The organism is Rhizobium sp. WCS2018Hpa-16, assembly GCF_031843705.1.
In the GTDB taxonomy this organism is placed as follows: domain Bacteria; phylum Pseudomonadota; class Alphaproteobacteria; order Rhizobiales; family Rhizobiaceae; genus Agrobacterium; species Agrobacterium tumefaciens_C.
Window position 1 is genome coordinate 1 of record NZ_JAVTIX010000011.1, and the last position, 56596, is coordinate 56596.

Consider the following 56596-nt stretch of genomic DNA (forward strand, 5'->3'; position numbering starts at 1 on the left):
ACCCGCGACCTCCGGCGTGACAGGCCGGCACTCTAACCAACTGAGCTACACCCGCACATTCCTTAAAAGACTGGCCTAAACCCGCCTCACGAACTTGCCTCTGCAGTTCGTTGAGCGGCTAACTAAGGCGTTCGTGTTTGAGTGTCAAGCAAGTTTCACGACAAAAGAATAAGCTTGTGCATTTTGCATTCACAAACTTCCGTAGATGCCCGGTTTCCCGGCATTTTCGCTCCACGCTTTTTTTTACAAAGACCCGCATAGTTTTCCACAGGCATCCAGATCTGCTTCCTGAAGCGAATCTCTGCGATCTGCCGAACGGTTCGAAACGCCATTGCGTGGGATCATGTTCAGCGTCGCCCGCTTTCAGTCCTTTAGTGACACGCGTCGCAAAGATGGATTCGCGCAAAAAGAGGTCAGCGTCAGATAGGTAAGCGCCGCAGCCTGCCCTGCCCTCATATAGAGGCAATCAGCAGAAAAATCTGCATATCCGGCTCAAAGCCCTAGGAATCAGGCTTTTCGGGGCTGAAACACGGCCGTCCAGATGGGGACTATCCACACAAAAAGCAAAAAAAACAAAAAAACTTCACAAAAGCCCTTGCGGTTTTTTTCCGATCCTAATAGATCACGGCCACCGACGCGGCGGACATGATCTGCAAGACGCGAAGGGCGATTAGCTCAGTTGGTAGAGCGCCTCGTTTACACCGAGGATGTCGGGAGTTCGAGTCTCTCATCGCCCACCATTACTCCCTAAAATTTTCAATATTATCCAGATACTCAGCAAGCACGGATCGTATTTGCTATTTACCCCCGCTTTTACTGCTTTTCAGATATGGCGTGGCAATTCCTCTTCCGCCATGGCGTTTGGACCTAGGGCGACAAGGGCTGACTCCAGGTTCTCGGGCGTGGCTTTGATGCGCGCGTGTCGGCCTATGCTGGAAATGAGGGTTATGCCTGATGTCTGCGAGAGCGTTTTCTGCCAGTTATCCGGCTGGGGCGCGCTGTGGCGGATGGTGATCAGGTAGATTTTTTCCGGGTTGGTCATCGCACACTCCATATAGGGACACTTAGCGCACGAATCTGCCATCCGACACAGGAATGAGTCGGATGGCATGTGATCGCGTGTCGCCCTTACTGAGCGCGGCTGAGGCCATCTCCCTGATATTGCTTCGCCAGATCGATGGAAAGCGCTGCATCTTCCAGAATCGCGCGCGCATATTTGGTGCGTGCGGATGTTCTTGCCAGGTTTTTGTAAATCACATCTCGCGACAGAAGAACTGCAAGTGCGCCTGTGGTGACGGGCGTTGCCATGGAGGTGCCGGACATGTCTGCATATGGCGCCGGTTCCGACTCATCGGCCGGAACGGTGGATATGACAGCCGAGCCTGCCGCTGTAACCGTAACCTGTCGCCCGATGTTGGCGTAGCTTGGCAGGAAAAGGCCACCCTTGCCGTATCGATCCAGTTGCGATGGCATTGTGAAATTGGCAAGGTTGCCAGCGGGAAAGGTGCCGGGCATACCCACAGCCGAGACGGCAACAGACAAGGGATAGCTTGCCGGCGCCAGCACCGCCTGGCCAAAATTATTGCCAGCGGCGCAAATGCACAGGGTGCCGCTGCCATAGGCGGCCAGAACCGCATCATATTCTATGATGGAAGGTTGGCCGCCAAGGCTGAGATTGATGATATCCACCTCATGGGCATTCACCATCGCGTCGATTGCGGCGGCAATATCGCCCTGGTTTGCCCCTTTGTTCGGCGCAAACACGCGAGCGGTGAAAACATCCGCACCCGGCGCAAGACCGGCGAAATCGGCACCGTCGGCTGGCGGACGAGCGCCAATAAGGCCGGAGACATGGGATCCATGCCCCAGAACATCTGCTGTCGCCTCTGGCCCGGGCTGAAAGGCCCCATCGATAAAGGCTCCGGCAGGGACAATGTGATCGAGATAGGGGTGCGGCCCCAGCCCTGAATCGATGACGCCAACACGAATGCCAGCCCCCGCCTGCGGATCGAAGGTGTTGATTCCCGCAAGGCGATGCCACCAACCCAGCGGCCCGGATGTTGGCAGCCGAGCAAGATCCACCATCCCACCCGATACGGGTTGCACCACCATGGCGGACCATACTCGCCCACGCGGTGATATCTGTGCCGTCACGGGCTGCCACTGCGTCGTGTCGAATGGCAGAGTGGCCAGACCCTGCGCATCCGTTGACGCGCTGACGCTGCTACTGCTCGGTTGGGCACCAACCTGGACTGCAAGCAAGCTCAGCTCAACAGTGGCATTGGCAACCGGTGAACCAGCCGCGGTGACGTGGAAGGTAAAGTGTGGCGCTGATGCCGAGGCATTGCTGTTGGAGGGCATCTGCTCTGAAAGTGGAGGCGGAGCTTCAGGGCTGCCCCAGGGCGCAAGCCGCAGGGATGCAGGCCAGCGCAAAAATTCCCGCTCCATAATGGTATCCGGCGCAAGGTCGCGCATTTTCGCTTGCAACTCTTCTTCGTCTGCCTCGACGACGAGAACCCGGCGCACATCCTCGCGCTCCATGCCGTTATCGCTAACGATATCCATAGAGCCGCCCAGCGCACGGCTCAAACGCTCACTGAAGTTGCTCTTTGCCGAACGACGCGCACGCCCTGCCCTGTATGGCGCCATGCGATGCGAAATGATGAAACGGCTGGGAGGAGAGCTCGGGCTGTCGGGGCCATCGCCCGTATTTTCAGTTGTATCGGAGGTCATGATTTTCGTCTCCTAAAACACCATGGGGATTACTGGAATTGCCTAAACCGGCGGATGCTCATTGCAATGCTAATACACGCGATCCGACAGTCAGTTTTTTACATGCTCGTAATAAATGTATTTTTTAATTGCACAACCTAAAAAAGTACAGTAGGAAAATTCCCGTCAAAGGCGAGTTGACTGCAAGCGAGGCAATTACCGGTGGTTGCACTTGGCTGGCTGCACTTTCCAGACATGTCACAAAGCCCCCTTCAACTGTGAATTCGGGAATTGATCGATGACTTTTACTTCTTATTGGGGTTGCCAACCGGCAGCTCAAACAGTCGTAGGCCCAACGGCCTACCTGCATTGCCCACAGACAAGCCTCTATGGCTGCCACACTGCGGTTCAGCATTGCCCGCCAGCGGCAGAACAGGGCACGCCTGTCGGGCCAACAGCCTACTGGCATTGCCCGCAAACAAGTCTTATGGGTTGCCAGACTGCCGTGCAGGGCTGCGGTTTACCAACCACCGCACCTCAGCAGCAGCAGAATGTGACGCTGACGCCAGTTTGCCAGATCACTAACATCACACCGGTTTGCTCAACGGGCATTCCTATCATCTGCAGCGGCGCAGCCGCCTATGCTGCACCTCAGCAGCAGCAGCAGAACGTGACGTTGACACCCGTTTGCCAGATCACAAACATCACACCGGTTTGCTCAACGGGTATTCCCATCATCTGCAGCGGCGCAGCCGCCTATGCTGCACCTCAGCAGCAGCAGAATGTAACGCTGACGCCTGTTTGCCAGATCACGAACATCACGCCGGTTTGCTCAACGGGCATTCCTATCATCTGCAGCGGCGCAGCCGCCTATGCCGCACCTCAGCAGCAGCAGAGCGTGACGCTGACACCCGTTTGCCAAGTCACCCTCACGCCGATTTGCTCCACGGGCATTCCTATCATTTGCAGCGGCGCAGCCGCCGCTCAGGCAGCCGTCACGCCTGCAACGTCCGTCGGATGCGGAACTCTTGCCACCATTTGCAACCCGACGCACATGCATTGCACGGGTCCAGGCACCGCACCGCAACCTCAGAGCGTGACGCTGACGCCCATTTGCCAAGTCACCCTCACGCCGGTTTGCTCAACAGGCATTCCTATCATCTGCAATGGTGCAGCCGCCGTCCAGCAAGCTGCTGACAGGCCTGTGACTTCAATCGGATGCGGAACTCTCGCAACGATTTGCAACCCGACGCACATGCATTGCACCGGGCAATAAGCACCCGCTGAAACAGCTTTAGCTTTCACGTCAATGTAAGCCTGCCCATCGGCCGACTGCGGCCGGTGGGATCGTTTTAGGCCGGGCTTTGCGCCCGGTTTCCGCGCGTTTTCTAGACATTATCATCTGCCTTGGGGAAAACAATGTATCTGACCAGCGGCACGCTTGTGCCTTATCTCATCGATCGAAGCATACTCTCCGCAGCCGAGCTTCTCGATGATGACATCACGATTTTGGAAGCCGGGCGTCGTAACCGTAATTTCAAGGTTGCCCGCCGGGGTGGTTCAGGCATTTTCGTCAAGCAGGTTCCGTTGATGGCGGCTGAGACGACACAATCCGTCAAGCGCGAAGCAGCCCTCTATGCCCTTGTTGAAAAGAACGACGCGGCGGACAGCCTCAAAACCCTGATGCCGAAACTGCGGCACTACGACAAACACCGGCATTTGCTGGCCGTCGAGCTTGTTCCAAACTCCAGAAGTCTGACATTCTATCAAATGCAGGTCTCAGGCGTTGCGGGCGCAATGGAAGATATTGCCGCCCAGTTGGGAAGGCTGCTGTCGTCCTGCCACAAGCAATCGCCCGACATTCTTGCGGAACACTCACGGCAGGGTACCTTTCCCGCACAGCCTCCATGGATTTTGAATTTCTCGCACTATGGCGAGACCATGATGCCAAACATGAGTGGCGGTGCGAAGGCCGTGCTTGCAGCGCTGCGCCAGCAGCCGGGACTGAAAGAGCAGCTATCGCTTCTGCAATCGGAATGGAGCCGCACATGCTTGATCCATGGCGACATGAAGTGGGAAAACCTGCTGATTTCGCAAGATCAGAATGCTGCAGCAACGCTTCAACTGATTGACTGGGAACTGGCGGACCTCGGCGATGCCGCATGGGATGTGGCTTGCGTGCTCGCGAGCTTCATGCAGCCTGTGATCGTTGGGCGGTTTGACATGCATGGGCGCCCCACCGGCCCCGCAACCGCTGACGAGGTTTCGCGAGCGCAAGCCTGCTGCCGCACCTTCTGGCAAACCTACATGAAAGAACTTGCCCTCACGGTGGAGCAGCAGGCGCAGGCAAAGCAACGCTGCACTCGCTTTGCCGCAGCCCGCCTCGTTCTCACAGCCTACGAGATTGCCCAGTCGACTGCGGAAATCTCACCCTCAGCGCTTCTGGCGATCCAGACGGCAGCCAGCATTTTCAACGACCCCGGCAGCGCTGCCACCTCATTGTTCGGCCTTGAAGAGACAGGAGCATGACCATGCGAGCTTTCGACAGACCACTTATCGCAGAAACCGCTCGGCTACCCCTATCATTGCAGGCATCTCTGATGACCATTCTGGGTTCCATCAAGATGATCGGCGTGTCGCAATTCCAGATCGGCACACGAGACATCGTCACACTGCCGCCCATGGCGGCTGCAGAGCAGGCGCGCCCCGTTACCAGCCGCCTGTCCGAGAGCCTCTGGCCAGCGCTTTATGAGGCGGCCTATTCAAGGCCTTTCAGCGCACACGCCCCTTCCCCGCTGACCACACCCGCTGACCTTGACCTGCTATCGCAGCTTCGCGCGGCGTTTCCAGAAGGTGCGCGTTGGTCTGCGCAGTGGCAGGTTTACAAGGTCGAGGCGAATGGCTCTGTCCACGTGCGCAAGGGTGATTGCTGCCGCCATGTTTTTCCCGGTGCCTTTGCGGCGGCATCGCATGGCCCTGTTCAGGCCAATTCGAATGTCTCCATCCTGTTGCAAATGGCTTCGTCACAAATGCAATCGGCATTCTATCACATCATAGGCAACAGCCCGCACTGCGACCATGATGACGCCGCCTTGGCGCGCCTCTACCTCAATACGCGTGCGACCTCGGTGGTGACATTGATGGCACGGATGGCCGGACTGCTAAACACCTATGCCGTGCCCTTTCGGGCAAAGACATTGCTGGACTCGGCGACCTATGAACGCACGGACAGCACAGTGTTCTACCTTGCACGCAGACACCTGCCATTCGCCTTGTCACTGCTCAGAGACACGCTTGCGGAAGCGGCTGCGGATCTCGACCCGGATGTGCCGCTCTTCTCGAAACGCATCGCGGATGGCGTTGGCGGTGCAGATGACCCGGGCTATGGCATGAGCTTTGGCCAGACGCGCACCATGCTGCTGGCAGACGCCATCGTCAGCGCCTGGGCAAGTGGCGACCAGACCGCGCAGACGCGACTTGAGCATCTCGAGCGGCGCTTCGTGGAGGAAAGCCTTTCACCCAACGCACCGCATTTGAGCGCTGGCAACAGCGACATCTACGCCATACCGGCCTGAAAGGATTTAGCAGATGAGCTTGATGACACTCCCCACAGCACAGATTGCGCATGGCCAGAGCGGATACCTTGAGGCGGCCAGCCGCATTGGAATGCAGCTTTGCCGCGACGCGATGTGGCACGATGGCCGCTGCACATGGATGGGCTGGGCGATGACGTTAGCCGATGGCAGCGCAACGGCGGCATATCGAACAGCATCCGCTTCACTCTATGACGGTGTTGCCGGAATTGCGCTTTTCCTCGGCCGGCTTGCCGTTCATGCACCTTCTGCGCCTCTTCTCGCCACGGTCGATGGTGCCGTGCGACAGGTACAGTCACGGCTTGCGGATTTCGACGCCCTGTCACAACGGAGTTTTTATACGGGTAGCCTCGGTGCGGCCTATATGTTGTGCCAGTTGGGACGCGGCCTCAATCGGCCAGAATGGACAGAACAGGGGCTGGAGCTGGCTGAACGCCACGCGGCACTCCCCTTCGGCGATGACGCGCTGGATGTGATCGCCGGATCTGGAAGCGCTATTCCTGGCCTTATCTATATGGGCAAACATTTTTCCCGCCCGGTATTGACGGCTGCGGCAGTTCGCCATGCCGAACAATTATTGGCAAAGGGCGTGGTGGATGCGCGAGGCCTCTCCTGGCCATCGCTCTTGCCAAAGCATAACAATCTTCTTGGATACGCCCATGGCGTTTCCGGCATGGCGATGGCGCTTCTGGAAGCCTATGCGGTAAGCGGCGATGATGCTTTGCTGCACGGCGCACAGGAAGCCATCCGCTATGAGCGCAATTGCTTCGACCCGGCCCAGCAGGGTTGGCCGGATTTCCGTGTTGATACGATTACCGCCGGTGCCGCAACGCTTGCCCCCACCTGCAACTGCACCTGGTGCAGCGGTTCAACCGGCATCGGGCTAACGCGCCTTCGCATGATGGAGTTGCTGCCTGCAGATTCCGGTGCCGCAGAAGAGATCAATATTGCGCTTCAGGGTGCCTCACGCTTGCTGATGTCGACAACGACCCCGCAAGACCTTTGCCTTTGCCACGGCCTTTGTGGCACAGCGGATTTCGTTCTCAGCGCAGGTGTTCAGCTGAACAGGCCAGATATTGCGATCTTTGCCGATCAGGTGGGTGACTTCATCATCGAGCATTACCTGAATGCAGAGCAGCCCCTTCCGTGCGGTGTGCAGCAAAGAGGTGAAGCACCGGGCCTGATGATGGGCAAGGCGGGAATCGGCTATTTCTTTCTGCGGCTGATCGAGCGGCAGACATTGCAATCTGTTCTTCTTTTGAAAGGTTGATACCCTGCCGTCGCCGCATTGTGTGCCATAAAAACACGGCGGCGGCGGCACCTCTTATGGAAATTTAGTATTTCATTAAATACTTTTTCAGCTTGCGTGTATGGCGTCGTATCTCGACACAACGTTAACGCCATCACCCATGAATTCACCTGTTAGATTCAATATTTCTAAAGAATTGTTCGCACATATTGGCGACGTCGACTTCATGATGAAGTCGCGTTGCTACAGGATGAACCATGTTTGCGAACTCGATCGTTACGCTGGCGCTGATTGCGCTGCCAATCTATGTCTTTTTTCGCTGGGTACAGTACGATTCAGAAAGACAGGATAAGCCGAAATAGGTTTCCTCACGGCTATCCCCTCCCCCCAAAGCCCGCAATTACCCGTCTGCCGGATGTCCATAAGTGGTGAACACACCGCCTTGATAGATGTGGGCTGGATCCTTTGGATCTTCTTTTCCGGCTTCGAGAAGCACCTCGGCGCGCCACTTCGCCGAGCTGTCCTGCGGCTTCCAGCCAAGGAATGCTGCGCCGCTATTATCCCACCATGTCTCGTCATTGTTGGACGCGCCGTAGACCACGGCGTGGCCTAGCCTTGGCGCTTCAAACCCACGTGCGCAAAGCTGCACAAAATCGCCAGCGCTCAGCCACGTCGCCAACATCCGGGTTGTGCTGGGTTTTTCGGTGATCGACCCGATTCGAACGGACAGGGTCTCCTGTCCGAACTTATCGAAGTAAAAGCTGGCGAGATTCTCTCCGAAGCATTTTGAGACGCCGTAGAGCGAGTCGGGCCGCATCAAGGAATTACCGTCCAGCTTCTCATCGCGCCGGTAATAGCCGATCGTGTGGTTGGAACTGGCGAAGATGATGCGCGGCATGCCGTTGTGGCGCGCTGCTTCGTAAAGATTATAGACGCCGTCAATATTGCCTTTGAGAATCAGCTCGAAGGGTTTTTCCACCGAGATACCGCCGAGATGGATGATGCCATCGACGCCCGAAACCGCCGCATCGACCTCTGCGCGGTTGGAAAGATCGCATTTCACGAAGCTCTCATGGTCGGCAAGATCACTTATTTCGACCATGTCTGAGAGTACGACCTTTTCAGCGACTTGGCTCAGCAACGGGCGAATGGCCTTGCCAACACCCCCGGCAGCGCCTGTCAGCAACAGATTTTTCAGCATTTTTCCTCCCAGTATGCTTGCGCATCACCACATGCAGATACAAGATGTGGTCATACGTAAATTCTCTTGTTATCTTATGTCTATGCCAGACATTCATGGCATATCAAGAGGAGATGCGCCCTATCTCGTCGTGAACCGCTGACCATCACGGCAGCCCTACACTCAACGCATCGCGGCCCCTGCCCTGCCTATCACGACATTTCGGCAACTTGTATTATAAGTTATTGACACAGGTCATATCTCGAATATTATCCGCATCAACACATCATCGGAGACAAGACTTTTATGGCAATGGACCCACAGGAACTCAAGGTCGCCCTCGGCGCAGGCCTTCTCTCTTTCCCCGTAACGCCGTTCAGCAAGGATGGCGAATTCAACGAGAAGCCATATCGTGACCACGTCAGCTGGCTGTCCGGCTTCGATGCCACAGTTCTCTTCGCTGCGGGCGGCACGGGTGAGTTTTTCTCGCTTGCGCCTGAGGAAGTAGCCACCGTTGTGAAGGCCGCAAAATCTGCTGCAGGGTCGGTTCCTATTGTTTCCGGCTGCGGTTACGGCACCAAAATCGCCATTCAGATTGCCCGAAGCGTTGAGAAAGCCGGTGCTGACGGCATTCTGCTGCTGCCGCACTATTTGATGGATGCATCACAGGCGGGTCTTTACGCACATATCAAGGCAGTATGTGATTCCGTCTCCATCGGCGTGATGGTCTATAACCGCGACAACTCCATTCTGACGGCTGAAACTCTGCAGAAACTCTGCGACAGCTGCCCCAACCTCGTTGGCTTCAAGGACGGTTCCGGCGATATCGGGCTCGTGCGCAAGATCACCGCGACCATTGGCGAACGCCTGACCTATCTTGGCGGCATGCCGACGGCTGAACTGTTTGCAGATGCCTATCTCGGTGCTGGCGTGACGACCTATTCGTCTGCCGTCTTCAACTTCGTGCCAGCACTTGCGCAGAAATTCTACAAGGCACTTCGTGCAGGCGACAGATCCACGACAGACCGCATTCTCATTGATTTCTTTTACCCCTTCATGGACATTCGTAACCGCCAGAAGGGCTACGCCGTCTCCGCCATCAAGGCCGGTGTGCGCCTGATCGGCTTCGATGCCGGCCCGGTTCGCGCGCCCCTTACAGACCTGACCGAGGAAGAAGTCGGCATGATGCAGGCGCTGATTGGACCATACAAATCATGAGGATTGAGGCGGTCCGCACCCATTTGCTGGATTACAAGCTGGCACATGCCTTTGAGAGCGCATCCATGCGCTTTGATCGGCGCATCCACTGCCTGGTTGAAATCATTTGCGATGATGGCACCGTGGGCTGGGGCGAATGCCTTGGCCCGGCCAAACCAAACGCTGCGGTGGTTGCTGCATACGCGCCGCACCTCATCGGCAAAGACCCTCTCGATATCGAGATCATCTGGCACCAGCTCTACAATCTGCTTCGGGATCAGGGCCAGCGCGGGCTAACCGTGACAGCGCTGAGCGGCATTGATATCGCGCTTTGGGATATCAAGGGGAAACGCTTCGGAACGTCCATTTCCCGCCTTTTGGGCGGTCGCTTCCGTGAAAGCGTCAAGGCCTACGCCACTGGCTCCTTCCGCAAGGATGGTGTCGACGCGGTATCCGATGTTGCAGCGGAAGTTGCCGGTTACGCAGCGCAGGGTTTCCATGCGGTCAAGATCAAGATCGGTTTCGACGTGGCAGAGGATATTGCCGTCATCCGCGCTGCGCGCGAATCAGTCGGGCCAGATGTTCGCATCATGATCGACGCCAACCATGGCTATGATGCGCTTGACGCTATCGAAGTCGGCAATGCGCTTGCGCCGCTGGGGATTGACTGGTTCGAGGAGCCCGTCGTGCCCGAGCAGCTCGACGCATATAAAGCTGTTCGCAAGGGCCAGCCCATTCCCGTTGCCGGTGGCGAAACCTGGCATGGGCGCTATGGAATGCGCGCGCCGCTGGAGAGCCGGGCGGTCGATATTCTACAGCCCGATCTTGCGGGAGCCGGCGGTTTTTCCGAAACCAAACGCATCGTAGACATGGCAACTCTGTACGGCGTGCGCGTGGTTCCGCACGTATGGGGAACAGGCGTCGCCATTGCCGCGGCCCTGCAATTCATGGCCTACCTGCCGCCAGACCCGGCCCGCCGCAACCCGCGCCCGCCCATTCTGGAGTTCGACCGGACCGAAAACCCCTACCGCCAAGCCGTCCTCACCAGTCCGCTGGACCATGTCAACGGCGTGGTGCAGATACCCGATGGACCGGGCCTGGGGATTGAGATCAACCGGGATGCGTTGGAGCAATATGCGTTAAGAGACTGAAATCCAAGACTGAGTGAGTTATCTGGACAGGTACATCGCCAAGAAATCGGCGGCGGAGCGAAGGGCTACAACCGCGTTGCCGTTGCCGGATTTCAAGAAAAAATCATGTGGTTCGCCTTGATAAACGTTAAGGGTTGCGGGAACGCCAAGTTGCTTGGCTTTCCGCTCCAAGTCGCGACCAATCGATAGAGGAAACGTCCGGTCTGCGCTTCCCCAGATTAGATGCAAGGGCGGCAAAGAGCGGATAGGCTGTGAATAGCCGCTTGGGAGTCCTCCGTCGACCAGCACAAGTGCGTCTATTTTCGAGCTTTCAACCGAAGCAGCCGACGCTATTTGCGCACCCAGCGAAACCCCGATAATCCCAACCTGCCCTCCATGGCGCGGTTGGTCTGTCAGAAAAGCTGCGACGCGATGAACGGAAGCAATCCACTTCGGCAATCTCTGATGATAATATGCCATCCGTGAAGACGCACTTCCGGCATTAACGATTGCACTTAGGTCAGCAGGCGACAAAACATGAACGAGATAGGCGTTCAGGCCCCCCGCTTTAAGAACCCGACCGATCTCGTCATACGCAGCTGATTCAAAGCCCCGACTCCCACTTAGGATCATAACACCAGGGCATGCGGGCTTGTTACAGTCACCAAAACTCTCGATGAGAACCTGACCGTCTGAAGTCGGAACGCTGTATTGCTGTCGTGGCGAAGCGTTGCCAATCCCACACATAGACAAGACGAATACAAGAGTGCAGCAAAACAAGCGCATTTTCTGATCACCATCCTCGTGCGGCGAAGCCCAAATCTAGCCAAACAAAAGCCGCCTGCAACTGTGTTGCAAGCGGCTCATATCACAAATGATCAGATCCGTAGCAACCGAACCAAAGGCGCGGCAACTGGTTAGGAGATCAGTGTGTGCCCTTCAGATCGACCGGGAAGAACAGTGTCTCGCCAGACGAATCGTCCACGCCGTCATTGTCGGTTACGGCAAATGCCTTGCCGGATTTGTCAAAAGTGAAGCCTTCGAGCTTGTCCACGACGTAGCCGTTTGTCTGGGCTTTGAGGTCAGGCAAAAAATCATGGACTTCGGTTTTCTTGACCAATGGCAACTCGCCGCCGATCTTGCCGGGCTTCAGGTCAGAGATTGCGACGCTGTAGAGCTTCTTGATCTTGGCCTTATCGCCGATCTGGTTGTCGCGCTCGACGATATAGACATTGTCGCCGTGAGCAGTGATTTCGGAAAGGCCTACCCAGCCATCCTTCGTCTCATCCAGCGGGTAGTGCACGGCGCCCCACTCCTTGGATTTCAGATTGTAGGATACCAGTTTGACCATACCCTTTTCGCTCTTGCCCCATTCACGCTGAACAGCCATCCAGAGCGTCGCGTCGTCACCCTTGCCGACCAAGGTCACGCCTTCGAAACCGAAGCGGGTTTCTCCCTGCAGAAGATCTGTTGGTAGTGCGATTTCGGATTTAATCTCGCCCTTGGCGTTGACGTTGTAAAGCGCGTGCGGAACGAGCTTTTCGCTGTTGCCTTCGGATGCGACCCAGAAGCCGCCCTTGCCATCGAGGGTAATGCCTTCCATGTCGAGCTTCTGCGCCGGCTGGCCGTCACGCTTTACGCGCAAAACGCTGGTGATGAGCGCAGGCTTCTTCGTTGCGTCGATGGTATAGATCGATGGCTGGTTGCCATAGACCGAGTCGGAGATGGCGTAGAGAATGCCATCCTTGTCTGCATCACCCACGAGACCGGAAAGAGCACCCCAACCGATTGGCGCACCATCGACCGTTGCCGAGGTGAGCTGCGGATAGGCCGCCTGCCCTTCAGCGCGTTCAAAGATCATGACATGCGAACGTGCGCCGCCATCTTCTCCAAGATCCGCCTCATTGGCTGTCACCAGCAAGTTGCGCGATGGAATAGCGACAGCGCCTTCTGGTGAAATTCCGGATGGCAGAAGCTGCGTCAGCTGTGGCTCGGCGCCGGTGTCCTTATAGACGCCGAAAATAGATGCGCGTTCAGCCAGAACGAAGAAGTATTTTTCACCGCCGAAGGTGGCAGCTTCCAAACCTTCCGGTTCGATGCCCTTCGCCTTGGACCGTTTTTCGGGATAATGACCGATGGCTGCAACTGCCTGTTCCAGGCTGGAGCCCGCTTCGTAGAGCAGCTTGCCGGTCTTGTCGAAGATGGTGAAGCCGCGCGAACCGCCTTCCCAATCACCTTCATTGGCGATGACGACGCGGTCATTGTCCAGCCACTTGACGGCATCTGGCTCGCGCTTGCGGGCTTTCTGGCTGTCAGTGAACTTGAGTTGACCGTCAGATTTCGTGTCAATGCCTTCAAGATCGACGGTGCCAGCGGAGAAGTGGCTCGTGACCTTGCCGCTTTTTCCATCAACGATGGCGATGTGGTTGTTTTCCTGAAGCGTAACAACGATCTCGCCATTGGCATTGATGGCGACGAATTCTGGCTCCGGATCATCAGGCGCGATCTCGGCAATGCCGGTCATCTCGATCTTCTTGAGCGTTGAGCAATCCGCAACACCCTCTTTCAAGCCGATGGTTACGAGGAAACCAGCTGGCAATTGCGGCAGCGCGCCATCATTGACCTTCTCTTCGCGCTCATTTTCGATGGCGATGGCTAGGAAGCTTTTGTCGGGGGAAATCGCGACGGAGTCAGGCTGGCCTCCGAGGTCGCAGCTGGCTTCGATTTTCTTACCAGCAATATCGACAGTGACGAGCTTGCCGGATGGCTTGACGAAACTTTCAGACGTGTTGACGCCTGCAAAGACCTTCGTACCGGAAGCCACGACCGATGTCGGCTCACCATCCATCATCAGCGCACCGAGTGCCTTTGGGGCCTTCGCATCGGTAATGTCGATAAAACCGATGCCACCAAGCGGGCTGTCTGAATAGATCAGCGTCTTGCCGTCTTGGCTCGCCGTGATGATTTCAGCTGATGTGACCGTCTTTGCGTCCTTGTCGGACGGCAGGTTCTGCGCGACTGGAAAGGACGCGATGCGGTTGAAAACCTGTTCGGCAGCAGCCGGAAATGCAACGGATGCGCACAGAACTGCGGTGAGTGCGGCACTCGGAAAACGAAATGTCATGGTGTCCCCTTCATGGCATTGAAAAATGCATGATGGGTTCTTGGGCTATTGAGATGACAGGCACATGACAATCTAAATTCACTCATAAACAAAAAGCCCGGCGTGGAAAGCCGGGCTTTTTGCATTTCGGTGGCACCGTCGCGCTGAACGCACAATGGGCCTAATTCATTCCTCGTAAGCCGGAGAGCTGTCAGCGCGCCGCTGGCGCCGCAGCCCCTGGAAACTCAAGAATTAACAGCGTCCTTCAGGCCCTTGCCTGCAGAGAACTTAGGAACGTTGCGAGCCGGAATATCGACTTCTGCACCCGTGGATGGGTTACGGCCCTTGGAGGCTTCGCGACGGCTTACAGTGAAGCTGCCGAAACCTGCGAGACGAATGTCGCCACCGGCCTTTAGTTCGCCCTGGACGGTTTCGAAAACTGCGTCGACCGCAGAAGCGGCATCAGCCTTCGTAAGACCAGCCTTTTCGGCAACTGCAGAAACGAGCTCATTCTTGTTCATGTTTCCACCCCTTTCAATGGTTTGAAACGACTCAAATTGGATTGGCGCAGAATACTTATCTATTTGCGTACCGCCACCCAAAAGCGCTGGAACGGCCTGAAAAACAAGGGGTCTCAGGACCTTTTCACAAAAAAGGCTGGCATAACTGCCAGCCTTTTTGTGTTTTTGTGCTTAATCAGCATCATGCCTGCCACGCACGTTTCAATGTGCGATTGTCTGACCGGCGTCATCCACGCCCTCGACAGTCGCTATAACGGGCGTCTCAATGCTGCCATCCCATTCAATCGGCTCGGGCATACGCACAAGCGCGTGCTTGATGACTTCACCCATGCGCGACACCGGAATGATCTCCATTCCGTTTTTGACGTTGTCAGGAATATCGGCCAGATCCTTTGCGTTTTCTTCCGGGATCAAGACCTTCTTGATACCGCCACGCAGAGCCGCCAGCAGTTTTTCCTTCAATCCGCCAATCGGCAGAACGCGACCACGAAGGGTGATTTCACCCGTCATTGCTACATTCTTGTCGACTGCAATGCCCGTCATGATGGACACGATGGCTGTTGCCATCGCGACACCAGCCGATGGTCCATCCTTAGGCGTCGCACCTTCCGGTACGTGCACATGGATATCGGACTTGTCGAACCGTGGAGGCTCGATGCCGAAATCAACCGCGCGCGAGCGGACATAAGACGCCGCTGCGGAGATGGATTCCTTCATCACCTCCTTCAGGTTACCTGTCACCGTCATGCGGCCCTTGCCGGGCATCATCACGCCTTCGATGGTCAGCAACTCGCCGCCCACTTCGGTCCAGGCCAAACCGGTAACAACACCAACCTGATCTTCGCCTTCGGCTTCACCATGGCGGTAGCGCGGAACACCAAGGTAATCGTTGATGTTTGCAGCCGTTACGGCCACAGACGTCGATTTGCCCTTGATGATTTCCGTGACAGCCTTGCGCGCAAGCTTCATCAGCTCGCGCTCGAAGCTGCGAACGCCAGCCTCACGGGTATATTGCTGGCTGATGGCCATCAGAGCATCGTCGCTGACGGAAAACTCTTCCGGGCGCAACGCGTGTTCCTTGATTGCCTTCGGCAGCAGGTGACGCTTGGCGATTTCGCGCTTTTCGTCTTCCGTGTAACCAGCGATGCGGATGACTTCCATACGGTCCATCAATGGGCCAGGAATGTTCAGCGTGTTGGCTGTGGTTACGAACATAACGTCCGACAGGTCATATTCCACTTCGAGATAGTGGTCCATGAATGTGGAGTTCTGTTCTGGATCCAACACCTCCAGCAATGCGGATGAAGGGTCGCCACGGAAATCCTGGCCCATCTTGTCGATTTCATCGAGCAGGAAGAGCGGGTTGGACTTCTTGGCCTTCTTCATCGACTGAACGATCTTGCCGGGCATGGAGCCGATGTAGGTCCGGCGGTGACCGCGGATTTCAGCTTCATCACGGACGCCACCGAGCGCCATGCGAACATATTCGCGGCCGGTTGCCTTCGCGATCGATTTGGCCAGCGAGGTCTTGCCGACGCCCGGAGGGCCGACGAGGCACAGGATAGGACCACGGATCTTCGTCGCACGGGCCTGAACAGCCAGATACTCAACGATACGTTCCTTGACCTTATCAAGACCGAAGTGATCCAATTCGAGCGTTGCCTCGGCTGCATTCAGATCCGTCTTGATCTTGGACTTCTTGCCCCATGGCAAGCCGACCAGCCAATCGATATAATTGCGCACGACGGTTGCTTCAGCAGACATCGGGCTCATCTGACGCAGCTTCTTCATTTCCGCGTCGGCCTTTTCCTTGGCCTCCTTGGAAAGCTTTGTCTTAGCAATGCGCTCTTCCAGCTCAGCCATCTCGTCACGGCCATCCTCGCCGTCGCCGAGTTCCTTCTGGATCGCCTTCATCTGTTCATTCAGATAGTATTCGCGCTGGGTCTTCTCCATTTGGCGCTTGACGCGCGAGCGGATGCGCTTCTCAACCTGAAGAACCGAAATCTCGCCTTCCATAAAGCCGAGCGCCTTCTCAAGGCGCTGCTTTACGCTGACGGTTTCCAGCATTTCCTGCTTTTCGACGATCTTGATCGAAAGGTGGGACGCAACGGTATCAGCGAGCTTAGAATAATCGTCGATCTGGCCGGCGGCACCAACCACCTCAGGCGAAATTTTCTTGTTCAGCTTAACATAGCTTTCGAACTCTGAGATCACCGAACGTGACAGAGCTTCGATTTCGACGGGATCTTCCTCAGGCTCGGAAAGCTGGACCGCAGTGGCTTCGTAGAAATCCTCACGCGCAGTATAGTCTTCGATCCGCGCGCGGCCTTTGCCTTCCACGAGAACCTTGACGGTACCATCGGGCAGTTTCAGCAATTGCAGAACATTTGCGATGGTTCCGACACGGTGAATGGCAGACGTGTCAGGATCGTCATCGCTGGCGTTAATTTGAGTGACGAGCATGATCTGCTTGTCAGAACCCATGACTTCTTCCAGCGCACGGATGGATTTTTCCCGACCGACGAACAGTGGAACAATCATGTGGGGGAAAACGACAATGTCGCGCAGGGGAAGTACAGGATATGTACCACCAGATGCAGCAGACGGAACGTTTGTCATATCATTTCCTTTCAATGGTCCCCTTGAGAGGGACGCTTGCCGGACTTTCTTGGGGAGGTTCCGGCATATTCCTTGTTGTGACTAGAAGTGGAGTTCGTCACTGTCATTTTCAAGTCACAAAAGCATATAGTCTCGCGATGAACGCAGGCCTAAATCTTACACACGCTACGCATTACAAGACGCTTCACATTCTTCCGTCTTTTCGTCCCATCTTGCAGAATCACAAATCCGGCAAGCGTCGAAAAAACGTCATATCACGCCGCAAATCACTCGAAAACTCTATCGGAGAAGCCAATCCGCTCCAAACGTTAAATCCGGTGCGGCGGCAATATCGCAACGTTTCCGGTGAATAACGAACGAAAAGACCCGCCAGTGGCGGGTCTATGTTCAACTTTGATATGCCAAGTAACGCCTTAGGCTGAAACGTTGGCTTTCTCTTCCTGACGGTCCGCATAAATGTAGAGCGGACGGGCAGCACCGCTGACGACGTCATCAGAAATGACGACTTCACGGACGCCTTCCAGGGTCGGCAACTCAAACATCGTGTCGAGCAGGATCTTCTCCATGATCGAACGCAGTCCACGTGCACCGGTCTTGCGGGTAATCGCCTTTCTGGCGATTTCACGCAGAGCATCGCCCTGGAACGTCAACTCGACATCTTCCATTTCGAAGAGGCGTTGGTACTGCTTGATGAGAGCGTTCTTCGGCTCGGACAGGATCTGGATCAAAGCATCCTCGTCCAGGTCCTCAAGCGTTGCCAAGACAGGCAGACGGCCGATGAATTCGGGGATAAGGCCGAACTTGACCAGATCTTCCGGCTCCAGTTCACGCAGCACTTCGCCAACACGACGATCGTCTTCTGCTTTCACCGTTGCGCCAAAACCAATTGAGGTTTTTTCGCCACGTGCGGAGATGATCTTGTCGAGACCTGCAAACGCGCCGCCGCAGATGAACAGGATGTTGGTCGTATCCACCTGCAGGAATTCCTGCTGTGGATGCTTGCGGCCACCCTGCGGAGGAACGGATGCAACCGTGCCTTCCATGATCTTGAGAAGTGCCTGCTGAACGCCCTCGCCCGATACGTCCCTCGTAATGGAAGGATTGTCGGACTTACGGGAGATCTTGTCCACTTCGTCGATGTAGACGATGCCCCGCTGGGCGCGTTCAACGTTGTAATCGGCAGACTGGAGCAGCTTCAGAATGATGTTTTCAACGTCTTCGCCCACGTAACCGGCTTCGGTCAGCGTCGTGGCGTCAGCCATTGTGAACGGCACGTCGATGATGCGCGCGAGTGTCTGGGCAAGATAGGTCTTGCCACAACCCGTTGGGCCCACCAGCATGATGTTCGACTTCGCCAGCTCAATGTCGCCGTTCTTGGTCGAATTTGCGAGGCGCTTGTAGTGGTTATGAACAGCCACAGACAGGATCTTCTTTGCCTGCTTCTGGCCGATAACATATTCATCGAGGATCTTGATGATATCCTGCGGGGTGGGCACACCCTCGCGAGACTTCACCATAGATGTCTTGTTCTCCTCGCGGATGATGTCCATGCACAATTCGACGCATTCATCGCAGATGAATACTGTCGGCCCGGCGATGAGTTTCCGGACCTCGTGCTGGCTCTTGCCGCAGAATGAACAATAGAGTGTATTTTTAGAGTCGCCGCCGTTGCTGCCGCTGACTTTGCTCATATCTCTTTCCTTCCAGCACGCCGCTGTTTCGCACCGCGAAACGCGGTCAACTTATCGTCTGCAGAAACGGTCGCTTCCCATAAGCATCCATATCCGCTTCGTTCCCGGGGTACTAACCGTTTTCGGACGTATGTTCCGGCAACGGCGGCAACGAATTCCCCTTCAAACTCCAAAGCAGTGACGCCTCAGCATTTGGTACTGCAACCCCTCTCAGCCCAAACAAGCTTATGCAGGATCACAACAAACTATGTCATAAAAATTCAACACAGCCTTAATAACTACTATTAGCGCTTTATTTTTCGGTTGAAACCCCGAAATTCACTCGGAGCTTCAAACCCGGATCACATTTAAAGCGACTTAGCTGGCGGTAACGGCTTCCATTTCCTGACGCGATGTCAGGATTTTGTCGACGACGCCCCAGCCCTTTGCCTCGTCCGCATCCATAAAGTGGTCACGGTCGAGCGTGTTTTCAACTTCTTCAAGCGTACGGCCTGTGTGCTTCACGTAAACATCGTTCAGCCTGCGCTTCATCTTGATGATGTCGCGGGCATGACGCTCGATGTCGGACGCCTGACCCTGGAAACCGCCAGATGGCTGGTGAACCATGATGCGAGCATTCGGTGTGCAGAAACGCATGCCCTTCTCACCAGCAGCCAGAAGCAGCGAACCCATGGACGCGGCCTGACCGACGCACAGCGTGGACACGGCTGGGCGGATGAACTGCATCGTATCGTAAATCGCCATGCCGGCGGTCACGACGCCACCTGGCGAATTGATGTACAGCGCGATCTCCTTCTTCGGATTTTCCGATTCAAGGAACAGCAGCTGCGCGCAAACGAGCGATGCCATGTGGTCTTCCACCGGACCGGTCAGAAAGATGATCCGCTCTTTCAGCAGACGTGAATAGATATCATAGGACCGTTCGCCGCGATTGGTCTGTTCCACAACCATCGGCACCAGAGCCATGGCGGTATCAACTGGATTTCTCATGTCCGTCCTTTGTCAACTCTAACCCGGCGGCTTTCGCATCCGGAATCAATTCTATTCGTCTACTCTCTACATAGAGTGTGATTGCCCGGTTCTTCAAGACTGAGGTAACGGATATCCTTAATCGCGTCCCGGCAAAAATCCATAGTCGGCTTACACCGCCCCGCTCCGCAACACCATCCGCCTTCTACAAAGCGAGCAACGTCTTCAACCTTCCATCGTATTTTTGGTCAATCAAAGATTAACCGGACAAAAAATCATGTTCAACAATCAGTCTCAGTAACAATCAGAAATAACTTCTTAGGGTTTAAGTGCTGATATTGCCTAAGACCGACCCGGTGTCCCTCCGGTTTCCGGTTTTTGGCGGAAAATTCAAGTAGTGCGCGTTCAAGCATGTGCACGGCAAAGACCGACACGCATATATTCGCGCAAAGCTGTATTTTAAAGTGAGATTGCACAGTGCTGGACGCCAAGACAGGCATGCTACTCTGGTCGATGGAGACTCTGACCCTGTCAGCTCTCCTGGCAGTCGTATGGCTACACAATCCGGCAAAGAAATATCATTTGTGCTTCTCGACTGGCTTTGCCTGTATTGGAATTGGCGCCATTCTTGTTGGCCTGCGCGGTGTCATTCCCAATTTCGTGTCGATCCAGATCGCGAATACCATTGCGCTTTGCGCCTTTGCTCTTTGGCTGGCAGGACTATTGAAGCTTGAAAACCGCAGGATCGATGGCTGGATCGCAATTCCAGCGCTGATCTGGGTTGCTTTCATGTTCATCAACCCTGTCCGCGAGAGCATGGTAGCGCGGATCATTTTGTATCATTTCTGTGCAGGTGTCGGATATTTGATGATCGCCGGGGTGCTTTTGACATCCAAGGAATACATATCGAACACCCGGAAATTTCTGGCTGTTGCGCTCTCTGTCCAGGCCGTGATGGGCGGCCTCGTTGCATCGATCGTCATCCCCTACAATACAGCCACCGGCCATGTCGTTCCCCTCACCGGCCCTGTTGCGCTGGCTGGAGCGTTCGGTTTCGTGGTGATCATCATGATTGCGGTCAAGATGTTCATGGAAGACGCCAGTCGCACGTTGCAACATCTGGCCATGACAGACCACATGACCGGCACGCTGAACCGCCGTGGCCTTTTCCATGCTTTCAACACGCTCAAAGCGCGCCTTACAGGCACGTCTAGACACATTGCCTTCGTTCTGTTCGACATCGACCACTTCAAAAAGATCAATGACGAGTATGGCCACCAGTGGGGCGATGAAGTGCTGGTGAAGTTCTGTGCGCAGGCTGGCCAAATCGCAGATGGACAGGGCGTGATGGTGCGCATGGGAGGTGAGGAATTCGCCTGCCTGGCAGAGTGCGACGACCCGGCGAAGGCGGCTGTTCTGGCTGAAGCTATCAGGATTTATTTCAGCCGAATCGTCATGAGAACAGACAACAGGGAATTTATGGCGACTGTCAGCGCTGGCGTTTACACCTCACCTGCGGCGGATGCGGATCTCGACACATTGATGATCATGGCGGACCGCGCGCTTTATGGCGCCAAGAAGGAAGGCCGTAATCGCACGGTGGTCCGTGAGGGTACCATCAACATCGTCATACCGTCAGACGACCGGGACGAAGACCCCTGCGACAACAACGCGGACCGCCAGGTTGCCGCCCTCACCCGCATTGCCAGCATCGCTAATCGGTAATCCATGACTTGACCTTCATGCGTGCGCGACCCAATCTTGGGCGTAGCAACGGAGGTTCTGCCATGCCCATCAGGTTTTTCACCGGCGTCTCGCTTTTAGCCGCCCTGACAGCTGGCTCAGTCCAGGCGCAGCAGGCATCTGACAATCTCGCCCCGGAACGGGCAACGGGCACAAAAGCGGCAAGTCGTGTCGAGGTAAAGAATTTCATGGTGGCCGCGGCCAACCCGCTGGCTGCCGAGGCTGGGCGGAAGATCATTGCTGATGGCGGCAATGCCATCGATGCCATGGTGGCGGTTCAGACGGTTCTCGGACTTGTGGAGCCACAAAGCTCTGGCCTGGGCGGCGGTGCCTTCCTCGTTTATTACGATGCTACGGCCAAAAAGCTGACGACCTTCGACGGGCGCGAAACAGCGCCGATGGAGGCGACGCCGAAGCTGTTTCTCGACGATGCAGGCCAACCGCTGAAATTCATGGATGCCGTCATCGGCGGGCGGTCTGTCGCCACGCCGGGCACGGTGCGGCTGTTGGCGGATGTTCACCACAAATATGGAAAGACACCATGGGCCGATGTGTTGAAGCCAGCCGAAACGCTGGCCACCGAGGGCTTTCAGGTCTCGCCGCGCCTTGCTTCTCTGATTGCATCGGAAGGCGAAAGGCTGAAAAAATACGATGCGCCCCGCAGCTATTTCTATGATGCCTCTGCCGCGCCGCTAAAGGCAGGCACCGTTCTGAAAAACCCAGCCTATGCCACGACCCTTAGTGCCATTGCATCTGGAGGTGCTGACGCTTTTTACAGCGGACCGATTGCGGAGGCTATCGTCAAGACCGTGCGGGAGGCGACCGGCAATCCGGGCGTTCTATCGCTGACTGATCTTGCAAATTATCGCATCAAGGAGCGCGAGCCGGTCTGCGCGAACTACCGTGCGCTGGATGTTTGCGGCATGGGTCCGCCCTCCTCTGGTGCCGTGGCTGTGGGGCAGATGCTGGGCATGCTTGAAAATTTCGATCTCAAGTCGCTTGGGGCAGATAATGTGGAAAGCTGGCGGCTGATTGGCGATGCGCAGCGCCTCGCCTTTGCGGACCGTGAACGCTATGTCGCAGATCCCGATTTCCTGCCGCTACCCACCAAGGGCTTACTTGCCAAGGAGTATCTGGCCACACGCGCCTCGTTGTTAGATGGCGACAAGGCGCTCGGCGCAGATGCTGTCAAAGCCGGGGAACCGCAATGGGACCACGCCTCATTGTTCGGGCGCGGGCCGACGCTCGAAATGCCCTCTACCAGCCACTTCGTCATTGTGGATAAACAAGGCAATGTCGTCTCCATGACGACCACCATCGAAAGCGGCTTTGGTTCACGCCTGATGACCAATGGCTTTCTGCTGAACAACGAGCTGACGGATTTCTCCTTCAAGACCCAAGACAATGGTGTGCCAGTTGCCAACCGCGTCGAGCCGGGCAAGCGACCGCGCTCCTCCATGGCACCCACAATCGTGATGAAGGACGGCAAGCCGTTGCTCGCCATCGGTTCACCCGGAGGCAGCCAGATTATCGGCTATGTTGCGCAGGCGCTGGTTGCCTATATCGACTGGGGCATGCCGGTGGAAAAGATCGTGGCGCAACCGCACCTCATCAACCGCTTCGGCACCTACGATATCGAAGCAGGAACAAGTGCGGAAACATTAGCAGAACCTCTTAAAGCATTGGGTTATCAGATTAAACCGGGAGAGATGAACTCCGGCCTGCACGCTATCGAAATCACCGGCCAGGGACTTGTCGGCAGCGCCGATCCGCGCCGCGAAGGGGTGGCTGTGGGCGAATAGAATCACTTTCTCGCGGCATGGCTTTCAGTTAAGGATCAGGCATGAAAACCTTGCCTGATTTCCTTCACATCGACACTAACAAACGTTCGGTTTCGCTCGACGCTCGCAACCCCGCATTCTATGGCGACCCCAATTCGGTCTATGAGGCTTTGCACGCCCAATGTCCCACCTTCTATTGGGAAGAGCAGAAGCAGTGGTTTTTCACGGGTTATGATCATGTGAACGCATTGCTGCGGGACAGGCGCTTCGGGCGGCAGATCCTGCACGTTGCCACCCGCGAGGAATTGGGCCTCGCGCCGCCACAGGACCATGTCACCCACTTCGATGCGGCGGAGCGGCATTCGCTTCTTGAAATCGAACCGCCGGAACATACGCGGTTAAGAACGCTGGTGAACCGCGCCTTCGTGTCTCGACATGTTGAGAAGATGACGCCAGAGATCGAAGCACTCGCCAATGGTTTGATCGACGCGTTCGAGGCTGATAGAAAGACGGAATTGCTGTCTTCATTTGCTGATATCATTCCGGTGACGATGATTGCCCGCATGATCGGGATTCCTGAAGATATGGGACCGCAACTGCTGAAATGGTCGCATGCCTATGTCGGCATGTACATGTTCAAGCGTACCCGTGAGGATGAGCTGGCCGCCGACATCGCCGCGAAGGAATTTGCGGATTATGTGAGAACCGTGATTGCGCAACGCCGGGCAGAGCCGAAGGACGACCTGCTCAGCCACATGATCCACACCGAACACAAGGGGCAGTATCTCACCGACGAGGAACTGATCTCCACGACGATTGTGCTTTTGAATGCTGGGCATGAGGCGACGGTGCACCAAATCGGCAATTCGGTCCGCGTCATCTTGGAGAGTGGAAGCGACCCCGCTGTGCTGTTTCAGGATGAGAAGTCAACCGACAGGACGGTGGAAGAAACGCTGCGCATTGGCGCGCCGGTTCACATCTTTCAACGTTGGGCGCTAGAGACCGTAGATATCGATGGCATCACGTTTAACCGTGGTGACAAGGTCAGCCTCATTCTGGCAGCAGCAAATCTCGACCCGAAGAAATTCACCGATCCACTCACTTTCAAGCCCGATCGGAGCGAGGCTCCAAACCTATCCTTCGGTGCGGGCATTCACTTCTGTATCGGCGCGCCTCTGGCAAGGCTGGAACTCAACATCGTTCTGCCGCTCCTCTTCAAGCGTCTACCGGGTCTGCGCATTGCGCAAAAGCCGCAGGTGAAGGACGTGTATCATTTCCACGGCCTTGAGCGGCTTGATCTGGTTTGGAGCTAGCGCGGCGACTGCGTTGCCTCACAGCCGGATGACATAGTCCTTGCGAGTCGTTTCAATCACTTCCCAGCTTCCTTTAAAGCCGGGTCTTAAGATGAGGCGATCACCCGCGCGCAAGTGGATAGGCTCGGCACTGTCTTCTGTCAGGATCGAATATCCTTCCAGAATGCTGAAATATTCCCATTCGTCATATTCGACGCGCCATTTGCCGGGCGTGGACTGCCATATTCCGGCGTAGATCCCACCGGAGGCTTCCTCGATGTTCCATGTGGTGAACTTCGGGTCGCCCGAGATCAGCCGGCCGGGTGCGGGTGCACCCTCTTCCGGCTGAACGGCGGCAAGGTCGCCCTCTGACTTGAAGTTGAGACTATGGGTCATGGGCAACCTTTCCTGATCTGATCAAACCTTGGCGAGTGCCTGTTCCAGGTCTGCGATGATATCCTTGACGTCTTCGATGCCGACGGACAGACGGACTACATCCGGCCCGGCGCCTGCCGCAGTCTGCTGCTCCGGTGTCAACTGCGCATGGGTTGTGGATGCCGGGTGGATAACGAGAGAGCGCGTATCCCCTATATTGGCAACATGCGAGAACAGTTGCAGGCCTTCCACGATGGCCTTGCCAGCCTCGTAGCCGCCCTTGACGCCGAATGTAAAGACAGAACCGGCGCCCTTTGGCGAGTAGCGCTGCTGAAGCGCATGGTTAGGGCTGTCTTCCAGACCCGCATAGTTGACCCAACCCACTTTCGGATGGGCCTTGAGCCACTTGGCAACCTCAAGCGCATTGTCTGAATGGCGCTGGACACGCAGGGCCAGCGTCTCGATACCCGTCAGAATGAGGAAGGCGTTGAAGGGCGCTATCGATGGGCCAAGGTCGCGCAGACCAAGAACGCGGGTTGCTATGGCGAAGGCGAAATTGCCGAATGTCTGGTGCAGCACCACACCGGAATATTCCGGGCGCGGCTTGGACAATGCGGGGAATTTATCGCTGGCAGACCAATCAAACGTACCACCATCCACGATGACGCCACCCATGGAATTGCCGTGGCCACCTAAGAACTTCGTCAGCGAGTGCACGACGATATCGGCCCCGTGCTCGATGGGTCTCAGCAAATAAGGGCTTGCCATCGTATTATCCACGATCAGCGGCAGGCCGTGCTTGTGCGCGACGTCAGCAATCGCGGCGATATCAACGAATGTGCCGCCGGGATTGGCGAGGCTTTCAATGAAGATGGCCTTCGTGCGCTCATCGATCTGGCTTTCGAAACTGGCCGGATCGGCAGCGTCTGCCCAGCGGACTTCCCAACCAAAGTTCTTGAAAGAGTGGCCGAACTGGTTGATCGAACCGCCATAGAGCTGTCGGGCAGCCACAAAGTTATCGCCCGACTGCAACAGCGTGTGGAAGACCAGCAATTGCGCTGCGTGGCCCGATGCCACGGCCAATGCTGCCGTGCCGCCTTCAAGCGCCGCGACGCGCTCTTCCAGAACGGCCTGAGTCGGGTTCATGATGCGGGTGTAGATATTGCCGAATTCCTTCAGCCCGAACAGCGCCGCCGCGTGGTCGGAGTCACGAAATTCATAGGCCGTGGTCTGGTAGATCGGCGTGGCGCGCGCGCCGGTGGTGGGGTCGGGTTCCGCTCCGGCGTGAATTGCCAAAGTCGAGAAACCGGGATTGTTTGCTGACATGTGTCCCTCCAATTATTGTTTTGCCTGCCTTGAGAGCAGAGGGATAATAACGCTCTCAAGGCGAATGATAAGTGCGAGTTGTGCTAACTATGCTGCAATATTGAGACGCGGATACTCAATTGCGGGGCATCGGTCCATAACGACTTCTATACCGTAGGCCTCAGCCTTAGCAGCCGCATCGTCATGGCGAACCGACAGTTGCCCCCAGATGACCTTTGGCCTCGGCGACAGGAGAATGACCTCTTCCACGACAGCGGGCAGGAATTCCGCCGCGCGGAAAACATCCACCATATCGATGGCTTCAGGAATGTCAGCCAGTTTCGTGTAGACGTGCTGGCCCAGAATTTCCTTGCCTTCCTGGCCGGGATTGACCGGAAAAACGGTGTAACCCTTGCTCAGCAGAAAATTCATGACGCCGTGGCTCGGCCTTGCCGGATTGGGCGATGCGCCCAGAAGAGCAATGGTTTTGACATCTTTCAGAATGCGCCTGATGTGATCGTCTTCGTAGCTATCGTGGTTCATCACGTCCTCCAGTTCTGCGGGTGAGTTATAGCACCAGTCTGCTCCAGCGGGTCATAAAACTGGGCTGAATGGCTGTTGCTATCAATGGCTGACGGTAAACATGGTGTTGGGGCCAACGTTCCAAACAATCCGCAATGGTTGGCTTACGCACCGGTGTAACTTCGGGCGGGAGCGCATAAGCTGGCGATGTTCAAACAAATGTGAGTCGCACCTTGTCCCTTGATGTCTTGCTGTTGGTATTGTTGGGTGCGCTGTTGCATGCGGGCTGGAACGCCCTCGTCAAATCCGGTGCAGACAAGGCACTGGATGCGAGTCTGATAGCCGCCGGTGCCGCCGCCTGCTCTATTCCCTTCCTTCCTTTCGTGCCGATGCCCGGCTCTGCGGCCCTGCCCTTTCTGGTGCTGTCAGCTGTTTTGCAATTCACCTATTTCAGGCTGGTTGCCGCTGCTTACACGGTTGGCGATATCGGCCTCGTCTACCCCATCATGCGCGGCGTGGCCCCTCTCATCGTAGCCGCCAGCAGCAACCTTTTTCTGGGTGAAACACTGAGCGCAGCCGCCATTGCAGGCATCGCCATCATCTCCTCAGGCATACTCACTCTGGCGCTGGAAGCACGCAGTGGTGGCAGGCGGCCTATTTTACTGGCGCTCGCCAATTCCGTTGTGATTGCGGGCTACACCTTCGTGGATGGTGTCGGCGCACGGCTTTCCACCAGCCCGCTCTCCTACACATTGTGGATGTCACTTCTGCCGCCGATGATGCTGTTTTCCTGGGCCTTCTACCAGCGCGGCTGGCAACCCGTTGCCACACATGTGAGACGGCACTGGTGGCGTGGTCTAGCGGGAGGCGCGGGCTCCATTCTCTCATACGGTCTGGCGCTCTGGGCGATGACGAAGGCACCCGTCGCGGTGGTGGCAGCGCTGCGCGAAACATCCATTCTTTTCGCCATCGTCATCTCCGTCGTCATCCTCAACGAAAAGGCCAGCTTATGGCGGTATGTGGCAGGCGGCGTCATCGCTTTGGGCGTTCTGACCATGCGATTAGGCTGATTTCAGCGATATTTCTTGTGGTATTATAAAACCACATCAATAACCTACTGATTCTACTTGTCATTTTCGACAGACGTCAAAAACTATACCGTTGACGAGATTTTAGCGAGCGCCTATAAGCGCGCCAGACAGGATTTCCTCGGAAATGCGGTCTTTTCGGCTGTGAAACTATGAACAGCCTCAAGCAACAAGAAACGCCTGCGTGCTCCATTGGAGCGTGACAGGTCCTAGAGAAAGTTAAAAGAATGTCTACTTTCGTTCAGAAGCCTGCCGAGGTGGAGAAGAAGTGGATCATCATCGACGCCGAAGGCCTCGTTGTTGGTCGCCTCGCCACCGTTGTTGCAACCCGCCTGCGCGGCAAGCACAAAGCAACCTACACACCGCACGTCGATGATGGCGACAATGTCATCATCATCAATGCGGAAAAGGTTGTCTTCACCGGCAAGAAGTATTCCGACAAGAAGTATTACTGGCACACTGGTTACCCAGGTGGCATCAAGGAACGTACGGTTCGCCAGATCATCGAAGGCCGCTTCCCGGAGCGCGTTCTCGAAAAGGCTATCGAGCGTATGATTCCACGTGGTCCTCTTGGCCGTCGCCAGATGAAGAACCTCCGCGTTTACGCCGGTTCCAACCACCCGCATGAAGCACAGCAGCCAGCCGTTCTCGACGTGGCAACGCTGAACAGCAAGAACGTAAGGAGCGCCTGATAATGGCCGATCTTTCCTCCCTGAAAGACCTCGCCCCTGCATCGGAAGCTTCTGCTCCCGTGCATGTTCGCAAGGTTGACACACTCGGCCGCTCCTACGCGACCGGCAAGCGCAAGAACGCCGTAGCCCGCGTATGGATCAAGGCTGGCTCTGGCAAGATCATCATCAACGGCCGTGACTACTCTGCGTATTTCGCACGTCCCGTCCTGCAGATGATCCTGCAGCAGCCACTCGTTGCAGCAGCACGCGCTGGCCAGTTCGACATCATCGCAACTGTTGCCGGTGGCGGTCTTTCCGGCCAGGCCGGTGCTGTTCGTCACGGCGTTTCCAAGGCTCTCACCTACTTCGAACCAGCCCTGCGCTCGGTTCTGAAGAAGGGTGGCTTCCTGACCCGCGACAGCCGTGTTGTTGAACGTAAGAAGTACGGTAAGGCCAAGGCTCGCCGTTCGTTCCAGTTCTCCAAGCGTTAATCGCTTATCGGACTACGACATCTGGAAAGGCGGGGCTTCGGCTCCGCCTTTTTTATTTGGATCAGTTCGTTCGGTCAGGCATTCAAAACGAGAGCCAGCGACTCACGGACGGAGAGCCGCAGCCTCCTTGGCGTTTGGCTCGTTCTCAAGCTGGTCCATGATGCCATCGACAACCAATTCAGCGCCCTTTTGCGTGTAGTGGCTCTTATCGGCTATGAAGGGTACGCTATCACGTCCGAGATAACACTGCTCGGAGCCAGCAGGTCCGCAGAAAATGGTTTCCGGAAGTACCTTTTCAATCTTGTGATCTGCGCCACCATTCAGAATGGCATAAGCACGCGCCGTGTCCTCCTTGAAACGCGCAACCGGATAGGCAAAATCCGGCGTGCTATCGCCCTTGATCATCATTGCCGCCATCAGTTCCGGCACTGGTTTGTTGAAACGCGGCGTTGGATACACAAGGACAACACGCTTTCCGGCTCGCTCGAGTTTCTCAACAGTCAGCTTCAGCCTATCTGCCAAGACAGGAACTGTAATCTCCGCGCCCTCCAATTCCACACCATCTACCGACATGTGGGATGCGTTGAAGAAATTGACCCATGATGCCGCAAGAACGACCACTTCAACCTCGCTCGCCAGGAGATAATCCAGAGCGCGCCGATTGAACTCAGTGCAATTGACGGCTTGGTCGACTCGGGAAGTCCAGACATCAGCGATGGGAGCGCAATAGCCATGCGTCAGCTGGATCAGTCCGACATTGCGTTTCTTCAACTCTTTTAGCAGAGCCGGTGAGATTGCAGCGGAAATCGAGTCACCCCAGATCGCATAGGTCTTGTGCGCTACGCCTGTATCGAAAGAGCATTTCTTATCGGGGAGTGATGGAAGGCCATCCTTGGACTGGAACAGGCACGCGTCGCTCCAGATGGCCGTGTCCATGAAGTTGGCAACCTTGGGATCCACTCGGAACGGCAAACCCTCCTGCGCACCCCAACTGCCAAAACCGACCGCCACCGAGAGGCTGAGAGCCAACGACATTGCAATTCTGCGGCCGCTGGCCTGAGCGTGCCGAAACGGCTGCTCGACAAAGCGCCAGCTAACGGCTGCAAGGAGGAGCACGAGGACGATCAGGCCGAACATAATCAATTGGGTTGGCGGCTCCAAGCTCCCGATCCTCGCAAATGCGAAAACGGGTTGATGCCAGAGATATGCGCTGAAACTTATGCGGCCGATCCACACGAGCGGCGCCAAGGATAGCATTCGTCCCACCACCCCTGCTTGATGGGAAAACAGGATAACAAGGACGGTTCCACCAACCGGTAGCAAGGCGGCAAGAGATGGAATGCGGGTGGAGGACTCAAACAGGAAGATCGCGAAGGCAATGAGTATCAGCCCGAGCGCTGCCAGAAGACCATTTGGCCGACGCTCTCTGTCCGTCAGGTAAAATGTACAGAGAGAACCAGCCAGAATTTCCCACGCTCGCGTCGGCAACAGGTAATAGGTCGCGGAAGGGAACCACCAGGATCCTATCTCGCTTGCAATAAGGCTCGTGGCCGCCAGCACTGCTACTGTGATGAAAATAGTCCGCGTCTTCAGCCTGAAGGCAAAGAGCAATGGGAAGAGAAGGTAAAACTGCTCCTCAACTCCAAGGCCCCAAGTGTGCAGAAGCGGCACCTCTGCCGCATCGGCTGCAAAATAGTCCGTTTTTTTGAGAAAATAAAAATTCGATACAGAGAGCGCCGACAGCATCAGGCTCTTTGAAAAAGCTTCGTAAGCTCCGGGCAGCAGCAAGAACCACGCCACGGCGGCAGAACAGGCCAGCACAAAAAACAATGCCGGCAGGATGCGCTTTACGCGACGCTGATAAAATCGAGCGAGTGAAAAATCGCTTCGGCGATAGTCTTCGAGAATGATGCTGGTGATCAGATAACCGCTCAGCACGAAGAACACATCGACCCCGATGAAGCCTCCGCCAAAATGGGCGATGTTCGCGTGCGAAAAAATAACAGCAAGGACAGCGATTGCACGCAGTCCGTCAATATCGGAGCGATAATTCATCAATAAAAACCAAAAATACAACCAATAGCAATTCAAAATACAACCTTTGAAGAAACCATCTACAATGGGTTGAATGCCGCGTAAAGGCCGCAGCGGTTTTGAAAGTGCGAATTGAGCATCAAACTCCGTCAATCGGGATGAGCAGACAAATCGTCATTCCCCAAGCTCATTGCCGGGGCAACTTGAGCCATGTATATGCTTAGGCGCGCGCCTCACAGCTGGTGAAAGCGAGTTGACAGATTGAGTCAAATGCTTGGCACATTGAATCCGCCTACAATTGTAACCTATTGAAAGTTCAGGATAAGGACATGACAGCGAAAATCTTCATCGATGGCGAACATGGCACGACAGGCTTGCAGATTCGCACACGCCTCGCCGATCGCCGCGATATCGAACTGCTGTCCATTCCGGAAGCAGAACGCCGGAATGCGGCGATGCGAGAGGATATGCTGAATAATGCAGACATCTCGATTCTCTGCCTGCCGGACGACGCCTCCAGGGAAGCCGTGCAGATGGTATCGGGCAACAAAAAGGTCCGCATCATCGATACGTCGACGGCATACCGGGTTGATCCCGAATGGACCTATGGCTTTGCCGAGATGGATGGAACGCAGGCCGAAAAAGTGCGGTCCGCGCGTTTCGTTTCGAACCCCGGCTGCTACCCAACGGGTGCCATTGGCCTTATCCGCCCGCTTCGTGCTGCTGGCATTTTGCCGGATGGCTATCCCTTAAGCGTCAACGCCGTGTCGGGTTACACTGGCGGCGGCAAGCAGATGATTGCGCAGATGGAAGACCAGAGCCGCGATGACGCTATCGCCGCCAACAATTTTCTCTACGGCCTGACACTCAAGCACAAGCATGTGCCCGAGATGAGAATTCACGGCCAGTTGGATCGCTCTCCGCTGTTCTCGCCCTCCGTCGGCCGCTTTGCGCAGGGTATGATCGTTCAGGTGCCCCTGTTTTTGAGCGACCTGCAAGAAAGCACGAGCGTGGAGAGCATTCACGCTGCCCTCACTGCCCACTATGCCGGTCAGAACATCGTTAAGGTCGTGCCGCTTGAAGACAGCAAGTCGATCACGCGGATCGATGCCGAAGAACTCGTCAATCAGGACACGATGAAGCTTTTTGTGTTTGGAAGCTCAGAACACATCAACCTCGTCGCGGTTCTTGATAATCTTGGCAAAGGCGCATCCGGCGCAGCGGTCCAGAATATGGAGCTGATGCTGTCGCCGTGATCGACGCCTTGGCTTGAAATGCCATAGTCCTAAAATTGGAAAGGCGGTGGAGCATCTCCACCGCCTTTTCCGTATAATCACACTGAGCGCATACCGGCCATTCAGTCAACGATGGCCAAGAAACACAACGACGGAAATCAGCCTTTTGCCACAGCCTGTGCGTCGGCAGGATATTCACCCACGAAACCGCGCCAATGGGCAATTGCGAAAGAGAGGACCAGCAGCGCCATGCCCTGATGGGCAAGAGCCACGTGAATGTTGACGTGCATCAACAATGTCGTGATGCCAAGCGCCGCCTGAAGACAGATCAAGACGGAGAATAGCACGGAACGACGGGCATGGGGTGTGTTGGGGTTCGCGCGCAGCAGTGAAATCATATGCCACAGCGTTGCCGCCAGAAGACCGTAGGCGCCGAGACGATGCACGAACTGCACGGTCTTGGGATTTTCAAACAGATTGATCCACCAAGGCTGTTGCAAGAAGAGATCACCAGGAATCAGCGCGCCATCCATCAGCGGCCATGTGTTGTATGAAAGCCCGGCGTTCAAGCCTGCGACAAGGGCGCCAAGGTAAATCTGGAACAGACAGAAGAAGGCTAGAAACGCAGCGAACCTCCTGCCCTGTCGCTGATGGTTGGCATCTGCGGAATGGAGTGAAAGACCGCGCAAGATCCACATACAGCCTGCGAAAATCAGGCAGGCAATCGTCAAATGCGTTGCCAACCGGTACTGTGAGACGTCAGTCCGGTTGACCAGACCGGACGAAACCATCCACCAGCCGATGAAGCCCTGAAAGCCACCCAGAGCGAGCAGACCAAGCAGAGGCATTTTCAAACGCTTTTCAATGCGCCCGGTAAGCCAGAAATAAGCCAGCGGCAGCCCAAAGATCAGCCCGATTGCCCGGGCCAATAGCCGGTGCGCCCATTCCCACCAGAAGATGGTCTTGAACTCGTCCAGCGACATGCCCTTGTTGATTTCCTGATACTGGGGAATACGCTTGTAAAGCTGGAATTCCTCTTCCCATTCAGCCACGGAAAGCGGCGGAATGGCACCGTGGATTGGCTTCCATTCGGTGATGGAAAGACCTGACTCGGTTAACCGCGTTGCGCCACCGACCAGCACCAGACAGAAAAGCGTAAACAGCACCACACGCAGCCAGATGCGCAAAAGATGACGGTCTTTCGCCTGCTTGTTCAAAGCGTCCGCGTGCCGCTGCTCGACAGGAATTTCTGATGTGGCCACCGTGTTTGCCCGCATGTATTCACACTCCACAAGTCTTTAAGGTGGTTTGCAACAACACACCGTGCAAAACAAGCCCTCAGCCCCCTGCTTCACGGCAATAAGCTTTGCGGCATTGGGTCGCGCCTGTATAAGAAACCTTAGACATTAACGCGAACGGAAGACGGCATGCCCCAGCGACTCAGGTCATTTATCGGCACCATCATCATCATCTGTCTGGTAATCGCCTATGCGGTGGTCGCAACAAGCTTCGCAACAGCCGCCCTATCCACCCAACCCTGGTGGGTGCATCTAAGCTATTTCATGGCAACAGGCCTGCTCTGGATTGTGCCAGCGATGTTCATCATCCGCTGGATGGCTGGGCCTAAGCCACAAAAGTAACTCTCACTCTGCTGCGAGATCAGCGGACTGAATTCCACCGATGACCATGACATCGGCATAGCCGTGTGATTGCAGTTCGAGCTGTATCTCTGCTTTTGCGGAAGCGTCCGATCCCGGAAGGGACAGGATGACTTCAGCATCAATGTATTTCAGCAAGGTCGCGACGCCTGCAATGTCAGCGGCACCGAACTCCAGCAACACGGTGTCGTAGCTATCCGAGAGCGCATTCAGGATCATCGTCAACCGCTCGATGAGCCTTATGGCGCTACGCGGCTGAGCGACACCCTGCGGCACTATATGTGCGTTTGAAAGGCGGTCATGATGGATGGCTTCGCCGAATGCAGTATCTCCGAACAAGAGATCTGAAATCCCCGAGAGATCCGGCTCCTGAGACATGAGCTTCGTTGGGCAGCCGGACGCCGTCATATCGACCAGCACGACGGATTGACCGAGCTCGGAAATGGATCTCGCCAGCATTACGCTTGCGGTAGAGCCATCATCACCACTGGGTGAAAGCAGGGCAACAATCGGCTTTGCACCCCGCATGGAAAGAAAATCGGCTACGTCGTTGACCGAGAGGTTGCGACGTCTCTGCGGAGCGTCATCAAACTCACCTGCGTGAGGGGCATTTTCGTTCACATTCATTCTCGGTTTTTTGAGCGCAGTGTTTCAATTCGGATCATCGGTAACTCTAGTTGCATCCGGTAACACAAGCGTTAAAGGAACACTTCACGACTATGAAACAAGACAAAATCGCGAAGGAAATTCTTTTGTTTACTGGGTGTTAACCATAACGCCCCGATAACTGCGTCATGACATTTCCTTCGGAGCATGATTGCGGATGACATTCGCTGCCCCACCCTTGATATCGGCGTTGATCGTTGCTGTGGTAGCAACTCTCGCCGGCTGCTCGGCTTACAAGCCGGCACCGCGCGCCTTTAACGAGGCGGCGCTCGCTCCCTATCGTCTTGACAGTGGCGACCGCCTTCGTGTCAACGTTTTCGATCAGGCCGGGCTTACGAATACCTACACAATTGACCAAGCAGGTTACGTAGCGTTTCCTCTCGTGGGTCAGGTTTCTGCTCGCGGCAAAACCGTCTCGCAGCTTGAGTCCGGAATTGCGCAGAAGCTGCAGCAGGGTTTCCTGAAAAATCCTGACGTGACGATCGAGATCGACCGCTACCGCCCGGTATTCGTCATGGGTGAAGTCGGCAGGCCGGGCCAATATTCCTATGTACCCGGCATGACAGCGCAGAATGCCATCGCCGTGGCGGGCGGCTTCACCTCCAGGGCGAACCAGAGTGACGTCGATATAACCCGCAAAATCAATGCCAATGTCATGACCGGTAGAATCATCATATCTGGACCAGTCATCGCCGGAGACACCATCTACGTTCGCGAACGATTCTTTTGAGCCGTCCCCTCCATCCCACGGTACAGGCGCTCTACCTCAAGAGGAATTGAGACCAAGTTTGTAGCCAGGAACCAGCACGCCAAGCTCGTCGTTTCCAAATGGCCCACAGTTGCGGGTAAACAGGTATTGCGTATCCCGCGCCCTATATTTGCGGATGGACGGCTAAGCTGTTCATTCGCAATAAAAAATAGTGATCGAGACTATTAAGCGGCTATTTAGACATCTGAGATTGATTTAGGCATACAAAATAAAGTGTGTTTCTAAGCATTTTTTAGGAAGTTATTTTTACTCTCTTCTCCAGTCGAGAATGCGGAATGATGAAATGAGCGATTTAGGAGGCGAGAACACCCCGATTGATCTGGATGCTTTGCGCAAAAAGCTGACTAGAAACAGCCAGGAAGCGCCGGCACAGGAACGCCAGCAGGTTCAGCTCAATCCCGTTGCTCTCCAGGTTGCAAACCAGCTTCGTGCAGTGAGCCATTCCCCCAATATCGTCATCGGTCAGCTGCGGCTGTTCGATTTTGCTATTCTGACGGCTCTGGGAATCTTTATCACCGCATTCGATGCTCCAGCGACATTCGGATTGCAGATAGCGCTCGTTTCCATTTGCATTTGGAACAGTCTGTGCTGCACCATTCTGCTACAAATTGCGGATAGCTACCAGCTACCCATGCTGCGACGCTCCATCGGCACGATGCCGCGCGTTCAAATTGCCCTCCTCGCTTCATTTTTGCTGACAGCTCTGGTGATAATCGCAACATTGCCGGCGGAGGATTACAGCTGGCAGACACTATTGGTCTGGTACGGCACGAGCGCCGCCTTTCTACTGATTGAGCGGATCATCGTCGGGTTGATGATGCGCCACTGGGGCCGAAATGGCGTCATGGAACGGCGCGCTGTCATCGTTGGCGGCGGCCAGGCGGCAAAAGACCTCATCCGCTCGCTCGAACAGCACGATAATGACATTCGCATCTGCGGTATCTTTGATGACCGTAAAAGCGCGCGGTCGCCAGATGTTGTCGCTGGCTATCCCAAGCTAGGCACCTTTGCCGAGCTCGTCGAATTCGCCCGCCTGACGAAGCTCGACATGCTGATCATTTCGATCCCCATGAGTGCCGAAGGGCGCATACTTGAGCTCATTCGCCAGCTTTGGGTTTTGCCGGTCGATATTCGCATAGCCGCGCATGCCAACAAGCTGCGTTTCCGCCCTCGTTCCTATTCACACATTGGCAGTGTGCCGATGCTTGATGTCATGGACAAGCCGCTTCGCGACTGGGACGCGGTTGCCAAGCGGGTCTTTGACATTGTTTTCAGTCTCATCTGCATCTCCCTGCTGTGGCCTTTGATGCTGGGCGCTGCAATCGCGGTAAAAACGACATCCAAAGGTCCCGTTCTGTTCAAGCAGAAACGGCATGGCTTCAACAACGAGACAATCAATGTCTGGAAGTTTCGGTCGATGTATACGGAAATGAGCGATCCGACGGCCAAGAAGGCCGTCACGAAGAACGATCCTCGCGTAACACCGGTCGGCAGATTTCTGCGCAAGTCGTCGATGGACGAGCTGCCACAAATGTTCAACGTTCTTGCGGGCGATCTGTCTCTGGTTGGACCACGCCCACACGCCGTACATGCGCAAACTGGCGACCTGAAATACACCGAAGTTGTCGAGCACTATTTTGCGCGCCACAAGGTCAAGCCGGGCGTGACGGGATGGGCGCAAATCAATGGCTGGCGCGGCGAAATCGACCACGGCGACAAGATCAAGAACCGCACAGCCCATGACCTTTACTACATCGAGAACTGGTCGTTGTGGCTTGACCTTAAGATCTTGGTGCTGACGCCGATCCGTCTGATCAAATCCGAAAACGCCTACTGATCTGAATGGAACCTCTTGTCATTTCAGACGTTTGCTCGTGGCAAATTTGTGCACAGGAAAAACACATGACAAGAACTAACAATCTTTACCTCATCATTGGCGCGCTGATCATCGCCGTTGTAGGCCTCGGAATTTACGCCTGGAATGAAGAGACAAAACCAAAGGGCATCGAGATGAACATTGGGCCCGGCGGCGTCTCCGTACAAGAAAACTGATTGACTCCAGTTTCGCGCATGTTGACGAATTTAGACCGGTTTGTGTCAGTTTTTTAAACGACGAAGCCGGTCTTTTCATGAGAAGAGCCCACGTAAATGCTCGCTTATGGGAAGCGGTGGCCAGAGCGCAGATGAATGCGTCGGCCTGAAACAGGAAAATGCCAGCAATGGTTTCGGCTCTTGGAACTCACCTGAAACTTTCTTCTACGCAACTTGCATTAGAAGTCATCGCGCAGCACGAAGCACAGATCGAAATTGGCCTGGAGCACCCCTCCTCCACGACAGACTCTGAAAAACTCTTGCTGGATGCCACTGCGCCAGCCAAAGCTCGGGTCGAGATCAGAGCCAGTTCCACCAGATCGGATGACGATATCGCCAGCGACGTTTTCATGGCGAGCCTCAAGACTTGGATTGTAGACACCTCACGTGATGCCGCTAGCGCCGCTCAGGGCAAGGCTATGGCTGCGGCTCTCACGGCCGGGACATTGAAGGTGTGCGACCCCGTTGAGGGCATCGTCGTAACGGCTTGGGATGTCGAAGGCGAAAAACCCGAGCACCTCAAACGAGATCAAATCACGCCTGCTGGCTGGAGCCTGTTTCTGAAGCAGCACGTCAAGCGCGAAGATGGCGTTGGTTACGTTAAGGACTCAGACGGAGGCTATGTGGATGTGATGTCTGGCGAAAGTGCCTATTTTGGCGCCGTTGGCAGCAAATTCTACTACCTGACCTGGCCTCGGGCCATCAGCAATATTTAAAAAGAAAATCGGGAGACCCGTCGCTGTCCCACCCAGCAAATGACGGGTCTCAACCTTTTACCCCTCCAGTCAGGGCAAGCAGAGAGAACCACAGTCAAAGAATTATGGCAAGATCGCGGCAGTCTATTTGTCTAATAAATATTCACCCTGCCCGAATAATAGCTCAATGCGGATTCGCACGGCATCCTGAGCATTTTCTCATTGGTTTCTACAGGTGTTTTTTTGAGCACAGCAATTTTCCCCTTGCGCATGAAGAGCCATCTATATAAACGCCTTTCCTGTGTCGGAGCGTAGCGCAGCCCGGTAGCGCACTTGACTGGGGGTCAAGGGGTCGTGGGTTCGAATCCCGCCGCTCCGACCATTATCTTAGAGGCATCCCCCGTGCCTCGGCTTTCCCAAAATCCAGAGAATCGAAATGCAAGCGCCATCTTGCATAAGTCCGTGTTATCGATTCACACGATGGCCGATCAGATGACCTGCTCCATCGCATTTGCGATGATAGGTGCGGGTTTCATAGTTTCGATGACTTCCCAGCTGCGGTCCATGGCATAGGCTGATGAAAAATAGGGAATGCCGAGGTGGCCGAAGCGGATCGAGAGTTGATGCTCTGCGGTGTCTTCGTCCAGCCCTGCAACGCGATTGACGTAAATCGCTGACGCCAGCCCCGTACGATCGGCTCCGGATTTGCAGTGAATGAGGATCGGCTTCGGCGCGTCGCGCATGATCTGGATGAGTTGCACCACCCGCCCCGGCGTCAGTTCCTTTCGGGCAGACATTCCGAAATCCACATGCCGAACCCCAAGTTGCTCCGCCGTTGCTACTTCACTGCGATACCACTCGGATCCATCATTCTGGCCGCGCAGATTGATAATGGTCTTGATGCCATTGGCCTTCACATAGCTCGCAAGCTGGTCCTGCGAAAGCTGGCTGGAGCGATAGAGCTGCCCGGGAATAACCTCATGGAAGTTTCCGGAAAGCTGGAGCGCCCCAATGTACAGCAGAAAGGCGCATGACAGGGCAACAAGAACCGAAACACCGCGAAATACCAAACTACGCATCATCATCATTCCCGTTTCTTTGTCGGAAACTTGGCGTTGAATGCTGACACTAAGCTGAATGCGATGACCGGGCGGGAGCGATAATCCAGCTCAGCCCGACAATGTCACCGCACGAGGACATAAGTCGCGTAGATGGCAATCAACACACCGGCGGCGACGGCTGTCATGATTCCCAGGCGTTTTTCGATGAAATGGCGGATGGGTTCGCCATATCGTTGCAGCAAGCCTGCGAGAATGAAAAAGCGTGCTGCGCGGGTAACGACAGCTGCCGCGATGAACAGGCCGAGATTGATATTTGCGGCACCGGAGAGAATCGTAACCACCTTGATTGGCGGCAGATGAGCAAGACCAGACGTCACAAGCAGCAGCAGGATTGTCTGGTCATCGACGGAGGCCTTCAAATGCTCAAAGCTGTCCAGCTTGCCATAAAATTCCAGCACAGGTCTGGCGATGCTTTCGAACGCATAGTGCCCCAGATACCACCCGCCGATGCCACCCAGAACGGAAGCGACGGTGGCCACCAGTGCATAGACCATGGCGCGCCTCGGCTTGGCCAAGACCATGGGAATGAAAAGGATGTCGGCTGGCACGAGAAAGACAGAGCTTTCTACGAACGCAATAAGGGCCAGCCACCATATGGCCGTCTTGCGGGCAGCCAGCGCCATTGTCCGCGCATAAAGTTCTCTCAGCATTCCGCACCTCACCTACTGGCCCATCCAGCTTAAGGTTTAAAATGCTTCATGCGAGGCAATATTGCGGCGGCGGAATGGTTTTTCTTGCATCGCAACATTCCAATCACCCCAGAACTGCGGCCATTGCGTAACCTTATGGTGCGCTGCAACTATAAATCAATTTATACTAGTAAATTTTGATAGATTCCATTATATTTGTCATGGGACAAATGGAGGAGGAAATGGGTATGGACTATGTTGGCTTCGTTACTTCACTCAATCCGTTTATCATTGGCATTCTGTTTCTGGTTCTCGCGGCGGGCGCCTACAGTTCCTGGGTGTCTCACTGACGTCAGACGCAGTTGTGATGGCTCAGGCACATCAAGAGTTCTAGCTTACATGGGTTTGCCATAGGCACGTCGTTTTACGAGTGTTATCTATCCCGCATCAAACATGTTTCGGGATAGAGTATGACGAGCAAAACGACATTCGCAGACACATCGGAGAGCCTGAGCGCGGTTCTCCAAAAACTGATCGACAATCTGAAAGGCGCAACGATTACCTTGCGGGAGCTAATGGAGGCCATTGGCGAGCAGGGTTTGCTCCTGATGTGTGCCATCGCTTCTCTGCCATTTCTGATTCCGGTATCAATTCCGGGCGTCAGTACGGTTTTTGGTGCGGCAATTGTGATGATCAGCCTGGCGATCACGCTGAACCGGATGCCATGGCTGCCAAAACGCATTCTTGACAAGCAGATGGAAACCGAACGGCTTCGCCCTGCCCTTCAGAAGGGGGTTGGGATCGTTTCCAAGCTGGACCGCTACATGCGCCCTCGCCTGCCCGCCTTCACCACTGGCGCGGTCATGGCGCGCGTCAATGGCCTTGCCATTATGTCTGCCGGAATATTGCTGATGATGCCGCTCGGCTTCGTGCCGTTTTCGAACACCCTGCCCGGCGTCGCCATTTTGCTCTTCTCGGCAGGAATGATCCAGCGCGATGGCGCGACTGTGCTAGGCGGCTATTTGTTCCTCATTCTGACGACCATTTACTTCGCCATATTGGGCTATGCCGCGTTCTGGGCAGGCCAGGGCATTACCAACTCCCTCACGGGCGCGTAATGCCTTCCCGGCGCGCTTCACGGGCGCGCCGGCGACGTGCCCACCAGACAGTCAATCTTCGGCGCTGACGGCGCACAAAGGGCAGATCCTGCGAAAGGACGAGAAGCCCCAGCGGGACCATCCAGAATCCCAGCACGGGCAGGAAGCCCAACAAACCACAAATAATGAGCAAAACGCCAATAACGATGCGCCCGACTCGCGAGCGAGGCATCGGCATGCTCCATTTTCCCACATGAAGACGCCCCGTTTGGGGGTGAAGACCGAAAGTCATCGCGCTAAACCCCTTTCAGGAACATCCGCCAAAAACTTTTTTATTGCTAACATGCCCGGAAACGTGGGGTCTTCGGTGGATAAAACAAGATGATTTCATTTTTTTTGAAAAAACCGCTTGGCAAATCGCCAAAGCGTTTGTATTACCCCGCTCACACCGCGCCAAGCAGCGCACGTTCCCTGGTAGCTCAGCGGTAGAGCATTCGACTGTTAATCGACAGGTCGCCGGTTCGAATCCGGCCCGGGGAGCCACTTTTACCAATATGGGTAAGTGGTACGCTGCAAATAAAATACATCTAAAACAATCACTTAAATACCCTCCACCAGCTTCCCTACCGTGCCGGAACACTCCCTCTCTTGTGTTTCTTGCTACATTTTGGGTACATTCCCGCCTACAGCAGGCGAGACATCATGAAATCAGAAGACCTCTCACGGTACGTGGTGAAAGATCCCGCAACCGGCATCTATCGCTATTATCGACGCGTGCCGACCGAAGTCGCTCACCTCGACAAAAGGGTGCATGTAAAGAAGAGCCTGAAGACCAAGAATCATAAAGAAGCGCTCGACAGAGCGGAGACACTGCATCGGGCATCCGAGGATTACTGGCGTGCGCTACTTGATGGAAAGAACGCAGTCGGCGCGATCGAGGAGTACCAAGCTGCGGTGAAAGCTGCTCAGAGCATTGGCTTCACATACCGTCCGGCACCACAAGCCGCACAGCTTGACCTGGTCGAGCTCGAGCGACGGCTGAGTGTAGCGGAGCAACATTTCGATACGTCGTCGACGATCGTGGATGCGGCACTCGGGACAGCGAGCGAACCCAAGCCCCGCGTGAGTGACATCTGGAAGCTTTACCTTCAGCACAATGAAGCCGGCCTGACGGGGATGTCCCCCAACCAGATGCGAAAGCACAAGATCTCGCGTGAGCGTGCCATTCGATATTTCAAAGATCTGATTGGCGACCGCGAGCTGCACAGCATCGATCGTGCCGACACAATTAGATTTCGCGACTGGTGGGTGCGCAAGATCAAAGATGAAAAACTGAAGGCCTACAGCGCCAACCGAAGTTTTACGGATATCGCCGGCATGTTGGCCGTCATCGACGACGGACTTCACACGCAGTTTCATAAGGCGTGGGAGAAAATCCGGATCAAAGAAACGAACGCGACCAAACTCGACAAGCGGCCGCCCTTCCCTGTTGCATGGATCAAAGAAAAGATCCTCGCACCAGGGGCACTCGACGGCCTCAACGCTGAAGGCAATGCGATCATCCACACGATGATTGAGACAGGGATGCGGCTGGGGGAGGTTTGTAATCTACGACCTCAAGATATTCACCTGGACGACGAGATCCCGCACGTTGAGGTCGCGGAGCGCGAAGATCGCAGAAATAAGACTGATTATTCGATACGACGCATTCCCCTCGTGGGCATTGCGCTCGATGCGATGAAGCGCCATCCGTCAGGCTTTCCGCTCTACCAGGACAAAGCCGACACAGCGTCAGCAAACATCAACAAGTTTTTGATGAATGCTGGCTTGCGGCCGACGGCAAAGCACACCGTCTATTCATTCCGGCATACGTTTCAGGATCGGATAGAAAACGCCGGCGCTTCCGACCGCATGCAGGCGGACTTGATGGGGCATGAATTCGGCCGGCCGACTTATGGTGACGGGGCAGAGATGGCGCGGCGCCAGGCTTTCTTGAATAGTATTCGAATAGATCTGCCTTAGGACGACACTAAATTTAGTCGATTATAGGGGATAATATCGTGACGTTCACTGAAGTGAATTATTGCAGATTGTCGAGTTAATCAGACCGCCATCGATTTAAAATTGTGAAATTAAAGAATCGTTTTATGATTGGGGGCAAAATTGTGCTGCAGGTCGGCTTCCTTGAAACAATTCTGAAAAGAAAAAGATGAGCGACAATAGAACTATCACTCACTGGCAGAAAATAAACGATCATATTTCTGGATTTGCGAAGACGATCGGTCGCAGTATCACCTTTGCAAAATGCTCGATCATTCTATTCGGCGCCTTAAGCGCCGTAATGCAGTTTTGGCCAAGTGATGTCGCTACAATTTCCCGCCCTCAATTCCTTGGCGCAATAGCAGCTGTGCTCGTGGCGGTGATCGGAACCTACCTACTTTTCGCTGAGCGCGATGCAGCGTCGATGCTGTCAGACGCGAATCAAGCTCTCTCGCACGCCATCGAGTCCGAGAGCATCTTGGTCGGATATGAACAGAACATAGCATCCCTCCATCATCAGATTAACAAGTTTTCTGAGCTCTACGTCGCAATGGGTAATGCGCGCAATATGTATGAGGGCATGGCACTTGCGGGCAAAAAAGAGGAGAATACGCTCCTACAGGAGCTTCTGAATATCAATAAACGTCAGCTCGCGGCGTCGATGGAATTTGAAACGAGCGATAGATGGACTGTATGTATTTACAAATCTCATGTTTCTGAAACCGGCTCAAGAGAGTTACGGGTCGTAGCTCACATACGAGCTATTGAGTGCGATGTGAAAGAAGCTAGAGTTTGGCCAGAAGGCGTCGGTTTCAGCGGAATTTCGCTATCAACCGGTGAGGAAATCATAGTTGGAGACTTAACTGACCCCACAGTCTCTCAGATCTACGGCGCCGGTGGGCCTAAAGCGAAACCAAATGATTCAAGCATGTACAGGTCGGTAGTTGCTTGTCCCATCTATATCGGCGACGAGAGAAAGCCTTGGGGTATTGCTACGGCTACTAATGATAGAGCAAATCATTTCATTGACGTGGATAATATCGGGGTTCAAAACAGTGAGGCAGTTCGGGCACTTGCCGAAATGGCCGCCATGATTGTTGCACTTTCGGGTGCTACAAGCCAAAGAAAAGAAATAGCTCAATAACGAGACGGTTCTGGGGTGTTGAAGATGAGCAGCATAATTAGAAGATCATCTGAAGAGTCTGTTATCGACAGACGACGTGAGCAAATTATTGCCAAGGTTGTGTCCGGTACAGTCAATAAGCAGGAGCGTGCTAATTTGGAGGAACTATCTTCAGCTCGCGCGGCGATGCTGAAAACCTCTAAAAATATTGTCTACTCCCGAAAAAACAGTCTGTTTAAGTAACGGAATTATCCAAAAACAAAGCCGCCTTTGGGCGGCTTTTTCTTTTCCACCTTCCAAATCTAAAAACCTTTGTCATTATCACTTTTAAAGGAATCAGTTTGTTTGGGGGGAACGAGTTGGCCGACATTGAACCTGCATCTAGCGATGTCATGGCAACGAACCGGTACATCGATGTCGAGATCGTCGAAAGACTCAAAAGAATTGAAGAGATATTCAACGCGGATGTAATCACTTGCATACACCCCATCGCACAGCCAATCGATGACATGATCCGGCGCTTGATGGACGAAGTGCCAAACAAGCGGGACAACTTGCTAGTTATCCTCGAAACAGACGGCGGCTCAATAGAAACAACAGAGCGAGTAGCCGACGTTTTTCGGCATCACTATAAGGGAGAAGTATCATTCTTGATACCAAACTTCGCGATGTCAGCTGGGACAATTCTGGTCATGTCAGGCGATCGTATTTTGATGGATTACTACTCTATTCTCGGCCCGATAGACCCACAAGTGCCTAACTCTACGGGTGAACTTGTCCCGGGGATGGGTTATATCGAGAAGTTTAAAGAGCTTGTTGATAAGTCGCAAAAGGGTAATCTATCTGCCGCAGAACTGGCATTTCTTTTAGACAAATTCGATCCAGCTCGCCTTCATTGGCTTGAGCAAGCACGTGAGCATGGCGTCGACCTTCTCAAAAAATGGCTGGTGCAATATAAATTCAAAAACTGGTCAAGGACGTCCTCTCGGAATCTACCAGTGAGTCAGAAAATGAAAATCAAGCGTGCCAAGGAGATAGCTGACAAGCTCAACAATACAAAACTCTGGCGGTCGCACGGGAGGGGCCTCTCTATGGAAGTAGTGAGAAGAACTTTAAATCTAGTTGTTGAAGACTACGGAACTGATCCAGCTCACGACGAATTAAACAAGCGAGTAACCGCATATTATCGCCTTTTAAAAGACTACATGGGTAGACGAGGGTGGGAAATTGTGGTTCAGACGCGCGAAAACAGATTCATGATATAAGGAAGTGCGCCATGGTCGATCTGAATGAAATCATTCGCGCTAACCCAAATGCGGCAAAAGAATTTGAAACAATCAAGGCTACATTGGAAACGTTGAAAGGTCTCCGCGATGCAGGCGTGATCAAAAGTTCGGAAACTTTTCCTCACGCAAAGAGACCAACCTTGATTGGATTAAAGCCCAGAGGCTCAAACCGACAAAAGCTGTACATGGCTCTAAGAGGTAACTGAGTCGGCTTTGCAAAAAAATGGCAGGTGGCCTTTCCATGCCGTGGCTACCAAAGGTAACGTTGCATTCCACATCAGACATTGGTTTCTATCTCTAACGCTTTTATCTCCACGAATTAGAGCATCGAGGATATTATTCGCGTATTATGTCCTAGATCACTGATCGCTTAAACGGTGCAGACGGCGGGACTTGAACGCTCACGAAACCACCCACAAAACAACGGATTTCCAGACACTTCATATTGGTCAGTGGCACTTCCTGTGTCGCGCAATGTGGCACATGGGGATTCAAGCTATCTCTACCGGAAACCAGAAGATGCGCGAAAAAGGTCTGCATCAAGGAACAACAGCTCGGGAAGCTTGATCTATCACCCATAGTTCAATGCCTTGAGCTTAAAACACACGCGGCCGCAACTCTATCGCGGCCAAAGCTCACTGAGAATTTCGAACCCAGCGCTCTTAAAGTATCGATCAAAATCTCCACCGGCAGTGAGATCGTTGATCAATCGCCATATCTGGTACTGCCTATCAGGGATTTTATTCGAACTGGGACGAGGTACGGGGAGCCCTGAGCGACCACCGTCTACCCAGACTATCAACTCACGCAGGACTGGCCGACCATTGTACAGGAAGTCAACCCAGTCGGAAGAAGCGTGGGGATCCGGGTTTCCGTTTGCCCACAGTTCGGAGAAGCTAGCGCGGTGTTTGAGCCCGGTCGCAATCGAAATGCGAAGATCATTCTTGTAGCTGAGGAGAGTATGATGCTCATCAACCTCTAGCCATGGTACTGGTTGGCCGTTGCCACTGATTTGCGACAGGCTCTGAAGAAAAACTGGCCGTTCTATTTTGGTCCAGTCATACGAACTGCTCGTGGCGACGATGTTGAGAAAGTCGTCAAGTTTCATGAAAGGCTGCTCCAATTATTCTTTTATTAGCGTTGGCCAGACAGATGTATCTACTTCCTCGACAACTATGTTCACGATGCAGTTTGTAGTTCCGACGTATGTAAACAAACGACTCTTCACGCGACCATCGAATACGGCGTGGTCTTCGTTCCCAATACCTTTAAGAATTTGCACGTAGTCTCCTACCAAAGGGGCAAGCAAAAATCCTTTTTCATCCGTCTCAACCGGAACAACCGCACCTTCGTCACTTGGACGAGCCGAACCCTTAGCAAGAAACTGGAAGTCGTAACTGTATTTCATTTTTTGATTCCCGGAATTGAAACTGAGCTATAGCAAGACAATATGGATGCCGAAGAAGATGTGGCAAAAACAGAGTTTTGTAGGATTACCCACAATCTCATATTAAAGCACGCCGTTATTTGCACGTCGAATATTTTCAACCGCGAAGCACTGCGTGTAGCGATAAGGGTCTTAATCGATGCACATTACACACCTACTGCCGGCAATTGGTAGAGGGTGCTGTTTTCATCACTGTTTACCAGCTCAAAGCCGAGCGCTTCGAACCACCTAGCGACCCTTGAGTGAGTTGAGTAGCTATAGGCATGAACAGGAACGCCGCCGTTTTCTCGTTGTAACTCGCGGATATGCTTCCAACAGAATCGAACGGTTTGGCTCGTAAAGAACTCTTCCTTCGCTGCGAAAGACGTTATGATCAACTCTTCCACTGGGTCCCACATGATTGCGGCCATAGGCACGCCGTCTTGTAATAACGTGTGGCAGCGACCATCGATAGCAGCTGCTAAGAAGTTGGATTTAACCTGACGTGCGTTGACCCCCGCGCGCTCGTATTCGGAGTTTATGCGAGGCGCATTGTTCCTAAATACTTTTGCCAAATCCGAACTTGTTGTGTTTCTACTTTCCAAAATGTCAACCTCTTCCCAATTGATAGTCACAAATTGACCGGAACGTGCATAACAGGTCAATCTGCACACAATAAAAACACGAGTGTAGTCACCGGGCGTTTGAGTAAGTTTAGAGGAAGCCGGTCAAAACCCGCAGAAGCGCGAAAAAGGTTTGCATCTTGGATGCAACAGCTCGGGAAGCTTGATCTATCGGCTATAGATCAATGTTTTAATTGTGAAACACGCTCAAACCGGCACGAAATCCGATAATGTTCTCAAGTGTTGTAAACTTAGTCGGATTGTAGCGGGGACTTATGTAGGGCACCGTGCATCACCAACCCGATATGCTCTGCCGGCAAGAGAGCGGATTAAACATTTTTCTTGAAAAGATCGATTTTCAGGCGTTTTGCTACAGCTCGTATGTTGCTGTAGTTACCATCATTCAATTTTTTTGGAACAACGCTGGCCAAAATCCAGTCAATATTCACAAGGTCGTTTATCTCCGTTTCCAACCATTCACCAATGAATTTTTGCGGAGCTTTGGTAAGCATCCTCTCCAAATAAATGTGAGAGGCATATTCTAGGGTGTCCAAAAACTGACTCGCATAAAAATCGTGCTCGATTGCATTGGTGTTGTCGTCACGTATTGTTTGGAAGAGGTCAATTGAGGTTTCTCTAACCGACGCACGTATCGCTTCGAGCGTAGCCATGTCCCGCGCCTTGTTGCTCTCCGCGATCGTCTTAATCGCAGTGTAAGCACCCAATGCGGCGCTGACAAAGGAAACGACTAGACTGAAAACTGCGACTATAAGCGCGGGATCGTTCAAGCTTAGTCTTTCTTGGCGTTGTCAGTAGCGGCTGTTGCTGGGGCCGTCGGCGGCGTAGGTGCGGACGCCACATCAGGCTTTGCCATGTACTGAATTTTTCCTCCTGCGGCCTTCTCCAATAATTCCGGCTGCTGCTTGTTCACGTGAGTGGATTTATCAGACCATCCATCATTCGCGCTCTGGACGTTGTCTCTGTCTTTCTCAGTCATAATGATCTCCCTTAAAAGCCTCTAAGCACCATCAGTGTCCAATTGGATATAGTCCGTCAATAGCCGCGCATAAAACAAAAATGCATTTCCAGTATTCGACTTTTACTTTCCGCGAACTCAATCTTCACGGGAAAACTCAACTCGATGCAGATTCTTGCCATCCACCGCGCCTTTCCCAACTATTACTGCATCCTTGCCTGGGGGAAATGTAGCCCCAATGCGATTTTCCCATTAAATTCAGCAACGTATACCTCGCCGATACTTTATTGGTGGGAGTTTTGGTGGGATGTTTGGTCGCCATCTCCTGGACGCGCCACGCCGCCGTTGATGGCCTTTAACGAAGCGCAGTATCTGCTAGCAATTAATCAGTCAGTGTCTCAATCATCGTGTCCGTGTGAGAATATCATCTCCAGCACCGACGCGGCTTGACTCTTTTATTCACCGGAACATAAATAGAACATCACTAAGCAACGGTGCGGGTGTTCCCACCAACTATTCGGTATCGAGGCTCTGAAAAATGGAGATTGAGAACGTGCGCCCGGAGACCACCAACATCGATGTGGCTGATGACATCCTGCTCTGCCACGACGGCAACGCAAAGGCTGCGGTCGTGGCGATGCACGAAGAGATTGAGCACCTACAACACCAGTTACGCTTAGCCGTCGCTGCTATGGGCAAAGGATATACGAGGGGGTGGGCTCCGAGCGAGGGGCGAGATGCCGTCTGAGGAATTTCCAAGGCTCTCGTCGCTCAAGGAAGATTTAATCTACGTGATGTGCCTTGAGTGCGAATTGCTCAAACGCCTGGACTACGACGGGCTTCTTGGCATGTATGAGGACTTAGAATTATTTAGCCTGCCTGGCCGGATTGCCAAGGACATCATTCAATGCGGTAAAAATATCGAAGGATATCACGACAGGTGCAGGCTTAGATTTTATCAAGGTCATGAGACAAGGAAGATCAAATTTGAAAAGCCAGCCTCACCGCGCCTGGAATATCTTTGTAGCTGGGAGATCGTGGTCGGCAAATGCCGTTATTGCGGACACGTCTCCAATTTGGAACGTTGGCGCGTCAGCAAGGTTACAAAGCCGGGAATGACCTTAGATGACCTGAAGAAGCTTCTTCGCTGCAAAAAGTGCAATCGCAAGGGCGATGTCGAATTGACCCTGGCCAAACTTCCGAGGTGACGAATGTGTAATCTCTACCAAGTCCGCACCAATCAGGAAGCCATGCGCGACATTGCCGGCATGATGAATGAGCGGCTCAACCTCCAGCCTGATATCGAGATCTATCCCGATCGACCTGCCCCGGTCGTGCGCAACAAGGATGGTGCCCGCGAGCTGATGGAGTTGACATGGGGCATGCCGACGCCACCCAACATCCTCGGCGACAAGCCGGACACAGGCGTCACGAACATTCGCAACGTCACCTCGCCGCACTGGCGCCGGTGGCTTAAGGTGGAAAATAGGTGCATCGTGCCTTGGACACGCTTTTGCGAATGGGAGGATACCAAGCCCCGCAAAACCAAACGTTGGTTTGCCATTGACGAGACAGAGCCCCTCGCCTTCTTCGCCGGCGTCTGGACAGAGTGGAGCGGCACCAGGGGATCAATGAAGAACCCGCGCGAAGGCCAGCACGAGCTCTTTGCCTTCCTGACGACTGAGCCGAACGCAGTAGTAAAACCCATCCACCCGAAGGCCATGCCAGTCCTGCTCACGACGAAGGAAGAAGTCGATGTCTGGATGAGCGCACCATGGGACGAAGCGAAAGAGCTCCAGCGACCCTTGCCAGCCGACAAGCTCCTACTTTTACCCATCGAGGAGCCAATGGCGCAGGGCTCGTTGCTATGAGCGACACCAACAAAGCCAGCGACGGCGTGCACGTGAACCACTATTGTTGCTTACCTGATTGCAAAAAGTGGGGCGGTTTTGGCTTTGCTCGCAGCAAGGCAGAGCCGGTGCAATGGTGGTGCTGGGAGCACTATCCCTACAAGGCGCCTTCGCAGCCTGCCCCACGCAGCCAAGCTAGATAAAGTCGTCGTCAGGGCAAACTGATAGCCCCGCTTCATGCGCCGAATCTACAAACGCAGCTCTGGCGTCCTCCGCCGTATCTTCATCACTTCCGGTCAAGACAGCGTCACACACCATAAGGGCTGTTACATAGGCATCGGCAGCGCAATCTGGCGGCCAGTGGTCGAGTAGACAGCGCGCCAAACCAGCTACCGTCGATAGGGTCTCGAACGTACCCCACTCGATTGTCAGCGGCGCGATTGCATGGTTTGCTTCTGCGATCATCGGAGCAATGATCAATCGCAAGCCCGGAGAGAAGTCAACCAGCCTCATCGCGGGCCGGTCATGCTACGCCTGGTGAAAGACTTAATGGCGCGCCAAAACAAAAAAAGCCGCGCGGATCTCTCCGCGCGGCTTTGGTTGTGCCTTATACTCAGTTCACCGGCCGCCGCGAAACTTCGCGCTGGATGCGCAATTCCTCGCGGATCCGGTCAAGTTCGATCCCCACGTGCGTGAGTGACCGATTGACATCCTTTGCGACGTCGATGAATTCCAACATAGCCTCGGTATGCGCCTCTACGGCTTTTGTCGCATTATTGAGGGCGGTCGGATCAACAATGACAGCCGCGACCTGGGCAGCACCCTGGCTGTTTGCAGGCGAGGCACTGGCCCCGGCCGTTATGCCGAGATATCGAACCGCGATTATGATCGCCAGTGTCACGCCGAGAGCAACGAGCGCGGTGGATGGTAGCTCAACCAGTTTTTCCATTCCGTGCTTCCCCTTGGTCATGCGCTGCGCGGTGGATATTCGTCAACTCGCCCAGGGCGAAGAGAGGGTAAACGGAAATCCACGTACTCATGACATCGGATGACCAGAAGGCGTAAGTGATGCCGGACCAGATCAGGCACCCGGCGCTAGCCGAGAACACACGGATTTGCGGCGTGACGTTTTTTCTGGCCCCGTTGATGGCCAGGCCAATGATGCGCAGGCAACCAACCCCGAACATGATCCACCCGAGGAAATCCTCGGAAGGCACGGTTTCGCTGAAGCCGATAAATGCCGGCTGGTTGAATGTCTGCGATGGAAGGAGGAGCACCAGGCCAAACAATCCCATATGCATGGCCATCCACCATTCCATCATGCGTGGGCCGAAGCGGTGCTGGATACGCACCCACATCCCCGGCCCTTGATAGCCCTGTCGCATCACTCGGTCTCCTGCCGGCCATAGCGCGTTTGCACGCCATCATAGAAACCGGCGCAGCGATCCGTCCTCCGATCGACGGCATCTGCAGAGATCTCCCACCGGAGCTGCGTGTTGCGAGGCTTCTCCGCGCCATACTTAGGGACCACACGCGCCATCTTCTGCCGGCACTCTTTCGGAAGATCCGGCAGGTTCACGCCGGCCGCTGCCTTGCCTCGCGTGTTAGCGGCCGCAATCAGCCGCGCCTCTTTGCCGGCACAGCCAGAGACGATCAGCATCGCTCCAGCGGTAATCGCCATCATCAATATTCTGATTGTCATCTTTGATCGCCTGTTCGAGTTGAGCTTCAAGCTTCTGTTGCGTCAGCGCGTCGGCCATGGCGCGCTTCCGATATTCTTCGACAGCCTGGGCGGCGGCATTGCGCTGTCGCTCAAGCTCGGTGACCTTCGCTTCAGCGGCTGTCTTTTCTGAAAGCAGCACATAACCACTCAGCAGCGCGTCGTCGTGCGAGGCCAGCCAGATCCGGAAGCCGACAAAAGCGAGGAGGAGAGCGGTAAGAAGAAGGATGCCGGCGGAAATCACCCGCCCCGTCTTCGTTGTGAGGAGGAAGCTCATAGGCCGCTCACACACAGTTCGGCTTCACCGATCCGCTGCGCGTCCCCCATCTCTCGTCGGTTGACCAGGCCGCGCACGATCTGCCCTCCGGCGCGATTGAACGCTGTCTGTGCTTCGCAGGCCGCCCGCCACTGCCCCGCTTCGATCCGGGCTTTCGCCGTGGATCTGCACCAGGCACCGACGCCGAAATTGTAAGATCCTGAGATCATCGAGGCGCGAACACTGATGGGAGATTTAGCAAGGTTCGGAGAGCACTGGATGATGACCTTGTAGTAGTCATTATGAACGCGGCGAAGCAGCATATCCTTGCACTCCGCCCTCGTCTTTGTCATGCCGGGGCCGATACCCTTGGTTTCGCCGTAGCAAATGTCCCAGATCTTGGCGAAGGGATCCCAGTGAGATTTGAGGACCAGCCCCTCCCACGGGATGATTGCTTTTTCGACGGACAGGATGACGGCGGGATCCATCTTGCCGTAGGTGACGTAACGATCGTAAGTGGCGTAGCCGCCAGCAGCGATCCCCGCCAGCACAGTGGCGATCGCCGCCTTACTGCGCTTCGTCGGCGCGATCTTGTTTATCGGCATCGGGAAGTCCTTTCTGTACAAGAAGGCGCGCTGTGAAGGCTCCAGCAACCGTTAGGCCAGAGAGTGCAGCGAAGACGCCAGGGGGGATTTCGATAAAGCCATCGATCAGCGGAAGCGCGACTTCCAGACCTGACAAGACGGCGGCAGCGATCATGAGGCGGACAGACCAGGCGCGTTTCAGCACCTGCCGCCAATTTTGCACAAGCATTTAGAGGTCCTCGAAATTAGTAATTTAGCCTGAGGCGAAATTTCACAAACGCTGCTGGTACTTGGATGTCCACCAGAGCCTTGAAGTCGCCTTTCTCGTTGAGATGTGCGCCAAGAACCGCGCAATGCGCTTCTTTGTCGTCACCTCATAAGCAAATGCTGGATAAGTGAACGCTGTCGTTGCTAGCCTCTCGATCACCCGCGCAGCATTGTTCGCTCCCGCCATTCCCCGCGGGTCGTTGATGGTAACTTTGAAGATGTTTTCTGGTGATGTTAGGATTAGATTTGGAAGCTAAAGGCAGCGACGCGGTGTATCTGGCACTCGAACAATATGTCAGGAACGTGACATGGCTCTTGCGCTTCTCGATTAGTGCTGTTTGATATATTCTTTCTATCTAGGGGAGAAATATTTTGCCTTATCAGTCAATAACGACCAGTGCAGATTCAGATTCAGCAGGCAAGCTGGCTGCTCTTAGAATGCCCGAAATCGAGGGCAAGAAGTTTCTTGATCTTGGGTGCAACGAAGGCTTCTTCTGTGGCGCCTCGCTGGCCGGCGGTGCGGTAAAAGCGGTGGGCGTCGATACGGGAGAAGAATTTATTCGGGACGCTCGCGGCCATTTCCCGGGTGCTGAATTTCATCTTCAGAGCTGGGACGATTTCCTTCCGGCGAATGACGAGAAGTTCGATGTGATTCTGTTTGCCTCTGCTATCCACTATTCGGCAGATCAGGTGAATTCACTCGACCTTGCTTTGCGTGCATTGACGGAGGATGGTACCCTCCTCCTAGAATGCGGCATTGGTGATCCCGACAAGGCTGAAGGCATTTACGTTCGACAGGTACGATATGATGGCATCGAGCGACTTTACTTCACAATGGATTCCCTGAGAAACACCCTCAAGGAGCGCGGATATTACATTTTCCAGGCATTCCCGTCCGTTGCTCAAGGCGGCGACGCTTTTCCCCGGTGGGTTTTCCACATCCGCAAGACCAAAAGCGTGATCCTGTACAACTTCGATATGCCGAACTCAGGCAAGACTTACATCAGCAACTTGTTCAGAGCTGAGGTAGCCTACCTTTCCCTTGACCAGTTGGCACACAGACTGATGAACCAAACCCCATTCAGCCTCATCTCTGTAGGAGAGGCGAATGTCGACTTCTTCTGGAGAACGGTAGATGCCCTCTCTATGACCAAGCTCGCAGTTGAGCGCATATGCGCAATGATATCTGAGACAAACGCGGAGGCGGCATACGTAGAAGGATGGCTACCCGAGTCGATCAAACAGGGGGTTCTAGACTGGCTACAGGACACCGGCCGGCCCTCTTTCAACGTTTCCCTCACTCATGGCACCCTTGTGCCTAAAACTGTTAGCCCGGTGACGTGCTCTCTCAGATCATCTGGCGTCTGGTTCAGGAAAGAGCTCGAGCGCTCGCATGTCGACAAGGTGACCGCATTCACGACTGGCGATGTGGTCGAGTTTGTTGTGACCGGATGGTACGATTTGCGCATTCCTGCGACCAATAAATTTCTCATGCTCCACAATGGCTACGAGATCCCTGGCCAGCTTCTACTGGAGCCTCACCGAACAGACCTTGGCGACTTCGGTCGTCCTTTCCTCGCTACATTTAAGGCCCCAGACGATTCTCTGGACCGCATCAGCTTGAAAGACTACCCTGAGTTCGCGATTGAAGGTGAAAATCGCGCGCTTTATTTCCTCAACTCCAAACGATTTGGGGAGCTCTTCACCCGCTTGGAAACACCGTCATCAGCCTCGCCTCAGGGTTTCGGTATCTGGAAAAACACTGTCCCTACGGTATTTACGACCTAAGCCAGAACGGTAGCAGACGTCTTCGGCGACATCGGAGGCGTTTGCACCACTTCCGGTATTTTTGAGAGAATAGCTTCCTTAAGTGCCTTGTGATCACGCCCAGCTTCTTCAAAGCATCGGGGTTCTTCTCGAAAACATACGACATGGACTCTACATGCGGACACCAACGATCATTGTGCGCTGATTTCGATAATACTGGCCCCCTTCGGTCATAGACTCCTCGAGTTTTCCATTGAGCCAGTCCATCTGCTCATAAACGAGCGAAAACCCGTTGCATCGAAGCATATCGAATAAGCCGCCCTTCGTGTTCCAGAAAGACCGGTGATTATCCCAAGACGCCCATTTCAACTTCTCCTTTGCATCATCGTCAGTTTCCTCATGCTCACTATACCAGCGTCCGGACATGCCCTCGTTCGTATCCATCTCAGAGAGCTTTGGGTGCCTGCTTGGCTCATGTGTCGCGTAATGTGTGTGCAGAATAATGACCTTGGCCGATGCTCTAGACATGATGTCTACGAATGCTCTTGGGTTATCCAGATGGTATAGAAGACCGGAGCAGAATACGGCATCAAAGCTTCCGTATGATTCCAAGTTAAGAACGTTGTCCTTGTTGAAGGAAAGATTAGGGAGGTTGACGCCTTGACGCACGATTTCGCAACAATCCAGATTTGACTGGCGAACCTCAATACCCTTTGCAATCATGCCCAGACGGGCAAAACCTGCTGTGTATCCACCCTCTAGGCATCCTAGGTCGACTACCCTAAGCCCGGTCAGGTTCGGCCCAAAGGCATTACGAAGTGACCGCACGGCTGCTTGAAAGTTGGGTGTTTCTTCGAGGAGAACGCGTTGCTCAGGGATCGTTTGGGTACCATCGTTCAAAAGAACATTGTGGGCTGTGAATGTCATGCACGGTCCTCGCTAACACACCTAAAGATGCAGGCTATAATTGATGCCCGCCGCTTACAAGTGGACATCGATCGCGAATGCTAGTCTATCACCGCGAAATCGAGCGCCGCTGTACTGAGGTGCAGGCATTGTGGCGGGCTTATGATCTCGAGACTAGCCAGAGGGCTAGCTTGCCGCGTTTCGTTGTAGTAGGGCTGCCGTAGCCAAGACTGCGCCCGGAGTTACTCGCATGGATACTTCAGATTTTCTTTTCCCTAGAGACCTAGAGATCAATCCCACGAAGTTCGGGAAATTTCTGATCATTGGCTCGTGTATGTCGGAGATACTTCGCGACTACTATCGCTGGAAGCACCCATCCACCCAGGTAGACCATATTCTTTTCAACGGTGCGTCCGACATCCCAGAGCCGCCATCGCAACTGGGCGACTATGATTTCCAGATTATACAAATGCCAGTTCGCAGCGTTGTGTCCGACGCTGTCATTGATATCGGTCGGTTGAAAGACGCAGAGTTCGCGAAAGCTA

59 protein-coding genes and 3 tRNA genes (1 of these 62 cut by a window edge) are annotated in these 56596 nt (G+C 54.5%); 32 read left to right on the forward strand and 30 right to left on the reverse strand.

Annotated elements, in window-relative coordinates:
• Positions 1-664: 664 nt before the first annotated feature.
• Positions 665-740: transfer RNA gene (locus tag RQI55_RS21955), tRNA-Val, on the forward strand.
• Positions 741-823: 83 nt separating this feature from the next.
• Here RQI55_RS21955 and RQI55_RS21960 read toward each other — a convergent pair.
• Together RQI55_RS21960 and RQI55_RS21965 are read right to left on the reverse strand one after the other, a co-directional pair.
• Positions 824-1042, reverse strand: a complete 219-nt coding sequence (locus RQI55_RS21960; RefSeq protein WP_311273576.1) for a hypothetical protein — start codon at positions 1040-1042, stop codon at positions 824-826.
• An 86-nt stretch (positions 1043-1128) separates the two neighbouring features.
• Entirely contained in the window at positions 1129-2733 is a 1605-nt protein-coding gene (locus RQI55_RS21965; protein ID WP_311273575.1) for a S8 family serine peptidase, read from the reverse strand.
• Between the two features lie 277 nt (positions 2734-3010).
• On the opposite strand from RQI55_RS21965, the gene RQI55_RS21970 reads away from it, so the two are divergent.
• The 4 genes from RQI55_RS21970 to RQI55_RS21985 all read left to right on the forward strand — a co-directional run bounded on the left by RQI55_RS21970 (position 3011) and on the right by RQI55_RS21985 (position 7575).
• Positions 3011-3988 (forward strand): hypothetical protein, encoded by a 978-nt coding sequence (locus RQI55_RS21970; protein ID WP_311273574.1) that lies wholly within the window; start codon positions 3011-3013, stop codon positions 3986-3988.
• Between the two features lie 143 nt (positions 3989-4131).
• Positions 4132-5241 (forward strand): aminoglycoside phosphotransferase family protein, encoded by a 1110-nt coding sequence (locus RQI55_RS21975; protein ID WP_311273573.1) that lies wholly within the window; start codon positions 4132-4134, stop codon positions 5239-5241.
• Positions 5238-6287 carry a T3SS effector HopA1 family protein gene (locus RQI55_RS21980; protein ID WP_311273572.1) on the forward strand — a complete coding sequence of 350 codons (1050 nt, stop codon included), beginning with the start codon at positions 5238-5240 and terminating at the stop codon, positions 6285-6287. The genes RQI55_RS21975 and RQI55_RS21980 overlap by 4 nt, the downstream gene beginning before the upstream one ends.
• A gap of 13 nt (positions 6288-6300) precedes the next feature.
• Positions 6301-7575, forward strand: coding sequence for a lanthionine synthetase LanC family protein (locus RQI55_RS21985; protein WP_243256189.1), 1275 nt, complete (start codon positions 6301-6303; stop codon positions 7573-7575).
• A gap of 379 nt (positions 7576-7954) precedes the next feature.
• On the opposite strand, the gene RQI55_RS21990 is transcribed toward RQI55_RS21985, so the two are convergent.
• The gene (locus RQI55_RS21990) at positions 7955-8755 is read right to left on the reverse strand and encodes an NAD(P)-dependent oxidoreductase (protein ID WP_311273571.1); all 801 of its coding nucleotides are present in this window, start codon (positions 8753-8755) and stop codon (positions 7955-7957) included.
• Positions 8756-9046: 291 nt separating this feature from the next.
• Here RQI55_RS21990 and kdgD point away from each other — a divergent pair, with 291 nt between their 5' ends.
• Complete coding sequence (gene kdgD, locus RQI55_RS21995) at positions 9047-9952, forward strand: 5-dehydro-4-deoxyglucarate dehydratase (protein WP_243256970.1); 906 nt, start codon at positions 9047-9049, stop codon at positions 9950-9952.
• Positions 9949-11082 carry a mandelate racemase/muconate lactonizing enzyme family protein gene (locus RQI55_RS22000; RefSeq protein WP_243256190.1) on the forward strand — a complete coding sequence of 378 codons (1134 nt, stop codon included), beginning with the start codon at positions 9949-9951 and terminating at the stop codon, positions 11080-11082. Before kdgD ends, RQI55_RS22000 begins: the two co-directional genes overlap by 4 nt.
• A gap of 18 nt (positions 11083-11100) precedes the next feature.
• Here RQI55_RS22000 and RQI55_RS22005 read toward each other — a convergent pair whose 3' ends face one another.
• The 6 genes from RQI55_RS22005 to clpP all read right to left on the reverse strand — a co-directional run bounded on the left by RQI55_RS22005 (position 11101) and on the right by clpP (position 19985).
• Complete coding sequence (locus RQI55_RS22005; protein ID WP_192066667.1) at positions 11101-11847, reverse strand: dienelactone hydrolase family protein; 747 nt, start codon at positions 11845-11847, stop codon at positions 11101-11103.
• Positions 11848-11986: 139 nt separating this feature from the next.
• Complete coding sequence (locus tag RQI55_RS22010; RefSeq protein WP_311273570.1) at positions 11987-14185, reverse strand: esterase-like activity of phytase family protein; 2199 nt, start codon at positions 14183-14185, stop codon at positions 11987-11989.
• 224 nt (positions 14186-14409) lie between these two features.
• Positions 14410-14685 (reverse strand): DNA-binding protein HupB, encoded by a 276-nt coding sequence (hupB, locus tag RQI55_RS22015; RefSeq protein ID WP_042619695.1) that lies wholly within the window; start codon positions 14683-14685, stop codon positions 14410-14412.
• Between the two features lie 201 nt (positions 14686-14886).
• Positions 14887-17304, reverse strand: a complete 2418-nt coding sequence (lon, locus tag RQI55_RS22020; protein ID WP_042619696.1) for an endopeptidase La — start codon at positions 17302-17304, stop codon at positions 14887-14889.
• A 413-nt stretch (positions 17305-17717) separates the two neighbouring features.
• A complete protein-coding gene (clpX, locus tag RQI55_RS22025) occupies positions 17718-18995 on the reverse strand; it encodes an ATP-dependent Clp protease ATP-binding subunit ClpX (protein ID WP_042618478.1) in 1278 nt (425 codons plus the stop codon).
• A gap of 357 nt (positions 18996-19352) precedes the next feature.
• Positions 19353-19985: an ATP-dependent Clp endopeptidase proteolytic subunit ClpP gene (clpP, locus tag RQI55_RS22030; RefSeq protein WP_042618479.1), complete on the reverse strand. Its 633-nt coding sequence runs from the start codon at positions 19983-19985 to the stop codon at positions 19353-19355.
• A 456-nt stretch (positions 19986-20441) separates the two neighbouring features.
• Here clpP and RQI55_RS22035 point away from each other — a divergent pair, with 456 nt between their 5' ends.
• From RQI55_RS22035 to RQI55_RS22045, 3 genes are all read left to right on the forward strand, one after another.
• The gene (locus RQI55_RS22035; RefSeq protein WP_243256192.1) at positions 20442-21689 is read left to right on the forward strand and encodes a GGDEF domain-containing protein; all 1248 of its coding nucleotides are present in this window, start codon (positions 20442-20444) and stop codon (positions 21687-21689) included.
• 62 nt (positions 21690-21751) lie between these two features.
• Positions 21752-23509, forward strand: a complete 1758-nt coding sequence (gene ggt, locus RQI55_RS22040) for a gamma-glutamyltransferase (RefSeq protein WP_243256193.1) — start codon at positions 21752-21754, stop codon at positions 23507-23509.
• Between the two features lie 41 nt (positions 23510-23550).
• Positions 23551-24801, forward strand: a complete 1251-nt coding sequence (locus tag RQI55_RS22045; protein WP_243256194.1) for a cytochrome P450 — start codon at positions 23551-23553, stop codon at positions 24799-24801.
• An 18-nt stretch (positions 24802-24819) separates the two neighbouring features.
• Here the strand turns inward: RQI55_RS22045 and RQI55_RS22050 are convergent, their stop codons facing one another.
• The 3 genes from RQI55_RS22050 to RQI55_RS22060 form a co-directional block, all read right to left on the reverse strand.
• Positions 24820-25176: a cupin domain-containing protein gene (locus tag RQI55_RS22050; protein ID WP_243256195.1), complete on the reverse strand. Its 357-nt coding sequence runs from the start codon at positions 25174-25176 to the stop codon at positions 24820-24822.
• 21 nt (positions 25177-25197) lie between these two features.
• Positions 25198-26481 carry an O-acetylhomoserine aminocarboxypropyltransferase gene (locus RQI55_RS22055; protein ID WP_243256196.1) on the reverse strand — a complete coding sequence of 428 codons (1284 nt, stop codon included), beginning with the start codon at positions 26479-26481 and terminating at the stop codon, positions 25198-25200.
• 87 nt (positions 26482-26568) lie between these two features.
• Positions 26569-27003, reverse strand: a complete 435-nt coding sequence (locus RQI55_RS22060; protein WP_243256197.1) for a CoA-binding protein — start codon at positions 27001-27003, stop codon at positions 26569-26571.
• 212 nt (positions 27004-27215) lie between these two features.
• Between RQI55_RS22060 and RQI55_RS22065 the strand changes: the two genes are divergently transcribed.
• From RQI55_RS22065 to rpsI, 3 genes are all read left to right on the forward strand, one after another.
• Positions 27216-28052: an EamA family transporter gene (locus RQI55_RS22065; RefSeq protein ID WP_243256198.1), complete on the forward strand. Its 837-nt coding sequence runs from the start codon at positions 27216-27218 to the stop codon at positions 28050-28052.
• 245 nt (positions 28053-28297) lie between these two features.
• Entirely contained in the window at positions 28298-28762 is a 465-nt protein-coding gene (gene rplM / locus RQI55_RS22070; RefSeq protein WP_192066593.1) for a 50S ribosomal protein L13, read from the forward strand.
• 2 nt (positions 28763-28764) lie between these two features.
• Positions 28765-29232 carry a 30S ribosomal protein S9 gene (rpsI, locus tag RQI55_RS22075; protein WP_192066595.1) on the forward strand — a complete coding sequence of 156 codons (468 nt, stop codon included), beginning with the start codon at positions 28765-28767 and terminating at the stop codon, positions 29230-29232.
• Positions 29233-29334: 102 nt separating this feature from the next.
• Here the strand turns inward: rpsI and RQI55_RS22080 are convergent, their stop codons facing one another.
• Positions 29335-31287, reverse strand: a complete 1953-nt coding sequence (locus RQI55_RS22080) for an acyltransferase family protein (RefSeq protein ID WP_243256199.1) — start codon at positions 31285-31287, stop codon at positions 29335-29337.
• A gap of 308 nt (positions 31288-31595) precedes the next feature.
• Between RQI55_RS22080 and argC the strand changes: the two genes are divergently transcribed.
• Positions 31596-32522: an N-acetyl-gamma-glutamyl-phosphate reductase gene (argC, locus tag RQI55_RS22085; RefSeq protein WP_311273568.1), complete on the forward strand. Its 927-nt coding sequence runs from the start codon at positions 31596-31598 to the stop codon at positions 32520-32522.
• A 137-nt stretch (positions 32523-32659) separates the two neighbouring features.
• Here argC and RQI55_RS22090 read toward each other — a convergent pair whose 3' ends face one another.
• Positions 32660-33778, reverse strand: coding sequence for a COX15/CtaA family protein (locus RQI55_RS22090; RefSeq protein WP_243256201.1), 1119 nt, complete (start codon positions 33776-33778; stop codon positions 32660-32662).
• A 150-nt stretch (positions 33779-33928) separates the two neighbouring features.
• Between RQI55_RS22090 and RQI55_RS22095 the strand changes: the two genes are divergently transcribed.
• Positions 33929-34141: a DUF2842 domain-containing protein gene (locus tag RQI55_RS22095; RefSeq protein ID WP_042618492.1), complete on the forward strand. Its 213-nt coding sequence runs from the start codon at positions 33929-33931 to the stop codon at positions 34139-34141.
• 3 nt (positions 34142-34144) lie between these two features.
• On the opposite strand, the gene RQI55_RS22100 is transcribed toward RQI55_RS22095, so the two are convergent.
• Positions 34145-34786: a tyrosine-protein kinase family protein gene (locus RQI55_RS22100; protein ID WP_243256202.1), complete on the reverse strand. Its 642-nt coding sequence runs from the start codon at positions 34784-34786 to the stop codon at positions 34145-34147.
• 196 nt (positions 34787-34982) lie between these two features.
• Here RQI55_RS22100 and RQI55_RS22105 point away from each other — a divergent pair, with 196 nt between their 5' ends.
• The 5 genes from RQI55_RS22105 (at position 34983) to RQI55_RS22125 (ending at position 38762) form a co-directional block, all read left to right on the forward strand.
• Positions 34983-35555: a polysaccharide biosynthesis/export family protein gene (locus RQI55_RS22105; protein WP_042618494.1), complete on the forward strand. Its 573-nt coding sequence runs from the start codon at positions 34983-34985 to the stop codon at positions 35553-35555.
• Positions 35556-35877: 322 nt separating this feature from the next.
• Positions 35878-37431, forward strand: coding sequence for an undecaprenyl-phosphate glucose phosphotransferase (locus RQI55_RS22110; protein WP_243256203.1), 1554 nt, complete (start codon positions 35878-35880; stop codon positions 37429-37431).
• A 65-nt stretch (positions 37432-37496) separates the two neighbouring features.
• A complete protein-coding gene (locus tag RQI55_RS22115) occupies positions 37497-37646 on the forward strand; it encodes a hypothetical protein (RefSeq protein ID WP_192066607.1) in 150 nt (49 codons plus the stop codon).
• A gap of 167 nt (positions 37647-37813) precedes the next feature.
• A complete protein-coding gene (locus RQI55_RS22120; RefSeq protein ID WP_243256204.1) occupies positions 37814-38401 on the forward strand; it encodes a hypothetical protein in 588 nt (195 codons plus the stop codon).
• Between the two features lie 284 nt (positions 38402-38685).
• A tRNA-Pro gene (locus tag RQI55_RS22125) sits at positions 38686-38762 on the forward strand.
• Positions 38763-38868: 106 nt separating this feature from the next.
• Here RQI55_RS22125 and RQI55_RS22130 read toward each other — a convergent pair.
• Together RQI55_RS22130 and RQI55_RS22135 are read right to left on the reverse strand one after the other, a co-directional pair.
• Positions 38869-39459 carry a dual specificity protein phosphatase family protein gene (locus RQI55_RS22130; protein WP_243256205.1) on the reverse strand — a complete coding sequence of 197 codons (591 nt, stop codon included), beginning with the start codon at positions 39457-39459 and terminating at the stop codon, positions 38869-38871.
• A gap of 104 nt (positions 39460-39563) precedes the next feature.
• Positions 39564-40151, reverse strand: a complete 588-nt coding sequence (locus RQI55_RS22135) for a YqaA family protein (protein WP_243256206.1) — start codon at positions 40149-40151, stop codon at positions 39564-39566.
• 449 nt (positions 40152-40600) lie between these two features.
• Between RQI55_RS22135 and RQI55_RS22140 the strand changes: the two genes are divergently transcribed.
• Positions 40601-41248: an exopolysaccharide biosynthesis protein gene (locus RQI55_RS22140; RefSeq protein ID WP_042618498.1), complete on the forward strand. Its 648-nt coding sequence runs from the start codon at positions 40601-40603 to the stop codon at positions 41246-41248.
• Here RQI55_RS22140 and RQI55_RS22145 read toward each other — a convergent pair.
• Positions 41235-41519: a hypothetical protein gene (locus tag RQI55_RS22145; RefSeq protein ID WP_243256207.1), complete on the reverse strand. Its 285-nt coding sequence runs from the start codon at positions 41517-41519 to the stop codon at positions 41235-41237. The two genes, RQI55_RS22140 and RQI55_RS22145, sit on opposite strands and share 14 nt — an antisense overlap.
• A 176-nt stretch (positions 41520-41695) precedes the next feature.
• Between RQI55_RS22145 and RQI55_RS22150 the strand changes: the two genes are divergently transcribed.
• From RQI55_RS22150 to RQI55_RS22175, 6 genes are all read left to right on the forward strand, one after another.
• Positions 41696-41770: transfer RNA gene (locus RQI55_RS22150), tRNA-Asn, on the forward strand.
• Positions 41771-41929: 159 nt separating this feature from the next.
• Positions 41930-43249 carry a DUF6538 domain-containing protein gene (locus RQI55_RS22155; protein ID WP_311273567.1) on the forward strand — a complete coding sequence of 440 codons (1320 nt, stop codon included), beginning with the start codon at positions 41930-41932 and terminating at the stop codon, positions 43247-43249.
• 187 nt (positions 43250-43436) lie between these two features.
• Positions 43437-44411, forward strand: a complete 975-nt coding sequence (locus RQI55_RS22160) for a hypothetical protein (protein WP_311273566.1) — start codon at positions 43437-43439, stop codon at positions 44409-44411.
• Between the two features lie 24 nt (positions 44412-44435).
• Positions 44436-44633: a hypothetical protein gene (locus tag RQI55_RS22165; protein ID WP_311273565.1), complete on the forward strand. Its 198-nt coding sequence runs from the start codon at positions 44436-44438 to the stop codon at positions 44631-44633.
• Positions 44634-44749: 116 nt separating this feature from the next.
• Positions 44750-45655, forward strand: a complete 906-nt coding sequence (locus RQI55_RS22170; RefSeq protein ID WP_311273564.1) for an SDH family Clp fold serine proteinase — start codon at positions 44750-44752, stop codon at positions 45653-45655.
• Between the two features lie 11 nt (positions 45656-45666).
• Positions 45667-45882, forward strand: coding sequence for a hypothetical protein (locus RQI55_RS22175; protein ID WP_311273563.1), 216 nt, complete (start codon positions 45667-45669; stop codon positions 45880-45882).
• Positions 45883-46295: 413 nt separating this feature from the next.
• Here RQI55_RS22175 and RQI55_RS22180 read toward each other — a convergent pair whose 3' ends face one another.
• From RQI55_RS22180 to RQI55_RS22200, 5 genes are all read right to left on the reverse strand, one after another.
• Positions 46296-46784, reverse strand: coding sequence for a hypothetical protein (locus tag RQI55_RS22180; protein WP_311273562.1), 489 nt, complete (start codon positions 46782-46784; stop codon positions 46296-46298).
• Positions 46785-46799: 15 nt separating this feature from the next.
• Complete coding sequence (locus RQI55_RS22185) at positions 46800-47084, reverse strand: hypothetical protein (RefSeq protein WP_311273561.1); 285 nt, start codon at positions 47082-47084, stop codon at positions 46800-46802.
• Positions 47085-47269: 185 nt separating this feature from the next.
• On the reverse strand, positions 47270-47677 hold the full coding sequence (locus RQI55_RS22190) for a hypothetical protein (RefSeq protein ID WP_311273560.1): 408 nt from the start codon (positions 47675-47677) through the stop codon (positions 47270-47272).
• A gap of 377 nt (positions 47678-48054) precedes the next feature.
• On the reverse strand, positions 48055-48513 hold the full coding sequence (locus RQI55_RS22195; protein WP_311273559.1) for a hypothetical protein: 459 nt from the start codon (positions 48511-48513) through the stop codon (positions 48055-48057).
• A gap of 2 nt (positions 48514-48515) precedes the next feature.
• Positions 48516-48722, reverse strand: a complete 207-nt coding sequence (locus RQI55_RS22200) for a hypothetical protein (protein ID WP_311273558.1) — start codon at positions 48720-48722, stop codon at positions 48516-48518.
• A gap of 517 nt (positions 48723-49239) precedes the next feature.
• Here RQI55_RS22200 and RQI55_RS22205 point away from each other — a divergent pair.
• The 3 genes from RQI55_RS22205 to RQI55_RS22215 are packed head-to-tail and all read left to right on the forward strand — an operon-like array spanning position 49240 to position 50572.
• The gene (locus RQI55_RS22205; protein WP_311273557.1) at positions 49240-49449 is read left to right on the forward strand and encodes a hypothetical protein; all 210 of its coding nucleotides are present in this window, start codon (positions 49240-49242) and stop codon (positions 49447-49449) included.
• On the forward strand, positions 49439-49909 hold the full coding sequence (locus tag RQI55_RS22210) for a hypothetical protein (RefSeq protein WP_311273556.1): 471 nt from the start codon (positions 49439-49441) through the stop codon (positions 49907-49909). The genes RQI55_RS22205 and RQI55_RS22210 overlap by 11 nt, the downstream gene beginning before the upstream one ends.
• A 3-nt stretch (positions 49910-49912) precedes the next feature.
• Positions 49913-50572: an SOS response-associated peptidase gene (locus tag RQI55_RS22215; RefSeq protein WP_311273555.1), complete on the forward strand. Its 660-nt coding sequence runs from the start codon at positions 49913-49915 to the stop codon at positions 50570-50572.
• Between the two features lie 174 nt (positions 50573-50746).
• Here the strand turns inward: RQI55_RS22215 and RQI55_RS22220 are convergent, their stop codons facing one another.
• The 6 genes from RQI55_RS22220 to RQI55_RS22245 all read right to left on the reverse strand — a co-directional run bounded on the left by RQI55_RS22220 (position 50747) and on the right by RQI55_RS22245 (position 53340).
• Entirely contained in the window at positions 50747-51064 is a 318-nt protein-coding gene (locus RQI55_RS22220) for a DUF982 domain-containing protein (protein ID WP_311276931.1), read from the reverse strand.
• Between the two features lie 100 nt (positions 51065-51164).
• Positions 51165-51500 carry a hypothetical protein gene (locus RQI55_RS22225; RefSeq protein WP_311273554.1) on the reverse strand — a complete coding sequence of 112 codons (336 nt, stop codon included), beginning with the start codon at positions 51498-51500 and terminating at the stop codon, positions 51165-51167.
• Positions 51484-51936: a hypothetical protein gene (locus tag RQI55_RS22230; RefSeq protein ID WP_311273553.1), complete on the reverse strand. Its 453-nt coding sequence runs from the start codon at positions 51934-51936 to the stop codon at positions 51484-51486. The genes RQI55_RS22225 and RQI55_RS22230 overlap by 17 nt, the downstream gene beginning before the upstream one ends.
• A 219-nt stretch (positions 51937-52155) precedes the next feature.
• Entirely contained in the window at positions 52156-52548 is a 393-nt protein-coding gene (locus RQI55_RS22235) for a hypothetical protein (protein ID WP_311273552.1), read from the reverse strand.
• Complete coding sequence (locus RQI55_RS22240) at positions 52545-53132, reverse strand: lysozyme (RefSeq protein WP_311273551.1); 588 nt, start codon at positions 53130-53132, stop codon at positions 52545-52547. Before RQI55_RS22240 ends, RQI55_RS22235 begins: the two co-directional genes overlap by 4 nt.
• Positions 53095-53340, reverse strand: a complete 246-nt coding sequence (locus RQI55_RS22245; protein ID WP_311273550.1) for a hypothetical protein — start codon at positions 53338-53340, stop codon at positions 53095-53097. Before RQI55_RS22245 ends, RQI55_RS22240 begins: the two co-directional genes overlap by 38 nt.
• Before the next feature lie 410 nt (positions 53341-53750).
• Here RQI55_RS22245 and RQI55_RS22250 point away from each other — a divergent pair, with 410 nt between their 5' ends.
• Positions 53751-55166: a methyltransferase domain-containing protein gene (locus RQI55_RS22250; protein ID WP_311273549.1), complete on the forward strand. Its 1416-nt coding sequence runs from the start codon at positions 53751-53753 to the stop codon at positions 55164-55166.
• Between the two features lie 150 nt (positions 55167-55316).
• Here the strand turns inward: RQI55_RS22250 and RQI55_RS22255 are convergent, their stop codons facing one another.
• A complete protein-coding gene (locus tag RQI55_RS22255; RefSeq protein ID WP_311273548.1) occupies positions 55317-56072 on the reverse strand; it encodes a methyltransferase domain-containing protein in 756 nt (251 codons plus the stop codon).
• 229 nt (positions 56073-56301) lie between these two features.
• Between RQI55_RS22255 and RQI55_RS22260 the strand changes: the two genes are divergently transcribed.
• Positions 56302-56596 carry the 5' end (the start) of an HAD-IIIC family phosphatase gene (locus tag RQI55_RS22260; protein ID WP_311273547.1) on the forward strand. Its footprint extends 1580 nt past the window's final position, so 295 of the gene's 1875 nt are visible here — the first part of the coding sequence; its start codon is at positions 56302-56304; the stop codon falls past the right edge of the window.

Coding starts and splice junctions, on each gene's coding strand:
- RQI55_RS21960 (WP_311273576.1), bottom strand. CDS start 1,042: ATGACCAACCCGGAAAAAATCTACCTGATCACCATCCGCCACAGCGCG.
- RQI55_RS21965 (WP_311273575.1), bottom strand. CDS start 2,733: ATGACCTCCGATACAACTGAAAATACGGGCGATGGCCCCGACAGCCCG.
- RQI55_RS21970 (WP_311273574.1), top strand. CDS start 3,011: ATGACTTTTACTTCTTATTGGGGTTGCCAACCGGCAGCTCAAACAGTC.
- RQI55_RS21975 (WP_311273573.1), top strand. CDS start 4,132: ATGTATCTGACCAGCGGCACGCTTGTGCCTTATCTCATCGATCGAAGC.
- RQI55_RS21980 (WP_311273572.1), top strand. CDS start 5,238: ATGACCATGCGAGCTTTCGACAGACCACTTATCGCAGAAACCGCTCGG.
- RQI55_RS21985 (WP_243256189.1), top strand. CDS start 6,301: ATGAGCTTGATGACACTCCCCACAGCACAGATTGCGCATGGCCAGAGC.
- RQI55_RS21990 (WP_311273571.1), bottom strand. CDS start 8,755: ATGCTGAAAAATCTGTTGCTGACAGGCGCTGCCGGGGGTGTTGGCAAG.
- kdgD (WP_243256970.1), top strand. CDS start 9,047: ATGGACCCACAGGAACTCAAGGTCGCCCTCGGCGCAGGCCTTCTCTCT.
- RQI55_RS22000 (WP_243256190.1), top strand. CDS start 9,949: ATGAGGATTGAGGCGGTCCGCACCCATTTGCTGGATTACAAGCTGGCA.
- RQI55_RS22005 (WP_192066667.1), bottom strand. CDS start 11,847: ATGCGCTTGTTTTGCTGCACTCTTGTATTCGTCTTGTCTATGTGTGGG.
- RQI55_RS22010 (WP_311273570.1), bottom strand. CDS start 14,185: ATGACATTTCGTTTTCCGAGTGCCGCACTCACCGCAGTTCTGTGCGCA.
- hupB (WP_042619695.1), bottom strand. CDS start 14,685: ATGAACAAGAATGAGCTCGTTTCTGCAGTTGCCGAAAAGGCTGGTCTT.
- lon (WP_042619696.1), bottom strand. CDS start 17,304: ATGACAAACGTTCCGTCTGCTGCATCTGGTGGTACATATCCTGTACTT.
- clpX (WP_042618478.1), bottom strand. CDS start 18,995: ATGAGCAAAGTCAGCGGCAGCAACGGCGGCGACTCTAAAAATACACTC.
- clpP (WP_042618479.1), bottom strand. CDS start 19,985: ATGAGAAATCCAGTTGATACCGCCATGGCTCTGGTGCCGATGGTTGTG.
- ggt (WP_243256193.1), top strand. CDS start 21,752: ATGCCCATCAGGTTTTTCACCGGCGTCTCGCTTTTAGCCGCCCTGACA.
- RQI55_RS22045 (WP_243256194.1), top strand. CDS start 23,551: ATGAAAACCTTGCCTGATTTCCTTCACATCGACACTAACAAACGTTCG.
- RQI55_RS22050 (WP_243256195.1), bottom strand. CDS start 25,176: ATGACCCATAGTCTCAACTTCAAGTCAGAGGGCGACCTTGCCGCCGTT.
- RQI55_RS22055 (WP_243256196.1), bottom strand. CDS start 26,481: ATGTCAGCAAACAATCCCGGTTTCTCGACTTTGGCAATTCACGCCGGA.
- RQI55_RS22060 (WP_243256197.1), bottom strand. CDS start 27,003: ATGAACCACGATAGCTACGAAGACGATCACATCAGGCGCATTCTGAAA.
- rplM (WP_192066593.1), top strand. CDS start 28,298: ATGTCTACTTTCGTTCAGAAGCCTGCCGAGGTGGAGAAGAAGTGGATC.
- rpsI (WP_192066595.1), top strand. CDS start 28,765: ATGGCCGATCTTTCCTCCCTGAAAGACCTCGCCCCTGCATCGGAAGCT.
- RQI55_RS22080 (WP_243256199.1), bottom strand. CDS start 31,287: ATGAATTATCGCTCCGATATTGACGGACTGCGTGCAATCGCTGTCCTT.
- argC (WP_311273568.1), top strand. CDS start 31,596: ATGACAGCGAAAATCTTCATCGATGGCGAACATGGCACGACAGGCTTG.
- RQI55_RS22090 (WP_243256201.1), bottom strand. CDS start 33,778: ATGCGGGCAAACACGGTGGCCACATCAGAAATTCCTGTCGAGCAGCGG.
- RQI55_RS22095 (WP_042618492.1), top strand. CDS start 33,929: ATGCCCCAGCGACTCAGGTCATTTATCGGCACCATCATCATCATCTGT.
- RQI55_RS22100 (WP_243256202.1), bottom strand. CDS start 34,786: ATGAATGTGAACGAAAATGCCCCTCACGCAGGTGAGTTTGATGACGCT.
- RQI55_RS22105 (WP_042618494.1), top strand. CDS start 34,983: ATGACATTCGCTGCCCCACCCTTGATATCGGCGTTGATCGTTGCTGTG.
- RQI55_RS22110 (WP_243256203.1), top strand. CDS start 35,878: ATGAGCGATTTAGGAGGCGAGAACACCCCGATTGATCTGGATGCTTTG.
- RQI55_RS22115 (WP_192066607.1), top strand. CDS start 37,497: ATGACAAGAACTAACAATCTTTACCTCATCATTGGCGCGCTGATCATC.
- RQI55_RS22120 (WP_243256204.1), top strand. CDS start 37,814: ATGGTTTCGGCTCTTGGAACTCACCTGAAACTTTCTTCTACGCAACTT.
- RQI55_RS22130 (WP_243256205.1), bottom strand. CDS start 39,459: ATGCGTAGTTTGGTATTTCGCGGTGTTTCGGTTCTTGTTGCCCTGTCA.
- RQI55_RS22135 (WP_243256206.1), bottom strand. CDS start 40,151: ATGCTGAGAGAACTTTATGCGCGGACAATGGCGCTGGCTGCCCGCAAG.
- RQI55_RS22140 (WP_042618498.1), top strand. CDS start 40,601: ATGACGAGCAAAACGACATTCGCAGACACATCGGAGAGCCTGAGCGCG.
- RQI55_RS22145 (WP_243256207.1), bottom strand. CDS start 41,519: ATGACTTTCGGTCTTCACCCCCAAACGGGGCGTCTTCATGTGGGAAAA.
- RQI55_RS22155 (WP_311273567.1), top strand. CDS start 41,930: ATGAAATCAGAAGACCTCTCACGGTACGTGGTGAAAGATCCCGCAACC.
- RQI55_RS22160 (WP_311273566.1), top strand. CDS start 43,437: ATGAGCGACAATAGAACTATCACTCACTGGCAGAAAATAAACGATCAT.
- RQI55_RS22165 (WP_311273565.1), top strand. CDS start 44,436: ATGAGCAGCATAATTAGAAGATCATCTGAAGAGTCTGTTATCGACAGA.
- RQI55_RS22175 (WP_311273563.1), top strand. CDS start 45,667: ATGGTCGATCTGAATGAAATCATTCGCGCTAACCCAAATGCGGCAAAA.
- RQI55_RS22180 (WP_311273562.1), bottom strand. CDS start 46,784: ATGAAACTTGACGACTTTCTCAACATCGTCGCCACGAGCAGTTCGTAT.
- RQI55_RS22185 (WP_311273561.1), bottom strand. CDS start 47,084: ATGAAATACAGTTACGACTTCCAGTTTCTTGCTAAGGGTTCGGCTCGT.
- RQI55_RS22200 (WP_311273558.1), bottom strand. CDS start 48,722: ATGACTGAGAAAGACAGAGACAACGTCCAGAGCGCGAATGATGGATGG.
- RQI55_RS22205 (WP_311273557.1), top strand. CDS start 49,240: ATGGAGATTGAGAACGTGCGCCCGGAGACCACCAACATCGATGTGGCT.
- RQI55_RS22210 (WP_311273556.1), top strand. CDS start 49,439: ATGCCGTCTGAGGAATTTCCAAGGCTCTCGTCGCTCAAGGAAGATTTA.
- RQI55_RS22215 (WP_311273555.1), top strand. CDS start 49,913: ATGTGTAATCTCTACCAAGTCCGCACCAATCAGGAAGCCATGCGCGAC.
- RQI55_RS22220 (WP_311276931.1), bottom strand. CDS start 51,064: ATGAGGCTGGTTGACTTCTCTCCGGGCTTGCGATTGATCATTGCTCCG.
- RQI55_RS22225 (WP_311273554.1), bottom strand. CDS start 51,500: ATGGAAAAACTGGTTGAGCTACCATCCACCGCGCTCGTTGCTCTCGGC.
- RQI55_RS22230 (WP_311273553.1), bottom strand. CDS start 51,936: ATGCGACAGGGCTATCAAGGGCCGGGGATGTGGGTGCGTATCCAGCAC.
- RQI55_RS22235 (WP_311273552.1), bottom strand. CDS start 52,548: ATGAGCTTCCTCCTCACAACGAAGACGGGGCGGGTGATTTCCGCCGGC.
- RQI55_RS22240 (WP_311273551.1), bottom strand. CDS start 53,132: ATGCCGATAAACAAGATCGCGCCGACGAAGCGCAGTAAGGCGGCGATC.
- RQI55_RS22245 (WP_311273550.1), bottom strand. CDS start 53,340: ATGCTTGTGCAAAATTGGCGGCAGGTGCTGAAACGCGCCTGGTCTGTC.
- RQI55_RS22255 (WP_311273548.1), bottom strand. CDS start 56,072: ATGACATTCACAGCCCACAATGTTCTTTTGAACGATGGTACCCAAACG.